The organism is Bacillus zhangzhouensis, assembly GCF_000715205.1.
In the GTDB taxonomy this organism is placed as follows: Bacteria; Bacillota; Bacilli; order Bacillales; family Bacillaceae; genus Bacillus; species Bacillus zhangzhouensis.
This window is the reverse complement of sequence record NZ_JOTP01000015.1, coordinates 1-57,671: the sequence shown is the minus strand read 5'-3', so window position 1 is coordinate 57,671 and position 57,671 is coordinate 1. Positions and strand designations below refer to the sequence as shown.

The 57,671-nt window shown below is 41.5% G+C and carries 59 protein-coding genes, 1 pseudogene, 1 riboswitch and 1 other annotated feature (1 of these 62 running past the window's edge); of the genes and pseudogenes, 50 read left to right on the top strand and 10 right to left on the bottom strand.

Annotation, left to right across the window (positions count from 1 at the left end; all coding sequences use genetic code 11):
• From BA70_RS12985 to BA70_RS12940, 10 genes are all read left to right on the top strand, one after another.
• A protein-coding gene (locus BA70_RS12985; protein ID WP_034322969.1) for an MFS transporter crosses the window boundary here: on the top strand, nucleotides 1-397 show its 3' portion. Its footprint begins 152 nt before the window's first position; 397 of the gene's 549 nt are visible here — the last part of the coding sequence; the start codon falls outside the window, past its left edge; it ends in the stop codon at nucleotides 395-397.
• A gap of 137 nt (nucleotides 398-534) precedes the next feature.
• Entirely contained in the window at nucleotides 535-1,572 is a 1,038-nt protein-coding gene (gene argC / locus BA70_RS12980; protein WP_034322998.1) for an N-acetyl-gamma-glutamyl-phosphate reductase, read from the top strand.
• Between the two features lie 20 nt (nucleotides 1,573-1,592).
• Nucleotides 1,593-2,813, top strand: coding sequence for a bifunctional ornithine acetyltransferase/N-acetylglutamate synthase (argJ, locus tag BA70_RS12975; protein ID WP_034322967.1), 1,221 nt, complete (start codon nucleotides 1,593-1,595; stop codon nucleotides 2,811-2,813).
• Between the two features lie 14 nt (nucleotides 2,814-2,827).
• Nucleotides 2,828-3,604, top strand: a complete 777-nt coding sequence (gene argB, locus BA70_RS12970) for an acetylglutamate kinase (protein ID WP_034322965.1) — start codon at nucleotides 2,828-2,830, stop codon at nucleotides 3,602-3,604.
• Nucleotides 3,601-4,752, top strand: a complete 1,152-nt coding sequence (locus BA70_RS12965; protein WP_034322962.1) for an acetylornithine transaminase — start codon at nucleotides 3,601-3,603, stop codon at nucleotides 4,750-4,752. Before argB ends, BA70_RS12965 begins: the two co-directional genes overlap by 4 nt.
• Nucleotides 4,753-4,821: 69 nt before the next feature.
• Nucleotides 4,822-5,883 carry a carbamoyl phosphate synthase small subunit gene (locus BA70_RS12960; RefSeq protein ID WP_034322958.1) on the top strand — a complete coding sequence of 354 codons (1,062 nt, stop codon included), beginning with the start codon at nucleotides 4,822-4,824 and terminating at the stop codon, nucleotides 5,881-5,883.
• A complete protein-coding gene (locus BA70_RS12955) occupies nucleotides 5,876-8,956 on the top strand; it encodes a carbamoyl phosphate synthase large subunit (RefSeq protein ID WP_034322955.1) in 3,081 nt (1,026 codons plus the stop codon). Before BA70_RS12960 ends, BA70_RS12955 begins: the two co-directional genes overlap by 8 nt.
• The gene (argF, locus tag BA70_RS12950) at nucleotides 8,953-9,903 is read left to right on the top strand and encodes an ornithine carbamoyltransferase (protein ID WP_034322953.1); all 951 of its coding nucleotides are present in this window, start codon (nucleotides 8,953-8,955) and stop codon (nucleotides 9,901-9,903) included. The genes BA70_RS12955 and argF overlap by 4 nt, the downstream gene beginning before the upstream one ends.
• 103 nt (nucleotides 9,904-10,006) lie before the next feature.
• Nucleotides 10,007-10,186, top strand: coding sequence for a YjzC family protein (locus BA70_RS12945; protein ID WP_008348517.1), 180 nt, complete (start codon nucleotides 10,007-10,009; stop codon nucleotides 10,184-10,186).
• 171 nt (nucleotides 10,187-10,357) lie between these two features.
• Complete coding sequence (locus BA70_RS12940) at nucleotides 10,358-11,623, top strand: MFS transporter (RefSeq protein ID WP_034322951.1); 1,266 nt, start codon at nucleotides 10,358-10,360, stop codon at nucleotides 11,621-11,623.
• Between the two features lie 133 nt (nucleotides 11,624-11,756).
• Here BA70_RS12940 and BA70_RS12935 read toward each other — a convergent pair whose 3' ends face one another.
• The gene (locus BA70_RS12935; RefSeq protein ID WP_034322948.1) at nucleotides 11,757-11,951 is read right to left on the bottom strand and encodes a YjzD family protein; all 195 of its coding nucleotides are present in this window, start codon (nucleotides 11,949-11,951) and stop codon (nucleotides 11,757-11,759) included.
• Nucleotides 11,952-12,162: 211 nt separating this feature from the next.
• On the opposite strand from BA70_RS12935, the gene BA70_RS12930 reads away from it, so the two are divergent.
• From BA70_RS12930 to BA70_RS12915, 4 genes are all read left to right on the top strand, one after another.
• Nucleotides 12,163-12,903: a hypothetical protein gene (locus tag BA70_RS12930; protein WP_034322945.1), complete on the top strand. Its 741-nt coding sequence runs from the start codon at nucleotides 12,163-12,165 to the stop codon at nucleotides 12,901-12,903.
• A 75-nt stretch (nucleotides 12,904-12,978) separates the two neighbouring features.
• On the top strand, nucleotides 12,979-13,557 hold the full coding sequence (locus BA70_RS12925; RefSeq protein WP_034322942.1) for a hypothetical protein: 579 nt from the start codon (nucleotides 12,979-12,981) through the stop codon (nucleotides 13,555-13,557).
• A gap of 90 nt (nucleotides 13,558-13,647) precedes the next feature.
• Nucleotides 13,648-14,610, top strand: coding sequence for a BMP family ABC transporter substrate-binding protein (locus BA70_RS12920; protein WP_034322940.1), 963 nt, complete (start codon nucleotides 13,648-13,650; stop codon nucleotides 14,608-14,610).
• A gap of 11 nt (nucleotides 14,611-14,621) precedes the next feature.
• Nucleotides 14,622-14,819 carry a ComZ family protein gene (locus BA70_RS12915; protein WP_034322937.1) on the top strand — a complete coding sequence of 66 codons (198 nt, stop codon included), beginning with the start codon at nucleotides 14,622-14,624 and terminating at the stop codon, nucleotides 14,817-14,819.
• Between the two features lie 10 nt (nucleotides 14,820-14,829).
• Here BA70_RS12915 and BA70_RS12910 read toward each other — a convergent pair whose 3' ends face one another.
• Nucleotides 14,830-15,063 carry a hypothetical protein gene (locus BA70_RS12910; protein WP_034322934.1) on the bottom strand — a complete coding sequence of 78 codons (234 nt, stop codon included), beginning with the start codon at nucleotides 15,061-15,063 and terminating at the stop codon, nucleotides 14,830-14,832.
• 168 nt (nucleotides 15,064-15,231) lie between these two features.
• Here BA70_RS12910 and BA70_RS12905 point away from each other — a divergent pair, with 168 nt between their 5' ends.
• From BA70_RS12905 to BA70_RS12865, 9 genes are all read left to right on the top strand, one after another.
• Nucleotides 15,232-16,170 (top strand): beta-ketoacyl-ACP synthase III, encoded by a 939-nt coding sequence (locus BA70_RS12905; RefSeq protein ID WP_034322930.1) that lies wholly within the window; start codon nucleotides 15,232-15,234, stop codon nucleotides 16,168-16,170.
• A 21-nt stretch (nucleotides 16,171-16,191) separates the two neighbouring features.
• Complete coding sequence (fabF, locus tag BA70_RS12900; RefSeq protein WP_034322928.1) at nucleotides 16,192-17,433, top strand: beta-ketoacyl-ACP synthase II; 1,242 nt, start codon at nucleotides 16,192-16,194, stop codon at nucleotides 17,431-17,433.
• A 76-nt stretch (nucleotides 17,434-17,509) separates the two neighbouring features.
• The gene (locus tag BA70_RS12895) at nucleotides 17,510-18,313 is read left to right on the top strand and encodes a DUF2268 domain-containing putative Zn-dependent protease (protein WP_034322926.1); all 804 of its coding nucleotides are present in this window, start codon (nucleotides 17,510-17,512) and stop codon (nucleotides 18,311-18,313) included.
• Nucleotides 18,314-18,474: 161 nt separating this feature from the next.
• Nucleotides 18,475-19,455, top strand: a complete 981-nt coding sequence (locus BA70_RS12890; RefSeq protein WP_034322924.1) for an ABC transporter ATP-binding protein — start codon at nucleotides 18,475-18,477, stop codon at nucleotides 19,453-19,455.
• Nucleotides 19,452-20,474: an ABC transporter ATP-binding protein gene (locus tag BA70_RS12885; protein ID WP_034322923.1), complete on the top strand. Its 1,023-nt coding sequence runs from the start codon at nucleotides 19,452-19,454 to the stop codon at nucleotides 20,472-20,474. The genes BA70_RS12890 and BA70_RS12885 overlap by 4 nt, the downstream gene beginning before the upstream one ends.
• An 83-nt stretch (nucleotides 20,475-20,557) precedes the next feature.
• On the top strand, nucleotides 20,558-22,192 hold the full coding sequence (locus BA70_RS12880) for a peptide-binding protein (protein WP_034322922.1): 1,635 nt from the start codon (nucleotides 20,558-20,560) through the stop codon (nucleotides 22,190-22,192).
• Between the two features lie 275 nt (nucleotides 22,193-22,467).
• Complete coding sequence (locus BA70_RS12875; RefSeq protein WP_034322920.1) at nucleotides 22,468-23,418, top strand: ABC transporter permease; 951 nt, start codon at nucleotides 22,468-22,470, stop codon at nucleotides 23,416-23,418.
• Nucleotides 23,419-23,451: 33 nt separating this feature from the next.
• Nucleotides 23,452-24,351 (top strand): oligopeptide ABC transporter permease, encoded by a 900-nt coding sequence (gene opp4C, locus BA70_RS12870; protein WP_078061722.1) that lies wholly within the window; start codon nucleotides 23,452-23,454, stop codon nucleotides 24,349-24,351.
• Between the two features lie 178 nt (nucleotides 24,352-24,529).
• Nucleotides 24,530-25,282, top strand: a complete 753-nt coding sequence (locus BA70_RS12865; protein ID WP_034322915.1) for a YjbA family protein — start codon at nucleotides 24,530-24,532, stop codon at nucleotides 25,280-25,282.
• Nucleotides 25,283-25,316: 34 nt separating this feature from the next.
• On the opposite strand, the gene trpS is transcribed toward BA70_RS12865, so the two are convergent.
• A complete protein-coding gene (gene trpS, locus BA70_RS12860; protein ID WP_034322912.1) occupies nucleotides 25,317-26,312 on the bottom strand; it encodes a tryptophan--tRNA ligase in 996 nt (331 codons plus the stop codon).
• Between the two features lie 53 nt (nucleotides 26,313-26,365).
• Nucleotides 26,366-26,585 (bottom strand) — a binding site (T-box leader).
• A gap of 480 nt (nucleotides 26,586-27,065) precedes the next feature.
• On the opposite strand from trpS, the gene BA70_RS12855 reads away from it, so the two are divergent.
• The 8 genes from BA70_RS12855 (at nucleotide 27,066) to spxA (ending at nucleotide 34,399) form a co-directional block, all read left to right on the top strand.
• On the top strand, nucleotides 27,066-28,703 hold the full coding sequence (locus BA70_RS12855; protein WP_034322910.1) for a peptide ABC transporter substrate-binding protein: 1,638 nt from the start codon (nucleotides 27,066-27,068) through the stop codon (nucleotides 28,701-28,703).
• 115 nt (nucleotides 28,704-28,818) lie between these two features.
• Nucleotides 28,819-29,763 carry an ABC transporter permease gene (locus tag BA70_RS12850; protein WP_034322908.1) on the top strand — a complete coding sequence of 315 codons (945 nt, stop codon included), beginning with the start codon at nucleotides 28,819-28,821 and terminating at the stop codon, nucleotides 29,761-29,763.
• A 3-nt stretch (nucleotides 29,764-29,766) separates the two neighbouring features.
• Nucleotides 29,767-30,684 (top strand): ABC transporter permease, encoded by a 918-nt coding sequence (locus BA70_RS12845; RefSeq protein WP_034322905.1) that lies wholly within the window; start codon nucleotides 29,767-29,769, stop codon nucleotides 30,682-30,684.
• Between the two features lie 12 nt (nucleotides 30,685-30,696).
• Nucleotides 30,697-31,776, top strand: a complete 1,080-nt coding sequence (locus BA70_RS12840; RefSeq protein WP_034322902.1) for an ABC transporter ATP-binding protein — start codon at nucleotides 30,697-30,699, stop codon at nucleotides 31,774-31,776.
• 1 nt (nucleotide 31,777) lies between these two features.
• Nucleotides 31,778-32,695, top strand: coding sequence for an ABC transporter ATP-binding protein (locus tag BA70_RS12835; protein WP_034322899.1), 918 nt, complete (start codon nucleotides 31,778-31,780; stop codon nucleotides 32,693-32,695).
• A gap of 113 nt (nucleotides 32,696-32,808) precedes the next feature.
• Nucleotides 32,809-33,096 (top strand): hypothetical protein, encoded by a 288-nt coding sequence (locus BA70_RS12830; RefSeq protein WP_034322897.1) that lies wholly within the window; start codon nucleotides 32,809-32,811, stop codon nucleotides 33,094-33,096.
• A 137-nt stretch (nucleotides 33,097-33,233) separates the two neighbouring features.
• Complete coding sequence (locus BA70_RS12825; RefSeq protein WP_034322895.1) at nucleotides 33,234-33,812, top strand: GNAT family N-acetyltransferase; 579 nt, start codon at nucleotides 33,234-33,236, stop codon at nucleotides 33,810-33,812.
• A gap of 191 nt (nucleotides 33,813-34,003) precedes the next feature.
• Nucleotides 34,004-34,399 (top strand): transcriptional regulator SpxA, encoded by a 396-nt coding sequence (gene spxA, locus BA70_RS12820; protein WP_003211421.1) that lies wholly within the window; start codon nucleotides 34,004-34,006, stop codon nucleotides 34,397-34,399.
• Nucleotides 34,400-34,448: 49 nt separating this feature from the next.
• Here spxA and BA70_RS12815 read toward each other — a convergent pair whose 3' ends face one another.
• Nucleotides 34,449-35,114, bottom strand: a complete 666-nt coding sequence (locus BA70_RS12815) for a TerC family protein (protein ID WP_034322892.1) — start codon at nucleotides 35,112-35,114, stop codon at nucleotides 34,449-34,451.
• Between the two features lie 177 nt (nucleotides 35,115-35,291).
• On the opposite strand from BA70_RS12815, the pseudogene BA70_RS20980 reads away from it, so the two are divergent.
• The 5 genes and pseudogenes from BA70_RS20980 to pepF form a co-directional block, all read left to right on the top strand.
• A pseudogene (locus BA70_RS20980) lies at nucleotides 35,292-35,397 on the top strand (adaptor protein MecA); the annotation flags it as partial.
• Nucleotides 35,379-36,041 carry an adaptor protein MecA gene (gene mecA / locus BA70_RS12810; RefSeq protein ID WP_034322890.1) on the top strand — a complete coding sequence of 221 codons (663 nt, stop codon included), beginning with the start codon at nucleotides 35,379-35,381 and terminating at the stop codon, nucleotides 36,039-36,041. The pseudogene BA70_RS20980 and the gene mecA, both read left to right, overlap by 19 nt.
• Before the next feature lie 86 nt (nucleotides 36,042-36,127).
• A complete protein-coding gene (gene cls / locus BA70_RS12805) occupies nucleotides 36,128-37,648 on the top strand; it encodes a cardiolipin synthase (RefSeq protein ID WP_034322888.1) in 1,521 nt (506 codons plus the stop codon).
• 162 nt (nucleotides 37,649-37,810) lie between these two features.
• A complete protein-coding gene (locus BA70_RS12800) occupies nucleotides 37,811-38,974 on the top strand; it encodes a competence protein CoiA (protein ID WP_034322886.1) in 1,164 nt (387 codons plus the stop codon).
• A gap of 214 nt (nucleotides 38,975-39,188) precedes the next feature.
• Nucleotides 39,189-41,015 (top strand): oligoendopeptidase F, encoded by a 1,827-nt coding sequence (gene pepF / locus BA70_RS12795; RefSeq protein ID WP_338058952.1) that lies wholly within the window; start codon nucleotides 39,189-39,191, stop codon nucleotides 41,013-41,015.
• 109 nt (nucleotides 41,016-41,124) lie between these two features.
• Here pepF and BA70_RS20350 read toward each other — a convergent pair whose 3' ends face one another.
• The 5 genes from BA70_RS20350 to BA70_RS12770 form a co-directional block, all read right to left on the bottom strand.
• Entirely contained in the window at nucleotides 41,125-41,298 is a 174-nt protein-coding gene (locus BA70_RS20350) for a hypothetical protein (protein WP_034322881.1), read from the bottom strand.
• Nucleotides 41,299-41,594: 296 nt separating this feature from the next.
• Nucleotides 41,595-42,506: a ClpXP adapter SpxH family protein gene (locus tag BA70_RS12785; RefSeq protein ID WP_034322878.1), complete on the bottom strand. Its 912-nt coding sequence runs from the start codon at nucleotides 42,504-42,506 to the stop codon at nucleotides 41,595-41,597.
• On the bottom strand, nucleotides 42,503-42,901 hold the full coding sequence (locus BA70_RS12780) for a globin domain-containing protein (RefSeq protein WP_008355333.1): 399 nt from the start codon (nucleotides 42,899-42,901) through the stop codon (nucleotides 42,503-42,505). The genes BA70_RS12785 and BA70_RS12780 overlap by 4 nt, the downstream gene beginning before the upstream one ends.
• 277 nt (nucleotides 42,902-43,178) lie before the next feature.
• The gene (locus tag BA70_RS12775) at nucleotides 43,179-43,943 is read right to left on the bottom strand and encodes a lytic transglycosylase domain-containing protein (protein ID WP_034322875.1); all 765 of its coding nucleotides are present in this window, start codon (nucleotides 43,941-43,943) and stop codon (nucleotides 43,179-43,181) included.
• Between the two features lie 21 nt (nucleotides 43,944-43,964).
• Nucleotides 43,965-44,543: a CYTH domain-containing protein gene (locus BA70_RS12770; RefSeq protein WP_034322873.1), complete on the bottom strand. Its 579-nt coding sequence runs from the start codon at nucleotides 44,541-44,543 to the stop codon at nucleotides 43,965-43,967.
• A 236-nt stretch (nucleotides 44,544-44,779) separates the two neighbouring features.
• Between BA70_RS12770 and BA70_RS12765 the strand changes: the two genes are divergently transcribed.
• The 4 genes from BA70_RS12765 (at nucleotide 44,780) to BA70_RS12750 (ending at nucleotide 47,585) form a co-directional block, all read left to right on the top strand.
• Nucleotides 44,780-45,145 (top strand): UPF0738 family protein, encoded by a 366-nt coding sequence (locus tag BA70_RS12765; RefSeq protein ID WP_034322871.1) that lies wholly within the window; start codon nucleotides 44,780-44,782, stop codon nucleotides 45,143-45,145.
• A 33-nt stretch (nucleotides 45,146-45,178) separates the two neighbouring features.
• A complete protein-coding gene (gene yjbM, locus BA70_RS12760; protein ID WP_034322868.1) occupies nucleotides 45,179-45,808 on the top strand; it encodes a GTP diphosphokinase in 630 nt (209 codons plus the stop codon).
• 65 nt (nucleotides 45,809-45,873) lie between these two features.
• On the top strand, nucleotides 45,874-46,674 hold the full coding sequence (locus BA70_RS12755) for an NAD kinase (protein ID WP_008355343.1): 801 nt from the start codon (nucleotides 45,874-45,876) through the stop codon (nucleotides 46,672-46,674).
• Between the two features lie 17 nt (nucleotides 46,675-46,691).
• Nucleotides 46,692-47,585, top strand: coding sequence for an RluA family pseudouridine synthase (locus BA70_RS12750; RefSeq protein ID WP_034322995.1), 894 nt, complete (start codon nucleotides 46,692-46,694; stop codon nucleotides 47,583-47,585).
• Nucleotides 47,586-47,626: 41 nt separating this feature from the next.
• Here BA70_RS12750 and prpE read toward each other — a convergent pair whose 3' ends face one another.
• Nucleotides 47,627-48,370 carry a bis(5'-nucleosyl)-tetraphosphatase PrpE gene (prpE, locus tag BA70_RS12745; RefSeq protein ID WP_034322864.1) on the bottom strand — a complete coding sequence of 248 codons (744 nt, stop codon included), beginning with the start codon at nucleotides 48,368-48,370 and terminating at the stop codon, nucleotides 47,627-47,629.
• A 162-nt stretch (nucleotides 48,371-48,532) separates the two neighbouring features.
• On the opposite strand from prpE, the gene BA70_RS12740 reads away from it, so the two are divergent.
• The 10 genes from BA70_RS12740 to BA70_RS12695 all read left to right on the top strand — a co-directional run bounded on the left by BA70_RS12740 (nucleotide 48,533) and on the right by BA70_RS12695 (nucleotide 57,577).
• Entirely contained in the window at nucleotides 48,533-50,383 is a 1,851-nt protein-coding gene (locus BA70_RS12740; protein WP_034322861.1) for a monovalent cation:proton antiporter family protein, read from the top strand.
• Between the two features lie 53 nt (nucleotides 50,384-50,436).
• A riboswitch (TPP riboswitch) is annotated at nucleotides 50,437-50,546 on the top strand.
• Between the two features lie 80 nt (nucleotides 50,547-50,626).
• Nucleotides 50,627-51,337, top strand: coding sequence for a thiaminase II (gene tenA, locus BA70_RS12735; protein WP_034322859.1), 711 nt, complete (start codon nucleotides 50,627-50,629; stop codon nucleotides 51,335-51,337).
• Nucleotides 51,312-51,929, top strand: a complete 618-nt coding sequence (gene tenI, locus BA70_RS12730; protein ID WP_034322857.1) for a thiazole tautomerase TenI — start codon at nucleotides 51,312-51,314, stop codon at nucleotides 51,927-51,929. The genes tenA and tenI overlap by 26 nt, the downstream gene beginning before the upstream one ends.
• Nucleotides 51,913-53,025 carry a glycine oxidase ThiO gene (thiO, locus tag BA70_RS12725; RefSeq protein ID WP_034322854.1) on the top strand — a complete coding sequence of 371 codons (1,113 nt, stop codon included), beginning with the start codon at nucleotides 51,913-51,915 and terminating at the stop codon, nucleotides 53,023-53,025. Before tenI ends, thiO begins: the two co-directional genes overlap by 17 nt.
• On the top strand, nucleotides 53,022-53,225 hold the full coding sequence (gene thiS / locus BA70_RS12720; protein WP_034322851.1) for a sulfur carrier protein ThiS: 204 nt from the start codon (nucleotides 53,022-53,024) through the stop codon (nucleotides 53,223-53,225). Before thiO ends, thiS begins: the two co-directional genes overlap by 4 nt.
• Before the next feature lie 4 nt (nucleotides 53,226-53,229).
• Entirely contained in the window at nucleotides 53,230-53,997 is a 768-nt protein-coding gene (locus BA70_RS12715; RefSeq protein WP_034322849.1) for a thiazole synthase, read from the top strand.
• On the top strand, nucleotides 53,994-55,007 hold the full coding sequence (locus BA70_RS12710) for a thiazole biosynthesis adenylyltransferase ThiF (RefSeq protein ID WP_034322846.1): 1,014 nt from the start codon (nucleotides 53,994-53,996) through the stop codon (nucleotides 55,005-55,007). Before BA70_RS12715 ends, BA70_RS12710 begins: the two co-directional genes overlap by 4 nt.
• A gap of 17 nt (nucleotides 55,008-55,024) precedes the next feature.
• Nucleotides 55,025-55,831, top strand: a complete 807-nt coding sequence (thiD, locus tag BA70_RS12705; RefSeq protein WP_034322844.1) for a bifunctional hydroxymethylpyrimidine kinase/phosphomethylpyrimidine kinase — start codon at nucleotides 55,025-55,027, stop codon at nucleotides 55,829-55,831.
• Between the two features lie 279 nt (nucleotides 55,832-56,110).
• Nucleotides 56,111-56,887 carry an enoyl-ACP reductase FabI gene (gene fabI / locus BA70_RS12700; protein ID WP_034322842.1) on the top strand — a complete coding sequence of 259 codons (777 nt, stop codon included), beginning with the start codon at nucleotides 56,111-56,113 and terminating at the stop codon, nucleotides 56,885-56,887.
• A 114-nt stretch (nucleotides 56,888-57,001) separates the two neighbouring features.
• On the top strand, nucleotides 57,002-57,577 hold the full coding sequence (locus BA70_RS12695; RefSeq protein ID WP_034322840.1) for a CotO family spore coat protein: 576 nt from the start codon (nucleotides 57,002-57,004) through the stop codon (nucleotides 57,575-57,577).
• Nucleotides 57,578-57,671 lie beyond the last annotated feature (94 nt).

Sequence of the window (57,671 nt, the reverse complement as noted above, 5' to 3'; positions counted from 1 at the left end):
CGGCGCGTTTATTCATTTACTCTTAGGAAAACTGCCTGAAACAACCGACAGGCGGCTCTTTTTAATCATTCATTCGTTCGGTATGGCTTTTCTTTTGCTGCTTTTTCCGCATATTACAGAAGTGGAGCAAGTGTATATGATACAGCTTGCACTAGGTGCGCTCGGTGGTTTTCAAAAGCACGGGGAGAAACTGCTCGTTACTGAACTGACAACTGAGAAGAAAAGAATGAAAGAAGTCGGGCACTATCATTTTTGGACAGCTCTTTTTTCATCCATCGCCATTATGCTTGGAGGCCTGTTTGCCGATTTCTTTACCGTCCATTTCATTTTTTATGCAAGCTCCTTATTATATTTATGCAGTGCGCTCATGGTCATCAATATGAAAAACGAAAGATAAATCCGCATGTCTCACGAAGATATGTGGATTTTTTTATGAAAAAAAATGAAAACAAATATTAAATATACAATTGAATTAATTTTTATACATGTTATAATGTTAAATAATTTCACAAAGATCAAGAGGGTGTATTGACGTTGAAAATAGGTATTATAGGTGCTACAGGGTACGGTGGTGCGGAATTGGTTCGTATCTTCAAGCACCATCCACATGTGGAGGAATGTATATTGTATTCATCAAGTGGTGATGGGCAATCATACAGTCAATCTTATCCGCATCTGACAAACATTGCAGATCAAACATTAAAAGCCATTGATCCGGCTGCCATTGTGCGAGAAACAGATGCTGTGTTTTTAGCAACACCAGCAGGCGTATCAAGTGAACTTTCGCCGAAGCTCATGAATCAAGGGGTGCCAATCATTGATTTATCAGGTGACCTGCGCATTCAAGATGGAGCAACTTACGAAGCTTGGTATAAACGAAGGGCAGCAGATGAAGCATCCGTCCAACAAGCTGTGTACGGTTTATCTGAACTGAATCGTGAAAAAATTGAGCAGGCTGAAGTGATTGCAAACCCCGGCTGCTTTCCTACCGCAGTTCTTCTCGGCTTAGCACCACTGATGAAACAGAATTTAATTGATGAATCTATGATCATTGTAGATGCGAAAACAGGGGTGTCCGGTGCCGGACGATCTGCCTCACTAGGAACGCATTTTTCAGAACTGAATGACAACTTTAAAATTTATAAGGTGAATGAGCATCAACACACACCTGAAATAGAACAAGTATTAAGAGAATGGAATCCACAAACGGCAAATATCACATTTTCAACGCATCTTGTCCCGATGACAAGAGGGATTATGGCGACGATGTATACACAATTGAAATCAGATGTCACAAAAGATGAATTGATGAAGCGTATGAAAGGCTTTTATGAAGATTCCTATTTTGTCAGAGTGAGAGATCACGGGGTTTATCCGCAAACAAAAGAAGTATACGGCAGTAACTTCTGTGACATCGGCTTTCATTTAGATGAGCGAACAGGCAGACTGACGATCGTGTCGGTCATAGACAATCTAATGAAAGGCGCCGCCGGCCAAGCGGTTCAAAACTTCAACATCATCAAAGGCTTACATGAAGAGGCGGGCCTCACAATGACACCTCTTTATCCATAAGAACAGGGGAGACAACAAACATGATTGAATTAAATGAAAAAAGCATTGTCAAAATAGACGGTGATGTATCATCACCAAAAGGCTTTGAAGCGAAGGGAATTCACATTGGATTACGCTATTCAAAAAAAGACCTTGGCTTGATCATCAGTGAAGTACCAGCAGCGAGTGCAGCGGTATACACACAAAGTCACTTTCAAGCTGCGCCTCTACAAGTCACTCAAAAAAGCTTAAAAAAGACAGGACAATTAAAAGGTGTGATTGTCAATAGTGCTATCGCCAATGCTTGTACCGGTGAGCAGGGATTAAAAGATGCATACGAAATGCAGGCAGCCTGTGCAGACATGTTAGGGATAGCGCCTGATTACATTGCAGTTTCTTCTACTGGTGTCATTGGAGAATGTCTGGATATGGATAAAATCAAAAAAGGCATCACCCAGCTGAAAGAAGCAAAAGCAGAAAAAGGCCATTTTGAAGAGGCGATTTTAACGACAGATACGGTCATTAAAAATACAACATACACCCTTACGATAGACGGAAAAGAGATTCTCATTTCAGGCGCAGCGAAAGGCTCTGGCATGATTCATCCGAACATGGCGACAATGCTTGGCTTTGTCACAACAGATGCAAATGTCGAGCAGGAAGCTTTGCAAAATGCGCTTCGTGACATTACGGATGTGACCTTTAATCAAATTACCGTCGATGGAGAAACATCGACAAACGATATGGTACTTGTGATGGCAAATGGCATGGCAGAAAATGATGCGCTGAATGAAGAGCATCCAGAATGGCCATTGTTTAAAGAAGGCTTAAAACTAGCTTGTGAGGATTTAGCCAAAGAGATTGCTAGAGATGGAGAAGGCGCAACCAAATTAATCGAAGCGAAAGTGGTTGGAGCTAAAAATAACTTGGAAGCTGGCATCATTGCGAAAAAAATCGTTGGTTCAAGTCTTGTGAAAACAGCCGTATACGGTACGGATGCAAACTGGGGCCGGATTGTCGGAGCCATCGGTCATAGCGCAGCTTCCGTTACACCAGAAGAGGTTGAAGTCTATTTAGGCGGACAATGTCTGTTTAAGCATAATGAACCGCAGCTTTTCTCAGAAGAGGAAGCAAAAGCGTATTTAGAGCAGGATGAGATTACGATTTTGATTCAAATGAATGAAGGAAATGGTGAAGCGGCAGCGTGGGGCTGTGACCTTACCTATGATTACGTGAAAATTAACGCGAGCTATCGCACATAATGAAGGGGATAGACATGGATAAAACGATCGTGTTCAAGTGTGGAGGCAGTGTCATTCGAGAACTTTCAGATACCTTTTATGAAAATGTCCGCTCACTTCAAGCTGCTGGATTTAAGCTAGCTATCGTACATGGCGGAGGACCTGAAATCACCAACATGCTGCAAAGATTAGAGGTGAAAACAGAATTCGTTGATGGACAGCGTAAAACAACGAAGCCTGTGTTAGAGGTAGCCGAAATGGTTCTTTCAGGAACGGTGAATAAATACTTTGTTTCAGAGCTCGCAAAACATGATATATCATCTGTCGGCGTTTCTGGTAAAGATGGTCAGATGCTTGTCGCTGAATTTCTCGATCAAGATGTTTATGGGTACGTTGGCGAAATCAAAGAAGTCAATCCTGAAATGGCAGAAGCATTAATGGATAAACAATTCATTCCTGTCATTGCTCCGTTATCTATGACGGAAGAATGTCAAACCTTAAATGTGAATGCCGATTTAGCAGCATCAGCTGTCGCAGGAGCCATGAAAGCCGATAAGCTCATGTTTGTCACAGATGTTGAAGGCATTTTGAAAAATGGTGAGTTGTTAGATGTCGTCACCGAACAAGAAGCTCTTTCACTGATTGATGAAGGCATTATTTCCGGGGGAATGATTCCAAAAGTACAATCTGCTTTAAGTGCTTTATCAGGAGATGTGAATGAAGTCATGATCGTGAATGGCAAAGGCAGTATATTTACAGGGGAAACCTTTAAAGGAACACGAATTGTGAAACAAAAGGAGGCGGTCCTGTGAGTCATCTCTTTCAAACATATGGCCGGTGGAATGTTGAAATTAAAGAGGCAGCAGGTTCTTGGGCAGTCGATACAAACGGGAAAAAATATTTAGACTTTATTCAAGGCATTGCGGTCACGAATTTAGGCCACAATCACCCAAATGTGAATCAAGCCATCAAGGAACAACTAGATCACGTTTGGCATGTATCGAATCTATTTGAAAATGGACTGCAAGAAAAAGCAGCAGAAAAGCTGACAGCAAATAGTTCAGGGGATCTCGTATTTTTCTGCAATAGCGGGGCTGAGGCAAATGAAGGTGCGATTAAATTAGCGCGTAAAGCCACAGGGAAAACAAATATCGTGACATTTTTGGACTCTTTCCATGGGCGTACCTATGCTGGAATGGCTGCCACAGGTCAAGATAAAATCAAAACCGGTTTCGGACCCATGCTAGCAGGCTTTCACTATGTACCATTTAATGACCCTGACGCTATGTCAGCGTGTGAAGTCGATGATGTGGCAGCGGTGATGCTGGAAGTTGTGCAAGGTGAAGGTGGAGTGAATCCAGCTACAGCAGAATTTCTAGAGGCAGTTCAAGCGTTTTGCAAAAAGCATCAAGCACTGCTCATCGTAGATGAAATTCAAACGGGCATTGGGCGCACAGGAACAGCATTTGCATACGAGCAAGTGGGACTTGATCCTGATATTATCTCAGCTGCAAAAGGTCTAGGAAATGGCTTCCCGGTCGGTGCGATCATAGGGAAAAAAGCATTAGGAGACGCTTTCTCACCAGGTTCTCACGGAACCACATTTGGTGGCAACATGCTCGCCATGGCAGCTGTGAATGCGACACTTGATGTCATATTCAAAGAAGACTTTCTTTTAGAAGTCAAAGAAAAAGGTGCTTACCTTTTAGAAAAACTGCAAGATGTCAAACAGCTGAACATCGTCAAAGAAGTACGTGGAAAAGGATTGATGGCAGGCATTGAGTGTCATCAGCCAGTAGGTGACTACATCACAGCTCTTAGAGAACAAGGTTTACTGGTGCTTCCAGCTGGTCCGAATGTCATTCGTTTATTGCCTCCACTGAATGTGGAGAAAGCAGAATTGGATCAAGCGATAGAAGCGATCATTCAAGTGTTAGCAAATGAATCGGTGACGGTATAAATTTTTTTACACCAGTACGCATAAAAATGCATTTATATAATTAATTATTCAATTTGGGGTGACACAAGCATGAAAGGTTATTTAAATTTAGAAGATGGAGCCTCTTTTGAAGGAGATCTGACAGGAGAAGCTGGCATCACTGGTGAAGTGGTCTTTTTTACAGGCATGACAGGTTATCAAGAGGTGCTCACAGATCCTTCCTATAAAGGTCAAATCATTGTTTTCACCTATCCACTGATCGGAAATTACGGCATCAATCATGAAGATTTTGAGAGCAAAAAGCCACAAGTAAAAGCTGTGGTTGTCTATGAGGCAGCCGAGCATTTTTCTCACCATCTTGCTGCGATAAGCTTAAAGGATTATTTACAGAAGTGGAACATTCCACTTCTGACACACACAGATACTCGTGCAGTCGTGCAAAACATCCGGGCAAATGGCACAATGAACGCTGTATTAAGTTTAGACGAAAACGAAACGCCGCCGGCCATGAAGCAAGACAATGTTGTCGAGCAGGTAGCAGAGAATGAGATCTACACACAGGGCAGCGGCGAGGAACATGTGGCGCTCATTGATTTTGGCTTTAAAAAGTCAATTGCAGATTCACTTGAGGCGCGCGGCTGTAAAGTAACAGTCATTCCTTATAAACAAATGGAAAAGGTGTTTGAGATCAAGCCAGATGCGGTTCTTCTGTCAAACGGACCTGGAGATCCCAAAACAATGAAACCATATTTAAAGACCATACATGACATCATGATGACCTTCCCGACACTTGGTATCTGCTTAGGTCATCAATTAATCGCTCTTGCACTGGGCGGGGATACGTATAAGCTTCCTTTTGGCCACCGCGGGGCGAACCATCCCGTACAAGATACAGAATCAAAACGTGTCTTCATGACAAGTCAAAATCACAGCTATGTTGTGAATGAAAAAAGCATGAATGACAAAGAAGTGGATGTGAAATTCCTTCACGTCAATGATGGATCTGTAGAAGGATTCATTCATAAAGAGAAGCTGATTATGTCCGTTCAATTTCATCCAGAAGCACACCCAGGGCCTGCTGAAAGTGAATGGGTATTCGATGATTTTATTGAGAAAGTGAAACAAGCAAGGAGAGAAGTCGCACATGCCTAAAGATCAAAGCATACAAACCATCCTAGTCATCGGGTCTGGTCCAATCATCATTGGTCAGGCAGCAGAATTTGATTACTCAGGAACACAAGGATGTATGGCCTTAAAAGAAGAGGGCTACAAAGTCATCTTAGTGAATAACAACCCAGCAACCATTATGACAGATGAGTCATTTGCTGATGAAATCTATTTTGAACCGCTTTCAGTTGATTCAGTGACAAGAATCATTGAAAAGGAAAAACCAGATGGTCTTTTAGCTAACCTTGGCGGACAGACCGCTTTAAACCTTGCTGTCGAGTTAGAAAAAGCCGGTGTGCTGAAAAAGCATGGGGTGACACTGCTCGGAACGTCAGTTGAAACAATTGAAAACGGTGAAGATCGTGAGAAATTCCGTGCTCTCATGAAACATTTGAACGAACCTGTGCCAGATAGTGAAATTGTGGATAATGCGAAAGATGGCCTTCAATTTGCAAAAGAAGTAGGCTTCCCAGTCATTCTTCGACCAGCGTACACACTTGGCGGTAAAGGTGGAGGAATCGCTTTAACAGAAGAGGCGTTTAAACCGCTCATTGAAGGAGCCCTTTTAGCTAGTCCAATTCATCAGTGTTTAGTTGAAAAAAGCATTGCTGGCTTCAAAGAAGTCGAGTATGAGGTCATGAGAGATCGTCAAAATACGTGTATCACTGTATGTAATATGGAAAATATCGATCCGGTTGGTGTGCATACAGGGGACTCAATTGTCGTTGCACCATCCCAAACTTTAACGGATCAGGATTATCAAATGCTCCGTTCAGCGAGCCTGAAAATTATTTCAGCGCTGGATGTAGTCGGCGGTTGCAACATTCAATTTGCTCTTGATCCACTCAGTAAAGAATACTTTGTCATCGAGGTAAATCCACGGGTCAGTCGTTCTTCAGCTCTTGCATCAAAAGCAACAGGCTATCCGATTGCAAAAATGGCTGCAAAGCTTGCGGTGGGCTATACACTAGACGAATTGAAAAACCCGCTCACAGGCACAACTTATGCTAGCTTTGAGCCGGCACTTGATTATGTCGTCGTGAAATTCCCGCGCTGGCCGTTTGATAAATTTAAACATGCAGATCGTAAATTAGGCACAAAAATGAAGGCTACTGGTGAAGTCATGGCCATTGACCGTAATTTAGAGTCTGCCATTCAAAAAGCAGTCGCATCACTTGAAATCAAAACAAAGGGCTTTCATTTGCCAGAACTGAAAGAGCAATCGACTGAACAATTATTTGAATTAATCAAAACGCCAGACGATCGTCGTTTTTTCGCTGTCATGGAGCTTCTTTCTAGACAAGAAACGGTTGAAACGATTCATCAAATGACGCAAATCGATCTATTTTTCTTACATGTGTTCAAACATATGATCACACTCGAGCAAGAACTGAAGAATCATAAGGGAACTCTATCCAAAGACACCTTGAAAAAGGTAAAGGAAAAAGGCTTCCTTGATGAAACGATCGCTTCTCTCACGGGAAGCAGTGAAGAGGCGATTAGACAGCTTCGCCTGAAATATGGCATTGCGGCTTCATTTAAAATTGTCGATACTTGTGCTGCGGAATTTGATGCGAAAACGAATTACTTCTATTCCACGTACTTTGGCAAAAGTGATGGAGAGCATCAGGAGAAAACAAAGCAGCGTGCATTGATCATTGGCTCTGGTCCGATTCGAATTGGGCAAGGAGTCGAGTTTGATTATAGTGCAGTACATGGGGTTCTCACCTTGCAAAAGCTTGGATTTGAAACCATCATGATGAACAACAATCCAGAAACGGTAAGTACCGATTATGAGATTGCTGATCGTTTATATTTTGAACCTATTACATTAGAGCATATCTTAAACGTTGTGGAAGCGGAACAAATTGATTTCGTCATCGTCCAATTTGGTGGGCAGACAGCGATCAACGTAGCAGAAGGCTTGGAAAAAGCCGGTGTCACTTTGTTAGGTACGTCCTTTGACACACTAGATGCGCTAGAAGATCGTGATTTGTTCTATCAGCTTCTTGATGAACTAAAGCTTCCTCATGCAAAAGGAGAAACTGCTCACTCAAAAGAAGAAGCACTCGCGCATGCTGCAAGCATCGGTTACCCTGTGTTAATTCGCCCATCGTATGTCATAGGCGGAATGGGAATGATCGTTGTTCAATCTGAAGCACATTTGACATCACTGCTTGATCAGCCTGATCATTTGCCATATCCGATCTTAATTGATGAATACGTCACTGGAAAAGAAGTTGAAGTGGATCTCATTTCTGACGGAAAAGCGATCTTCATTCCAACGATCGTTGAGCATATTGAGAAAGCGGGCGTGCACTCAGGTGACAGCTTTGCTATTTTACCGAGTGTCTCCATCAGCGAGGAGATCAAACAGCAGGTGTATAACGCATCTGAACAAATAGCGAAGAAATTAGCCTTCAAAGGCATTATGAATATCCAATTTGTGATCAAAGGCGATCAGGCGCTTGTATTAGAGGTGAACCCTCGGGCAAGCCGGACTGTCCCAGTAGTCAGTAAGGTAATGGGGATTGAAATGATTCCGCTGGCAACACAGTTATTAGCTGGTGCGACGCTTGAAGAATTGAATCCTTCAACGAAAAACAAAGGGGGAACAGCTGTCAAATTCCCAGTTTTCTCATCACATGCCATTCAAGATATCGATTTAAAGCTGACACCAGAAATGAAAGCAACAGGTGAAGGAATGTGTGTAGGCAAAAACGTCGAAAGCGCCTTGAAAAAAGTGTTTGCGTCGATCTGGCATCAAAAAGGCAGCCTCTTTATACAAGGCAGTGAGCTATTAATAGAGGAAGCGAAACATGCAGGCTTTGATGTCTGGACTGGCAGCTTTGAATCTTGGCTGCAACAAGGCGATAAATCCCTCCACATTCATTTGGCGGATGATGAAGAGGCAAAAGAGCAGCGTGTAAAAGCTCTCACACATGGTGTTCAAGTATTAACCGAATATGAAACAGTTCAAGCATTCCTGCAAGGGAAAGAGGGAGATGTGTCGCCCGTATCTCTCCATGAATTATATAAAAAGGAAGTGACGGCATGAGTCAAGTCGACGTGCAACCGGCATTATACGGAAAAGACTTTTTATCGTTAAAGGATTTTTCTATCAATGACATTGCGTACTTAATTGAAAAAGCGGAAGAAATGAAACAGCATCCATATCAGGATTTATTCAAAGGGAAAACGTTAGCGATGATCTTTGAAAAGTCCTCTACTAGAACCCGTGTATCGTTTGAAGCGGGAATGACGCAGCTAGGAGGGCACGCACTCTTTCTTAGCTCAAATGATTTGCAAATTGGCAGAGGAGAATCCATTAGTGATACGGCGCAGGTGCTGTCTGGCTATGTAGATGGCATTATGATTCGGACCTTTGAACATGAGAAGGTGGAGGAGCTTGCAAAATACGCGTCTATTCCAGTGATCAACGGACTGACTGACTACTCACATCCATGTCAGGCACTTGCTGATTTATTGACGATTAAAGAAGCAAAAGGGACATTAAAAGGAGTCAAAGTGGCGTATATCGGAGATGGAAATAATGTGGCTCACTCCTTGATGGTCGGCTGTGCGCAGCTAGGCTGTGATATTGCGGTTGCATCACCAAAAGGCTATGAACCACTCCAAGAAGTGACAAATACTGCACGTGAGTTTGCAAAACAATCAGGCGCAGAAGTGATTGTTACGACAGACCCTGTAGCAGCTGTTCAAGATGCTGATGTCATTTATTCAGATGTGTTTACAAGCATGGGGCAGGAGGCGGAAACAGAGAAACGTCTTGCTGAATTTAAAGAATATCAAGTCAATGATGAACTGATGGGTCATGCAGCAAAGGATTATATCTTCCTTCATTGTTTGCCGGCACACCGCGGAGAAGAAGTAACAGCAGACATTATTGATGGGTCGCACTCAAAAGTATTTCAACAGGCAGAAAATCGCCTGCATGTGCAAAAAGCGTTAATCAAAGAGCTCATGTATCAACAAACCAAATAAACCACATAAGTCCCTGACTCGTAGGAGCAGGGACTTTTTGCATAGAGGATTGGAGAGGCAAGTGACGGGACATAATAACATCAATCGAGAAAGGAGGATGGAAATGGGTCAACAGCATCAGTTTAAATCAGGGAATAAAGCACCGAATAATGGTGTCTATATCGAGATCGGTGAAACCGGAAGTATGGTGAAAGATCCTTTAAAGATTAAGCTCAAAGCAGGCGACGTCTTTCCGGATAACTCGAACCATAACCGTGTTTGGACCTACCAAAGAAAGCCGTAAGCAATTGACTAAGAGTCCATATGAATAAGTCTTTAGAGGCATGTGTCATGCCTCTTTTTTCTTTATAATAAAAAACAATTAAGTTCAAATTTTCAAATAAATAGTATGAAAAAAAGAGAATGTAAGGTAAAATATGTAATTATTAATAGAGATGTTGAAAGGATTTGTGTGATGGAAATGACGAATCTCAGTGAAAGTGTTTGGAATAAACGCTTCACCTCATTATTCATATCAAGACTCATTAAAAATACAGGGGAAAGTTTTGCTTTTACATCCGTTCTTTGGCTATTGATTTTAAGAGGGGATGGAGCGCTTGGTACAGGACTTCTTCTAGCAGTTACAGTTCTTCCTTCATCTTTGTTAGCCCCAATACTAGGACCTCTTATGAAAAAGCACCATTTGTCTAAATGGATGTTCGCTTCAGACGTCGTTCGAGCAACAATTGTACTCATTATTCCACTACTGCACTTTTCGCATCTATTGCCCCTATGGTTATTGATCTCATTAATGGTGATTCAATCGGCAACAGGTGCAGCATATAACCCAGCTTCTGTGGCTATCTTACCGCAGATTGTTCCGAAGCATCTCATTCAAAAAGCAAATGCGATCCTGCAATCTTCTTTTGAAATTGTCGCACTTGCAGCAGTGATGGTAGCGGGTCTCTTGGTCAAATTAATTGGACCTGCAGATACACTGCTGATCACAACTGCCTTATTTATCATATCTGGCCTGTTTATTATTGGCGTCAAACTAAAGAAGACAGACGAAGAAAAAGCAGCAGGCATTAAACAAGCAAAGAATACATATCTGTATAACTTAAAAAGAGGCTTCCTTGTCGTCAAAAATCATCACATTTTATTTGCGCTAACGCTGTATTGTATTTTAATGAATGTCGCAGCAGCCCCGTGGCAGGCACTGTCGGCTGTATACGTAGCAGAAGCGCTGCAAAGTGATTCAATGGTGTATTCCATTTTAAGAGGCGTTGCCGCAGTGGGCGCGTTTATGATGGGCTTTGCACTGGCAAAGGTGAAAATTAAAAGATTTGGTTTGTTCTTTATTGTCGCTGGAATGATTGAAGGGGCTGCGTTCTTTATCACAGGGATGAGCACATGGCTGCCAGTCGTTCTTCTTGCTTCCTTTATTTTTGGCGCCGCCGTCAGTGCGATTAATGTACCGGAAATGGTCATTATTCAAACGTCAGTGGACCAGGAGGATCAGCCACAAGTATATGCTGTGATCAATGCATCATCAAATGTCTTTCTCCCGTTTGCAGCTGTCGTATCGGGCGTCCTCGCAGAAAGATTTGGAGCGGGACCTGTTATTGCTGGCGGGGGGGTGCTTGAAATTTTATCAGGCATCGCGATCTTCCTGTTTACAGGGCTTGCGAAAAGCCATTTGACAGCAGACAAACAGAACTCTGAAACGGTTGAGGTGTAAACCAATAAAAAACCCCCTGTATTCAAGACAGGGGGTTTTAACGTGAAGACAAACCTCTTTCATTCACGCTGAAAAGAAGAAAAAGAGCTAAAATCATCATTTTAGCTCTTTTTCAGCAATCGTTTCTTACGTATTAAGAGTGTTTTGTTGAACTTTCCGTTTCTTTCATTGGACTTACTTCAGCAAAGATGAATAAAATAACCGTAAACACAATGGCAAGAATGGAAGTCAAAGTAAAATCATAAGCAGCTCCATTCATAGATGCAACGATGTAACCAGCCATATGTGTCAGCAGAAAAGTCCAAATGAGGGTGATAATATAATGCATAATCCCACCGTCCTTTATGTAACAATCTATTGATTATCATACCATAGATACGAGTTAAGGGAAAAGACTGTTTTCCGCCTTTATGTGACCATTTTTAGACCTTCTGCTATAAAATTGAAAAGAATTCTTAGTCTTTAGGGGATTTCCTTATTCCTACAAGAGTTGTTGTTCATATCATAGAAAGCAGAATCACTGAAAGGAGGCTGGCCATATGGGTGTAAGCGAACGGTTTTTTCAGCTTGGTTCCCAGTGGAACGTCATTCACCTTCCTCAAAAACCAAATGGCTTTGGCATTCTTATCCTCGGTGACCGAAATCACTTTGTGCAGGAAAATACATCATTCTGGCTTCAGCATTATGGAAGAAACCAGCTTTTAACTGCCTTAAAGGATGAAGGATATACATTGTTTAATAGTCATCTTCATGGGAATCACTGGGGATGCGAAGATGCCGTATTTAGTGCAAAGCAGCTTGTTCATCACACATTAAAACAAGAAATATTAAACCGGGAAATTCATGTGCTGGCGGAGGGGATGGGGTCACTTGTCGCCATGAGCCTTGCCGAAGAGATGCCAGAAGTGCTAAGGTCCATTGCGATGGTGAATCCTTGTTTGCATCTGCATGCACAAAGAGAAAGAGAAAAGGAACACAAATTCTTTTACAAACAGCTGATCAAAGAGTTAGCGCAGAGCTATGGCTGCACTGAAAAGGAAGCTGAAACGTTTCCACTGCCTTCTTGCCCCGTTCATTCAGCTCATGTACCGATTCATATATGGCAAAGACTAAGCGGCGCGCCGTATTCATATGAACTTCACGCAAAGCCCTTTATCGATCAGCATATGAGAAATCCAGAACATTGTCAGGTCGATCTCACCTTGCATATGTTTGATCATCCAAGAAGAATCTTTCAATCCATTCACAAGTTTTATAAATCGCATGAAAGAGAATTGTAATGAATAGGATGATAACAGCCCTTCATGGAAAGGGCTCTTCTTTTTATTCGATATGCTAAAAAAGGGGACATGAACATGGAAACAGGACTGATCATAGGTGCAGATGAATTTTTTGGCCTGACACTTTGTGAATATATGATGAAAGAGGGCATTCAAGTGGATATCACGTGTCCTCACGATCATACAGAAGAGCAAAAGTTACTATTAGAAGAGCGGATGATGTGGCTCGGCCGGAATGACCTCGTCCGTGTCATTGACCTTCAGGATGGCAAAGAGACGTATGACCTGATCTTTATTCAATCAGAGGAACCCAATAAAAGAGAAACAGACATCAAAGCGCAGCAGGGCATGTACCGAATACTGTTCGAAGAACCTGAAGACGAACCGTCCAAACAGAACGTGCCAGCTGTTATCCTTCCTCGCATGTTCGGACCGTGGACACTCGATGAAGAAAGAAGAACAAAGAATGACCACTCATTTTTTGTAGAAGATGTCGCAAAGGATCTTTTGAAATGGGCGTCGCGCACAAACCAAAGACAGGATATGACGCATCAATTGAAGGTAGAAAGCCAAACAGATGACAAACAAGCAGAAGAAATGATCGCAGAATGGAAAAGACAAAACTCAACATTTTTCGACAAAAAGCAAGAATGATCTTCCATCTTATCTTTTTTCAGTATAAAATAAACCTATATTTAACATACAGGTTCATGCCTGCATGTTGCAAAGGGAGTTGAACATGGCATGAAGTACCAACGGCTTGTCATGATCTTTTCGTTCCTTCTCCTATTATCTGCCTGCTCGCAGGCGCCTTTAAAAGGACATATTGAGAAGGTGGGTTTACTCGTCCCCGATACGATTAATGATCAAGTTTGGGGAACGAAAGGTTATAAAGGCTTATTAAGTATTCAATCGACATTTGGTGTAGATGTTTATTATAAGGAAGGGATGGTCGACAAGGAGAAGATCGTTGATGCCATTGAAGAATTCCATAAAAAAGGAGTCAATTTGATTATTGGCCATGGCAATGAATACAGCGAAATTTTTAACTTGATCAGTGAAGATTATCCCAAAACACAATTTATTACGGTTAATGGAAACAAGCCTCAGGCTGACAATGTCACAAATGTGACGTTTAAAGGAGAAGCCATGGGCTTTTTCGGAGGCATGACAGCAGCACATATGTCAAAAACCAAAAAGATTGGTATTCTTGCTACATACGATTGGCAAAGTGAAGTAGACGGCTTTATCAAAGGCGCAAAATATCAAGATGAACATGTGCAAGTACTAGCGGAATTTGTCGAAAACTGGGACGATGCTGACAAAGCTGTGGATCTCTATCAAAAATTGAAAAAACAAGGCGTAGATGTTGTGTATCCAGCAGGTGATGGTTATAATATCCCTGTCATTGAACAAATCAAAGCCGATAATTTATCAGCTATCGGGTATGTCACCGATCAATCCAACCTCGGAAGTCATACCGTCTTAACGAGCACAGTACAGCATGTCGATAAAGCGTACAGTATCATTGCGAAGAAATTTAATGAAGGCAAGCTAAATGAACAAGATGAGTACTCCTTTGACTTTAAAGAAGGAGTGATCGAAATGGGGAAATTTAGCTCAACCATTGACCGCGCTTTCGTGAAAGACATTGAGAGTGATATTGCGTATTACAAAAAAACTGGCAAACTGCCAAATGAAAAGTGAGGACTTTGAACATGCAGCACGAAAAATCGATGGAGTTTTTACAAATTGCCATGAAGTATTTCCCGCAGGCAAAAGAAGAATTAGATAAAGCAGGGATTCAGCTTGAGCCTGAAGCTCTTCAGCCGCTACTATCATTGTTTACATCGGTCATGCAAGAGGCATATGAGCTTGGAAAAGCAGATGCAGAATCAGAAAAAGCCACAAAATAGTGGCTTTTTTTTATGATAATTTTTTCTTGAAGGCACTAATCATAGGACCAACATCTTTAAACACAGGCTTCAGCTCGTCGATCGAGTTCATGATGTTCCCGATCTGATTCATGACATGCACATAGTCAATTGAGTCATCATTTGAAGATGTTTCCGCACGATCCTCCTTTGCTTCTGTCTTGCTTTTCTCCTTTTCAAGTGGCTGACCAAACATCATTGCCGAGAAAATATCTTTTTGCGCCATATCACATGTTCCTTTCTACTATTGGTATACATTAATCTATGAAAAAAGTGAAAGGAAAGGTTAGACGTTTGTATTGCCAAGGAGAAAAAAATAAGGTAAAATTAGTACCAGATACTAATATAAGATCACAATATTACATGCTCGTATGAGTAAAAGGAGTCTTAATCAATGAATGCTGGAATTATTGGCCTTGGCCGCTATATACCTGAAAAAGTATTAACAAATCATGATTTAGAAAAAATGGTTGAAACTTCTGACGAGTGGATTCGTACTAGAACAGGTATAGAAGAAAGAAGAATTGCATCTGATGATGTCAATACATCTCATATGGCGCTTGCTGCTGCAAAAAAAGCATTAGCTGACGCAGATGTGGCTGCAGAAGATATTGATATGATTCTTGTGGCGACAGTCACGCCAGATCAAGCATTTCCGACAGTCGCTTGTATGATTCAAGAACAGCTCGGTGCACATAAAGCATGTGCAATGGATATTAGCGCTGCTTGTGCTGGCTTTATGTATGGGCTTGTTACTGGAAAACAATTTATCGAATCAGGAACTTTCAAGCACGTGCTCGTCGTTGGCGTTGAAAAGCTTTCTCGCATTACCGACTGGGATGACCGCAATACAGCTGTTTTGTTTGGAGATGGAGCAGGTGCTGCAGTGTTAGGAACAGTCAGCGAAGGCAAAGGAATTCTATCATTTGAGCTTGGAGCCGATGGAAGCGGCGGGAAGCACTTGTACTTAGATGAAAAAGATCATACAATCATGAATGGACGAGAAGTATTTAAATTTGCTGTAAGACAAATGGGCGAGTCAAGTGTAAACGTCATCGAAAAAGCTGGACTATCAAAAGAAGACGTTGATTTCTTGATCCCGCATCAAGCAAATATTCGCATTATGGAAGCAGCCCGCGAACGCTTAGAGCTGCCAGTCGAAAAAATGTCGAAGACTGTCCATAAATATGGAAACACATCAGCAGCATCCATTCCAATTTCATTATGTGAAGAAATCGAAGCCGGAAAAATTCATGACGGCGATGTGATTGTAATGGTTGGTTTTGGTGGCGGATTAACGTGGGGCGCAATCGCTATGCGATGGGGCCGATAAAAGAGTGAGGTGCACAAATTAATGGATAAAAAGCGAGTAGTTGTTACAGGATTAGGTGCTTTGACACCTCTTGGCAACGATGTAGAGACAACATGGAAAAATGCTGTAGCAGGTGTATCAGGTGTTGGACCGATCACACGTGTCGATTCAAGTGAATATACCGCAAAAGTAGCTGCAGAACTAAAGGATTTTAACATCGAAGATTACATGGAGAAAAAAGAAGCGAGAAAAATGGCGCGCTTCACTCAATATGCAGTCGTTGCTGCTCAAAAGGCTTTAGAAGATTCACGCCTTGAAATCACAGATGAAATCGCACCGCGTGTTGGTGTATGGGTTGGGTCTGGTATTGGTGGACTTGAAACATTTGAAGAGCAGTTTGAAGTGTATTCAAATAAAGGGGCAAGACGTGTCAGCCCATTCTTTGTCCCAATGATGATTCCAGATATGGCGACAGGACAAATTTCTATTGCACTTGGCGCAAAAGGAGTTAACTCCTGTACAGTCACAGCATGTGCAACAGGTACAAACTCAATTGGTGATGCATTTAAAGTCATTCAGCGTGGAGATGCTGATGCCATGATCACAGGCGGAACAGAAGCGCCGTTAACAAAAATGTCGTTTGCAGGTTTCTGTGCGAACAAAGCCCTTTCGACAAATCCTGATCCAGACACAGCAAGCCGTCCATTTGATAAAAACCGTGACGGATTTGTCATGGGCGAGGGAGCTGGGGTTATTGTTCTTGAAGAACTAGAGCATGCGTTAAAACGTGGTGCGACCATTTATGCAGAAATTGTTGGATACGGTTCAACTGGTGATGCATACCATATTACAGCACCTGCTCCAAACGGAGAAGGCGGCGTTCGCGCGATGAAAGAAGCGATTCGAGACGCAGGTTTGTCTGTGGAAGAAATTGATTATATCAATGCCCACGGAACAAGCACACCTTACAATGATAAATTTGAAACAATGGCCATTAAAGAAGTGTTCGGAGAGCATGCAAATCAGCTTGCAATCAGTTCAACAAAATCAATGACAGGTCACTTACTTGGCGCAGCAGGCGGAGTAGAAGCGATTTTCTCTGTTCTTGCGATTAAAGACAGCGTCATTCCTCCAACGATTAACCTTGAAACACCGGATGAAGAATGTGACCTTGATTATGTAGCAAATGAAGCACGTTCTAAAGAAGTACAAGTTGCTTTGAGTAACTCACTTGGCTTTGGCGGGCATAATGCGACAATTATTTTCAAAAAATACGAAGCGTAATACTTCCTGAGAAGGCGGTGATCTATAAACAGATCGCCGCCTTTTTGCATATGATAAAAATGGAGGTGTAAACGGTATGGGTCTGATCAATACACAATATCTCATCCATCAATCATCATCATTTCAGGAGCTTGCGGTGCGCTTTGTCCCTTATTTTAAAGGAGCAGCGGAAAAGGAATGGTCCTCTATTCTGTCCCATTTACAGCATCACGGGATGGTGCGATCTTGGAACCCGTGCCAGGAAATGATCGATAAGCTCAAAGAAAAAGGATACTTCAAGCTCGTCATGAAAGAATATCAAAAGCTGCAAAAACAGTGGGGAGGCCCTGACATCCCTGTGTTTATTTTACCTGTCAATGAGAGCAGTAAAGAAATCAGAGAGCAATTTTATTATCAATCCGGCATGGCATTTGACGACAAGGTTTTTCTCTTTTTATCGCCAAATACCCCGAAAGAACGTATCGGTACATTACTGACACATGAATATCACCATGTATGCAGGTTGCATTTTCTCACGAAAGAAGAAAAAGATTTTACATTCCTTGATACAATCATGATGGAAGGGTTGGCTGAATATGCTGTGTATCATAGATACGGAGAAAGCTATACAGCCAAATGGACCAGATTATATGACGAAGCGCAGCTTCAGCGCATGTACAAGAAATGGGTATCCAGTCACCTTCATAAGAAAGTCCAGGACGACGAAAGACTGATACAGAACCTCCTTTATGGAAAAGGGAACTACCCCAAAATGCTTGGTTACGCCACTGGGTTTTATATCGTGAAAAAGTATTTCAGTGAGCATCGAATCAGCGAGGAGTCTATGATTGCAGAGCCAGCCGAAACCTTTTTAAAGGCGATAGAATCACAAAGTGAATAAATAACATAAAAAGAGACATATACCAAATTTACTAAATACTTCTTGATTTCGTCATGCTGATGTAATAATATACAAATATAAATTTTGATAATTCTTTTTATTCAAAAAAGACTGAATCTTTTGATTCCGTTTTATTGATCTATGGAGAAAGGAGCGAATGAATGAGCACGCTACTTGAAGTGCAAAACTTAAAAACATATTTTTTTCGAAAAAAGGAACCGATTCCCGCTGTTGATGGCGTTGATTTTAGCATCAACAGAGGAGAAACTGTCGCATTAGTCGGTGAGTCTGGATCTGGCAAAAGCATTACGTCCTTATCCATTATGGGTCTGATTAATGGGACTGGTGGAAAAATTATGGACGGTTCCATTAAGCTTGATGGAAAAGACCTTGTTACATATGGTGAAAAGGAATTATGCAGTATTCGCGGAAATGACGTATCCATGATCTTTCAGGAACCCATGACCTCACTTAATCCCGTTTTAACCATCGGGGAACAAATAACTGAAATCCTCATCTATCACAAAAAACTTTCAAAAAAAGAAGCCACCAGAAAAGCGATTGACCTGCTGAAGCTTGTTGGTTTTTCTCGCCCAGAACAAATCATCAAAGATTATCCGCACCGTTTATCCGGCGGCATGCGTCAACGAGTCATGATTGCCATTGCGCTAAGCTGCGACCCAAAGCTTCTCATTGCAGATGAACCGACAACGGCACTAGATGTGACCATTCAAGCGCAGGTGCTTACCTTGATGAAAGATTTATGTTCTACATTTGGTACATCCATTCTCCTCATAACACACGATTTAGGTGTCGTATCTGAAGTAGCAGATCGAGTGATTGTCATGTACTGCGGACAGGTTGTTGAAAATGGGACCGTCGAAGAGTTATTTGATCAGCCGCTTCATCCTTACACGGAAGGGTTGCTTGAATCAATTCCTGTCATTGACGGAGAGATACAGCCATTAACGGCGATAAAAGGGAATGTTCCTGCGCCAGATCAGCTTCCAGCCGGCTGCCGCTTTGCTCCTAGATGTCCGAGTGTGAAGGATCGCTGCCTAGGAGAGTTGCCCAAGCTGAGAACATTTGAAAATGGCAGAAGCGTCAGGTGCTTCTTATATGAGGAGGCAGACCAAACATGACCCTTGCTGAAAATCAATCACAGACAACAGATCTTCCAGAGAAAGAAACCATTCTTGAACTGAAACATATTCGAAAACACTTTCCGATTAAAGCGGGAGTATTGCAGAAGAAAGTAGGTGCGGTCAAAGCTGTTGACGGCATAGACCTGAAGATTTATAAAGGTGAAACGTTAGGCATTGTTGGGGAGTCAGGATGCGGTAAATCCACATTAGGACGGACAATGATTCGCTTATATGAACCAACAGACGGTCAAATCCTATTTAAAGGGCAAGATATCTCGCGCGTATCTGAATCAAAGCTAAGACAATCAACACGAAAAAACATCCAAATGGTTTTTCAAGATCCCTTTGCATCACTCAACCCTAGAAAAACACTTCGAAGCATCATCAAAGAACCCTACAAAACACATCACTTATATTCCTTCAAAGAAAGAAATGAAAAAGTGGAACAGCTTTTGTCAAAGGTGGGCCTTCATCCAAGCTTTGCGAATCGCTACCCCCATGAATTTTCTGGCGGGCAGAGGCAGCGGATCGGCATCGCTCGAGCCCTTGCCATGAATCCCGAAATGATCATCGCAGATGAGCCGGTTTCAGCACTCGACGTATCCATTCAGGCGCAGGTGATTAATCTGATGGAGGAGCTCCAGGAGGAATTTGACCTGACCTATCTATTTATCTCTCATGATCTAAGTGTGGTCAGACACATTAGTGATAGAGTCGGCGTCATGTATCTTGGCAAAATGATGGAGCTTGCCGATAAGCACAGCCTGTACGATGAACCGCTCCATCCGTATACACAGGCACTGCTTTCTTCCGTTCCAATCACCCGTAAAAAAGGGCAGGTGAAAAGAGAACGCATTATGTTGCAAGGTGACTTGCCGAGCCCTGCGAATCCGCCAAAAGGCTGCGTGTTTCACACAAGATGCCCGCATGCGAAGGAAATCTGTAAACAGCAAGTACCTGAATTTCAGGAATTAAGAACGAACCACTTTGTTGCCTGCCACCTCTATGACGCTTAATCAGCTTGTATGATCTCATCTTTGAGAGGGGGGATGAAGCAGCATCTGTCGTCATTTCTAAAAAAGAATAGGGGGAATTGTACATGAAAAATAGAAATAAAAAGTCCATTTTGGTCAGTTTACTGCTGATCTTTACACTGATCCTTGCGGCTTGCTCTGGTGGGAATAAAACTTCTGGAGACAGTGAAAAGAAATCCACTGGTAAACCTGTACAAGGCGGAGATCTTGTCATCGGTTCAATTGCAGAGCCTACGTTATTTAACTCGCTGTATTCAACAGATGTGGCAAGCTCTGATATTGAGGAAAGAATCTACAGCTTCTTACTTCAAACAGACGGAAAACTCAACCCGCAGCTAGCGCTGGCAGAAGATATTAAAGAATCTGATGACGGCAAGCAGTTTGATGTGACCATTAGAAAAGGTGTGAAGTTTCATGATGGTAAAGAACTGACTGCTGATGATGTTGTGTTTACATACAGCATTCCGATCAATAAGGACTACAACGGAGAGCGTGGATCAGGCTTTGAAGTCTTAGATTCTGTCAAGAAGACAGGAGATTACTCTATTGAATTCAAGCTCAATAAAAAAGATCCGTATTTTTATAATGTCACTCTAGGAAGCTATGGTATTTTGCCTAAGCATATTTTAGGTGATGTGCCTGTAAAGGATCTCGGTGAAAATGAATTTAACCGAAAAAAACCAATCGGTTCAGGTCCATTTAAATTTGCAGAGTGGAAAGAAGGAGACTATGTCAAACTAGAAGCCTTTGACGATTATTGGGATGGACGTCCATACCTTGATACCGTCACGATTAAAACGATTCCTGATCAGAATGCAGCCATTGCCCAGCTATCAGCAGGTGATATTGACTTCTTTGCTGTACCGGGAGCAGAGCTGCAAACAGCTGAAAAAGTCAGCAACGTTAAAATTGAATCTGATCTAGGACTCAATTATTCATATATTGGCTGGAACCAGAAAAATGATCTCTTTAAAAGTAAAAAGGTCCGCCAAGCGCTTACGCATGCCATTGATCGTCAAACGATTGTCGATCAAGTGTTAGATGGAGACGGGAAAGTAGCCAACATTCCGGAAAGTCCGCTGTCATGGAACTATCCAAAGAGTGAAAATGTCCCAGTGTTCGAATTTGACCAAGAAAAAGCGAAAAAGATGCTGAAAGAAGAGGGCTGGGAGGATACAGATGGAGACGGCTATCTTGATAAGGATGGCAAAAAGTTCTCCTTTGTTTTGAAGACGAACCAAGGAAACAAAGTCCGTGAAGATATCGCTGTTGTTGTTCAGCAGCAGCTCAAAGAAATTGGGGTTGAAGCAAAGCCGCAAATTGTGGAATTCAGTGCATTAATTGAACAGACGACACCGCCTAAATGGGATTATGATGCTCTATTACTCGGCTGGAGCCTTGCGACATTCCCTGATCAATACAGCATCTTCCATTCAAGTCAGTCGGAAAAAGGCTTAAATAACATTTGGTATAAAAATGAAGAGGTGGATCAGCTGCTAGTTGATGCGAAGAACTTGAGCGATAGAAAAGAATATTCGAAGGCGTATGAAAAAATTTATAAGCTGATCGCAGAAGACCAACCGTATACGTTCCTTTATTATGCCAACTCACATCGTGCAATGCCATCTAATCTCCAAGGCTACTCTTACCACCCGAAAGATGAGTATTACAAAATCGAAAAATGGTGGATTGAACAGTAGGCTACTTGTGAAGAAGGGGAGTTTACTCCCCTTTCAGCGTGAAGACAAACCCTCGCATTCGGTGTCAGTTCTGCGTGCTGGTGCTCACGAATATCAAATTCGCTCCGCTCCAGTACTCGGCCTTCCTAGACTTCAAGGGTTTTCATATCACGCTGAAAAAAAGACAAAGAGCTAAAATAAAGATCATTTTAGCCCTTTGTCATCAATCTGGAAGGGGAGTTTACTCCCCTTTTTATATCACGGTATGGTCATTCGATGAAAAAGGAGTTGTGCATATGGTTACATATATCATTCGAAGGACATTGCTTTCCATTCCTATCTTGCTTGGTATTACGATTTTGTCCTTTGCTATTATGAAAGCAGCACCAGGCGATCCGATGTCACTCATGATGGACCCTACCATTAGTGCCGCAGACCGGGAAGCCTTTATTGATAAGTACGGCTTGAATGATCCCGAATATGTGCAATACATGAAATGGCTTGGCAATATGCTTCAAGGTGACTTTGGCACATCCATTGTAAAAAAGGGGACCCCCGTGGCTGATTTGATTTTTGCCCGGCTGCCAAATACCCTCATCCTCATGATTTTTTCTACATTAGTTGCCCTGATCATCGCCATCCCATTTGGTGTCCTTTCAGCAAAACGTCCGTATACAAAGCTTGACTATGGCATTACGGTTACATCATTTATCGGACTGGCTATTCCGAATTTTTGGTTTGGTCTGATCCTCATTATGGTTTTATCTGTGAATCTAGGATGGTTCCCAACTGGTGGAGTCTCTACCTTGAATACCGATTTTAATGTGTTTGACCGGCTCCATCACATCATTTTACCAGCCTTTGTGTTAGCAACTGCTGATATGGCAGGGCTTACGCGTTACACAAGGTCGAGTATGCTTGATGTCATGCGGCAGGATTACATTCGCACTGCAAGAGCGAAAGGCTTTAGAGAAAACAAAGTCATTTTCAAGCATGGCTTAAGAAATGGTTTGATGCCTGTCATTACGATTTTTGGCCTCATGATTCCATCCTTTATTGGCGGCGCGGTCGTGGTAGAACAAATATTCACATGGCCTGGTCTTGGAAAGCTGTTTATCGATTCTGCTTTTTCAAGAGATTATCCGGTGATTATGGCGATGACCGTTATTTCCGCAGTGCTAGTGGTTGTTGGAAACTTAATAGCGGATATTTTATATGCGATCGTTGATCCGCGTATTGAGTATTAGAAGGGAGCTGAAGCACAATTGGCACAGCCTAATATGGGAACACCTCCTGTTGATCTCAAATTAAAGGAAGGCCTTCCGCCAAAACCTGAGACGATGCTGCGTTTATTTTGTGAGAAATTTTTCAAAAATAAATTGGCGGTTGTCGGCTCTGTTATTTTATTGGTGATCATCTTTTCGGCCATTTTTGCTCCAGTGATCGCCCCTTACGCACCAGAGCAGCAAGATTTATTGAAGCGGCTCCAGCCACCAAGTGCAGAGCATTTTATGGGAACTGACAAGTTTGGCCGCGATATTTTCTCAAGAGTGCTTTATGGAGCGCGTGTCTCTCTGTTAGTTGGTTTCGTCTCAGTGGTCGGAGCGATCACCATTGGCACCGTCGTTGGAGCGGTAGCAGGCTACTTTAAAGGATTTGTTGATTCTGTATTAATGAGGTTTGTTGATGTCGTGTTGTCTATTCCGGACATCTTTCTATTGATCACGCTAGTGACGATTTTCAAACCAGGCATTGATAAATTGATTTTGATCTTTGCTTTGACCGGTTGGACAACAACTGCCAGACTGATCCGCAGTGAATTCTTATCACTTCGAACAAGGGAATTCGTATTGGCGGCAAGAACGATTGGAACAAAAAACCATGTCATCATCTTTTCGCATATTTTACCGAACTGTATCGGTCCTATTATCGTGTCAGCTACATTGAAAGTAGGTTCCGTCATTTTAGCTGAATCAACGCTGAGTTATCTAGGGTTTGGCATTCAGCCCCCAACGGCAAGCTGGGGCAACATGCTGCAAGATGCACAAAATTTCTCGATTATGGTGCAAGCATGGTGGTATCCGCTATTCCCGGGTTTACTGATCCTGCTCACCGTACTATGCTTTAATTTCTTAGGAGATGGGCTGAGAGATGCGCTGGACCCTAAAAAGCTGAAGTGAGGTTTAAACTTTCATAACAAGTTGAATGAGACTCTGTGATACGTTCTCCGTTTCCTTGATAAAATAAAGAAATGCAAACCGTCATTCGCTTCGCTTGAAGTTTTGATAAAGTTGGAATAATTTCTCTATCCCTTGCCCATACTGTGGACAACAGTTTTTAAAAAGTGAGGGATTGGTTATGTTATTTCTTCATGACGTATGGGTGAATTGGTTTGAAGGGGAAGAAAATGGTTACAATGTGTGCCATTTTCATGAGTGGCGTAAGGAGGACAGTGTCGAGTTGTTAGATCAAGTGCCTTTACTCAAGGTGCAGAGTCCTTTGTTTGATTACATAGAGAATGATCTATCAGAGCTGCCGAAAACGCTGCTAGAATCTGTATTTGAGAAATCATATATTCGAAAAAATCATGAACGGCGAAAATTAGAGTATTGCTTTGTCGTAACGGACGGCATCCGAATCATTGCCGTGGATACAATTGGGTATTCCATTCCTGTGAGAAAGAGCCGTTTGATTCCAAGACAGGAGCAATTGGTGTACGAAATGGTGAAAGATGTAAAGGCAGAGGAATATGAATTCTCTAAAGACAGTCTTGAGTCGACGAAAGAGTATCATATTTTGTCATTGCCGCCGCAGCACATCAGTGGATTAACGAGAAAAGAAAGACAGCTGAAGCAGCTCATGTTTATGGCGCTCGATCAATTAAAAGGACTTCAAAATAGGGCGGAAATTGCATATTGGTATACGGAATGGAATCCGCGAATGTACAACCAAATCAAACGAATGTCATTCGAGGAGATTTGGAACATGCTTTACAATGAAACAGTTGACGGGTGGTCTGAAAACCATTTAGCATTCTGTGAAAAAATGATTAAAGGACAGCCGTTTTTCGAAAAGCTTTGGGAAATGGAGAACGAATCAAAAGTGAATTAGAAAAAGCTTGCAGCATATGAAGCTGCAAGCTTTTTTATTTGCGTTTTCTGCCAAGACCCATCGCATTCTCCATTTTTTTCAGCATTTTGTTTGCCGCGCGGTTTGCCTTTTCAGCGCCTTCGTCTAGAATGCGGTCAAGCTCGTCTGACTCAATGAGTTCATAGTATCGATCTTGTATTGGTTTTAAAGCATCAACCACAACGTTCGCAAGATCTCCCTTAAACTCACCATAGCCCTTGCCTTCATACTTTTGTTCAAGCTCCTCAATAGATACGTTACCTAATACAGAATAAATCGTCAGCAAGTTGGCGATTCCAGGCTTGTTTTCTTTGTCATACTTGACGACGCCCTCCGAATCAGTGACTGCACTTTTAATTTTCTTTTCAAGCTGCTTTGGCTCATCTAATAAGGTAATGAAGGATTTTTGGTTCGGATCGGATTTGCTCATTTTTTTCGTTGGGTCTGTTAAAGACATGATCCGAGCGCCTTCTTTTGGAATTTTCACTTCTGGTACGGTAAAGATATCGTTATACTTTCTGTTAAAGCGCTCAGCAAGCGTTCTTGTCAATTCAAGATGCTGCTTTTGATCCTCGCCAACAGGTACTAAGTCAGTACCGTATAATAAGATATCGCCAGCCATTAATGGTGGATAGGTTAACAAGCCTGAAACAACAGCTTCCTTACCAGCGGATTTGTCCTTAAATTGAGTCATTCTTTCTAATTCCCCAATATAAGCGACACATTGCAGCATCCAGCCTGCCTGGGCGTGGGCAGGTACCTCTGATTGGATAAACAATGTCGCCTTCTCTGGATCAAGTCCTACTGCCAAATAAAGAGCCGCTAAGCTTCTAATATTTTGACGAAGAGCTAAGCGATCCTGACTCACTGTAATCGCATGCTGATCCACCACACAAAAATAGCCATGATAGTCATGCTGCAAATCAACAAATTGCTTCATTGCCCCAATGTAGTTCCCTAATGTCACAGAACCGCTAGGCTGAATGCCTGAGAAAATTGTCTTCTTTGTCATACTAAAACCTCTTTTCTTCAATATAAAAAGGCCCACCCATCACTTTTCAACAGAAAAGGGACGAATGAACCGCGGTACCACCCTTGTTATTTCAATCAGAAATCACTCAAGACGTTGATATCGGAGACTGCTCCGTCTAAGCCTACTCACTTTTCAGAAGTGTTCGGTTAGCTGCTCCAAAGCCCATTCCATACATGCCATTATCTGCTTACACCAGCCGCAGACTCTCTGTAAATGGTGAATATATGTACTCTTCTTTTTCATCGCAACAGTATGTCTATCTATTATAAAGGATGACCATGAAAATGTCACGAAGCCCTTATGTGACCTTCTCATCATGTCGTTTGACACTTAAAATTTTAGATAAAATAGCAACTATCTGTCAGAATTTTTAAAAAAGGATGATTAATTATATGTATAAAACATTATTCCTGCTGAATTTGTTAAATTATTTTAATCAATTTCCGCTTTAATTTGTTGAAGTGCTTGAGACTTTAGTTTATAAAAATCCCTCTTTATCCCCATTTACGTTTTTAAAAAATATATGAAATTGATATTGCAATAAATTATTCTATTCATTATAATGAATTTGTTCACACGTTTGTGCTAGGCTCTTTACATAATGAAAATTCAGAAAAAACAAAAGAAATAGAAAGTAAGTTATTTAGGGACTTTTTTACGCTATTTCTTAAATCTGAATCTCATCTTCTATCGAGACCTTTGAACTAAAACATATTATAAGGGGGAATACAGTTGAAAAAGCGTTGGTCTGTTGTTACTTTAATGCTTATTTTCACACTTGTATTAAGCGCTTGTGGTTTCAGCGGAAACAAATCAGGCGACAGCACGAGCAGTTCTGGAGAGGCTAAAACAACATTAAATGTGAATATCTCCACTGAGCCTTTTTCTCTACATCCGGGATTGGCAAATGATTCAACTTCAGGAAGTGTCATCCGTCAGACTTTTGAGGGATTAACTAGAATTAACGCTGAAGGCAAGCCAGAAAATGCAATGGCTTCTGACATCAAAACAAGTGCTGATGGTAAAACATACACATTCACACTTCGTGATGCAAAATGGTCTAATGGTGACCCTGTCACAGCAAAAGATTTCGAATATGCTTGGAAATGGGCATTAGATCCTAAAAATGAATCTCAATATGCTTATCAGCTTTACTATATTAAAGGTGCTGAAGCAGCTAACAAAGGGAAAGCGAAAGTTGCTGATGTTGGCATTAAAGCAAAAGACGACAAAACGCTTGTAGTTGAGCTAGAGAACCCAACACCGTTCTTTACTGAACTCACTGCATTCTATACGTATATGCCAGTCAACCAAAAAGTGGCTGAAAAGAATAAAAACTGGTTCACAAATGCTGGTGAAAACTACGTATCTAACGGACCATTCGTTCTTTCTCAATGGAAACATGGCGGTTCTATCACGCTTGAAAAGAACAATGAATACTGGGATAAAGACACTGTAAAACTGAAAAAGATTAACATGTCTATGATCAAAGATACAAACACTGAGCTTAGCATGTTCAAAAAAGGCGAGCTTGACTGGGCTGGTTCTCCAACTGGAAGCCTTCCAACTGAATCTTTACAAACATTGAAAAAAGATGGCGGTCTTAAAATTCAAACGATCGCTGGTATCTATAACTACAAATTCAACACAGAAGTAAAACCTTTAAACAATGCAAACATCCGTAAGGCTCTTGCATACTCAATCAACCGCCAAGCGATTGTTGACAAAATTACGCAAGGTGAACAAGTTCCAGCAATGGCAATTGTGCCTCCAACAATGGAAGGATTTACTGATAACAAAACTGGCTACTTTAAAGATCACGATGTAGCAACTGCTAAAGAACTTCTTGAAAAAGGTGCGAAAGAATTAGGCTATAAGTCAGTTTCTGATCTTCCAGCATTGAAATTGTCTTACAATACTGATGAAGGCCACCAAAAGATTGCACAAGCAATTCAAGAAATGTGGAAGAAAGATCTAGGCATTAAAGTTGAACTTGATAACTCTGAGTGGAACGTATACATCGACAAAATCCACAGCGGAGATTACCAAATCGGACGTATGGGCTGGTTAGGTGACTTCAACGACCCAGTGAACTTCCTTGAGCTTTACAAAGATAAAGACGGTGGAAACAACGACACTGGCTGGGAAAACAAAGAGTACAAACAATTATTGAATGATTCTGCGAAAGAAACAGATAAAACAAAACGTGAAGAAATGCTGAAAAAAGCAGAAGAAATTCTCATCAACGATATGCCTGTAGCACCAATCTACTTCTACACTCAGCTTTGGGTACAAGATCCAAAACTAAAAGGTGTAGTCGTATCTGGACTTGGTGATGTTCAATACAAATGGGCACATTTCGAAAAGTAAGATTATAGTGTAAGAGATCTATGGCAAGGATCTTAAGGTATATGGAGGATGTCTCTCCATATACCTTTCTTGCTGATTAGAGAAATTGTTGTAAAATCATGGAGGTGCAATTCCGTTGCTTAAATATATCGGTAAGCGATTAATATATATTTTAATCACACTGTTTGTTATTGTAACTGCAACTTTCTTTCTCATGCAGGCAGCACCTGGTGGTCCATTCTCTGGAGAGAAGAAACTTCCTGCTGAAATTGAAGCAAACCTAAACGAGCACTACGGGTTGGACAAGCCCTTATTTGTTCAATATGTAAGCTATTTAGGTTCAGTTGCAAAATTAGATTTTGGTCCCTCATTTAAATATAAAGGACAAACTGTAAATGACTTAATCAGTTCTGGATTCCCCGTTTCCTTTACCCTCGGAATTGAGGCAATTCTCCTCGCATTAGCATTTGGTGTATTGTTTGGGGTCCTTGCAGCGCTCTATCATAATAAGTGGCAAGACTACACGATTGCCATTTTAACGATCTTTGGAATCTCGGTTCCGAGTTTCATTTTAGCGGCGCTACTACAATATGTATTTGCATCTGAGGCAAGCTTTTTAGCGATTTTCCCGGTTGCAGGATGGGAGACTTGGGCAAGCACCGTACTACCTTCTATTGCACTTTCCTTCATGCCAATGGCATTTATCGCTAGACTTTCACGGTCAAGTATGCTTGAAGTGCTAAACAGTGACTACATTAGAACGGCTAGAGCGAAAGGATTAACGAAATCAGCTGTTACGATCAAACACGCGATTCGAAACGCATTGTTACCTGTCATCACATACATGGGACCAATGGCTGCTTCGGTTTTAACAGGTAGTTTTGTCGTTGAGAAGATTTTTGGTATTCCTGGCTTAGGCTCTCACTTTGTCACAAGCATTACAAACCGTGATTACACCGTCATCATGGGTGTCACTGTCTTCTACAGTATTATTCTATTAATCAGTATTCTAGTCGTTGACGTTCTATATGGCATCATCGATCCAAGAATTAAACTGACGAAGGCGAAGAAAGGGGTCTAACACATGGAAGAAATGAGAAAAGACTTATTTGTGCCGGCGACGGCTGACGCAGCAGAATCTGAAAAAATTTCTAAACCAAGTCTATCTTTATGGAAGGATGCCATGCTTCGCTTCCGTGCAAATAAACTTGCAATGGTTGGGCTTACAATTATTTTCATTATTGTGATGCTGGCGATTTTCGTTCCGGTGTTTTCTAAATATGATTACTCTACGACAGATTTGCTTAATGCAGACCAGCCACCATCAAAAGAGCACTGGTTCGGTACGGATGATTTAGGCCGAGACATGTTTGTTCGTACATGGGTGGGTGCAAGAATTTCGATCTTTATCGGTCTTGCTGCAGCCATTCTTGACGTGATCATCGGTATTATCTGGGGAAGTATTGCTGCATTCAAAGGCGGCCGTACAGATGAAGTCATGATGCGTATTGCAGACGTTTTATGGGCAATTCCAACATTATTAATGGTCATCTTAATGATGGTTGTTCTCCCAAAAGGATTATTAACGATTATCCTCGCCATGACCGTTGTAGGCTGGATTAACATGGCACGTATTGTACGGGGACAAGTTTTACAATTGAAAAGTCAAGAGTACGTTCTTGCAGCACAAACATTAGGTGCGAAAACGTCTAGACTTTTATTTAAACACTTGATTCCAAACTCAATGGGACCAATTCTTGTGACGATGACGCTAACGATTCCTTCTGCTATTTTCACAGAGGCCTTCTTAAGCTATTTAGGGCTTGGTGTACCTCAGCCTTTAGCAAGTTGGGGAACAATGGCGTCTGACGGGATCCCGGCCATGACGTACTATCCGTGGAGATTATGGTTCCCAGCCGCATTTATTTGTATAACAATGTTTGGTTTTAACGTGGTTGGAGACGGACTAAGAGACGCTTTAGATCCGAAGTTGCGTAAATAAGGAGTGATGAGGATGGAACGTGAACGTATTCTAGAGGTGAAAGACCTTGCAATCTCATTTAAAACATATGGTGGAGAGGTTCAAGCCATCCGTGGTGTGAACTTCCACTTAAATAAAGGCGAGACACTTGCGATTGTAGGTGAGTCTGGCTCTGGTAAAAGTGTCACATCACAGGCTATCATGAGATTAATCCCGATGCCGCCAGGTTATTTCAAGCGCGGAGAGATCCTGTTTGATGGACAAGATATTGTCAAGAAAACGGAAAAACAAATGCAAACCATTAGAGGAAAAGACATTGCTATGATCTTCCAGGATCCAATGACTTCTCTGAACCCAACCATGAAGGTCGGGAAACAAATTACAGAAGTGCTATTCAAGCACGAACAAATTTCAAAAGAAGCGGCTGAAAAAAGAGCCATTGAATTATTAGAGCTTGTTGGGATTCCGATGCCTGAAAAAAGAATCAAGCAATATCCGCACGAGTTTAGTGGCGGGATGAGACAGAGGGTTGTCATCGCGATGGCACTCGCAGCAGATCCAAAGCTATTGATTGCTGATGAACCAACAACCGCACTTGATGTAACGATCCAGGCACAAATATTAGAATTAATGAAAGAAATTCAGCAAAAGATTGAAACATCGATTATCTTTATTACCCACGATCTAGGTGTTGTCGCCAATGTTGCTGATCGTGTAGCCGTCATGTATGCAGGACAGATTGTGGAAACAGGGACTGTCGATGAAATCTTCTACAACCCGAAACATCCATATACATGGGGACTTTTAGCATCAATGCCGAGTTTAGATACAGATGGTGGAGATGAAGGGAAGCTGACAGCGATCCCAGGAACACCGCCAGATCTAACAAACCCGCCGAAAGGAGATGCATTTGCACTCCGAAGCGATTATGCAATGAAAATTGACTTTGAACAAGAACCGCCAATGTTCAAAGTATCAGATACGCATTATGTGAAATCATGGCTACTTCATCCGAATGCACCTAAAGTTGAACCGCCTGCTGCTGTAAAGGCGAGAATGCGTGAACTAGAAGGTAGCTACGAAAAACCTGTATTAGTAAAAGAGGGTGAATAGCATGGCAGAAAAACTGGTAGAAATTAAAAATTTGAAGCAGCATTTCCATACAGCAAGAGGAACTGTGAAAGCAGTTGACGGTGTCTCATTTGATATTTATAAAGGTGAAACACTTGGACTTGTAGGTGAATCTGGATGTGGTAAGTCTACAACCGGACGTTCCATCATTAGACTTTATGATGCGACAGATGGCGAGGTTCTCTATAAAGGAGAGAGCGTACACGGGAAGAAATCAAGACAAAAAATGCTTGAATTCAACCGACAAATGCAGATGATCTTCCAAGATCCGTATGCGTCACTTAACCCTAGAATGACAGTCCTTGATATCATTGCAGAGGGCATAGACATTCATGGGCTTGCGAAATCTAAGCAAGCGCGTAAAGAGCGTGTGTACCAATTGCTTGAAACTGTTGGCTTGAACAAAGAGCATGCGAACAGATATCCACATGAATTTTCAGGTGGTCAAAGACAGCGAATTGGAATTGCTCGTGCATTAGCAGTTGAGCCAGACTTTATCATTGCGGACGAACCAATCTCTGCACTTGATGTGTCCATTCAAGCGCAGGTCGTCAATTTAATGAAAGAACTGCAAGAAGAAAAAGGCTTAACGTATTTATTCATTGCGCATGACCTTTCCATGGTGAAATACATTAGCGATCGTATCGGTGTGATGTATTTTGGGAAATTGGTTGAACTCGCACCAGCGAATGAATTATACGAAAACCCGCTTCATCCATATACAAAATCATTGCTATCTGCGATTCCGCTTCCAGATCCTGATTACGAGCGTAACCGCAAGCGAATGAAGTATGATCCATCCGTTCATAAAGGGACGAACACGGAGTTCCGTGAAGTGAAGCCAGGCCACTTTGTGAGCTGTACAGAGGAAGAGTTCAAAGAGCTCCAGGCTAAACAATAAGATCAGAACAGAGAAGAAGCACTGCTAGGTCAGTGCTTCTTTTTTTATTTTACAAAAAAACAATATTATGGTAATTTTCGATTAACAAAGAGAGAAGTCTAGGAGGAAATAAGATGTCAAGATGGAGGAATTTTCGCTATTCATTACTTCATTTTCTGATCGTGTTCATGCTTTTCTCAACGTCATTTTTGGCGGAAACAAACGGAGGACCGTGGTTGATCGCGTTTATGGTACTCATTGGCAGCATTTCGTTTTCGGTGGAATATATGCTTGACCGTCATACGAACAACCAGAAGCCAGAAGCACAGCGCGTGAAGTATCTTTATTTCATCATGTTTCAAATCGCGATGACACTCATTCTGTTTGTTTGTTTTCACATGCTCATGAATCGTTCGATATAAAACTTTTTTTGCATTGTTTGAAAAAAAGTGAAACCACCTCATACTTTTTAGCGTCTTACTAGTACAGGCGTTTAAATAGCAGGAAATCGGGAATATATAAGGAAGTGGTTCTTCACTATATCATAAGGAGCGGATCCATGAATTGGTATGAAAAGCTCAGTAAATACTTCCCGATAGAAGAAATGAAGTCAAAAGAGCATATGGAAGCTTTATTAAAGGAAAGAAGTGAAATTTATCATAAGAAAGAAGGGCCTCATCATGTAATGATGTACGCTGAATTTGATTCTTTCATCTTTATTGATTATTTATTTGTTTCCAAAGATGCAAGAGGTGAAGGCCTCGGCTCAAAGCTCATTCATAAGCTGAAGGAAAAAAAGAAACCGATCTTGCTTGAGGTCGAGCCTGTAGATGAAGATGATGCAGATACTGCAAAACGCCTAAAGTTTTACCAAAGAGAGCACTTCAAGCATGCCGAATCAATCGGTTATAAACGCAGGTCACTTGCAACCAATGAAGTGAGCCGCATGGAAATCCTTTATTGGTCGCCTCTTACAGATAATGAGGAAGAAATAATGGAGGCCATGAGGAAGACATATGAAAGAATCCATACGTATAAAGATGAAGAATGGTATGGGCAATCGTATGAGGATGTTGATGATGTGTTGAAGGTCATCGAAAATAAAAAACAAAAAAACATTTTCGATCATCTCGACTAAATGAGAATGTTCAGACATCAACCATCACCAAAATGAACGAAATTGTCTAGTTTTTGTCACAAAAATTGCAAGAAAACCTGTTCACACTTACTTTTTTATAGTATAATCACTATAAAGATTACTAATTTAGAACAATTTTAATTTAAGAATACAGATCAATATTCATTCTACAAATTGAGGAGTGAAGATTTATGGTAACATTATACACATCACCAAGCTGTACATCATGTAGAAAAGCAAGAGCGTGGTTAGAAGAGCACAATATTCCATATCAAGAGAGAAACATTTTTTCTGAGCCTCTTTCAATCGATGAAATCAAAGAAATTCTTCGAATGACAGAAGACGGTACAGATGAAATCATCTCAACACGTTCTAAAGTATTCCAAAAGCTAAATGTGAATGTTGAGACAATGCCGCTTCAACAATTGTATAAACTAATCAACGAGCATCCTGGTCTTTTAAGACGTCCAATTATCTTGGATGAAAAAAGATTACAAGTTGGGTACAACGAAGATGAAATTAGACGTTTCCTTCCAAGAACGGTTCGTACATTCCAACTGAGAGAAGCTCAGCGACTTGCTAACTAATAGAAAAGCGAAAAGCTGCCGATTATCCGGCAGCTTTTTTTATTTGTTTTCAGTTGTTTTCAGCCGTTTGTTCATAAAAGAGGCTGGCTAAAATGACGGTTGCGACTGTTAAAAAAGGAAGCAAAAATTCAAGGGTTGCATGCTGCGCCATAAATTCATTCAATTTCACATCACGGACAATCATTTCACCGCCTGTAAAAGCTAAAAGGGCACTTCCTCCGTATAAAAGAAACGGAAATTTGGTTAATGCTGTATGAATGAGCTTACTTCCCCAAATGATAATAGGTACTGAAATCATTAAGCCAAAAGCGGTAAGCACCATGTTACCTTTTGCGGCTCCTGCAACCGCGATCACATTATCAAGCGACATAAAGAGGTCCGCAATCACAATGGTTTGAACCGCACGCCAAAGGGAGCCGCTGCTTTTAATCCGAATGGATTCTTTCTTTTGTTCAATTAACAGATTGTATCCTATATAAAGGAGAAAGAGCCCACCGATAAATTGCAAATAAGGGATGGTCAATAAATAAACTGCTGCACCTGTCATTGTAATTCTCATCAGCACTGCCAAAAGTGTGCCGATCCATATGGCTTTATTGCGTTTATCATTTGATAAGCTTCGACTGGCCATCGCAATGATCAACGCATTATCTCCGCCTAAAATTAGGTCTATGCCAATAATCATCAGTAAGGATACGATCCACTCTGTTTCCACCCATTTCACCTCACGTCACTAATAGAGCTCGTACAACCAATATATGAGGACAATTGAAATATATGTTTCTGTAAGTTTTCTCTGCAAAAAATGCGTTTTTATTTCTTTTATTCATGTTTTATCATAAAATAGACAGTACAAAGCAATACCTCAATTCTTTAAACGGTTAACATGTAGACGGAACGGGTAAAGTGTAGTAAAGTACTATTAATTGGGAGCTTGTATGTCCCTTCAACATCTTATATAGAAGGGAAGGTTGGCAAAATGGAAATTGAAAGAATAAATGAACATACAGTCAAATTTTATATTTCCTACGGTGATATTGAAGATCGCGGTTTTGACCGTGAAGAGATTTGGTATAATCGTGAACGCAGTGAAGAGCTGTTCTGGGAAGTAATGGACGAAGTACACGAAGAAGAAGAGTTTGCAGTAGAGGGACCGCTTTGGATTCAAGTACAGGCACTTGATAAAGGTCTTGAAATTGTCGTGACAAAAGCCCAACTTTCTAAAGATGGACAAAAGCTCGAATTGCCGATTCCAGAAGATAAAAAAGGTCAAACAGATGAAAGTCTAGATGCACTGCTTGATGATTTTCATAAAGAAGAGCAGGATCAAGAAGAACATAATGAGAAGGACAAAAAGCTTCAACTTCAATTCGTATTGAAATTGGATGACTTTGAAGATTTGATTGCACTTTCTCAATTAAATATGCAGGATTTTACCACAAGTTTATATTCGTTTGAAAACCGTTATTATCTATATGTTGACTTCCTCGAGGAATTGTCAGATGAGCAAGTGGAGAATAAGCTCAGCATTCTGCTTGAATATGCCCATGAATCAGTGGTCAGCATCTACAGACTGCAAGAATACGGTCAGCTGATTGTGAAAGGGAATGCCCTTGAAACGATTCAACAGCACTTCTCGTAAACAACAAAAAGTCGATTTCTATAGAGGAATCGGCTTTTTTATCTGAATGAATAGTTAAACAAAGAGATCGGCAAGGAGAAAATGAAATGAGAAATTTAGTTAAGGTTCTATTTTTTCTTATCATTACGATAGGTGCTTATTTAATTATTCAAATTTTTGCCGGTGATTTAGCGGTCAGTGTACTCAGTTCCGTCAGCGTTCTATTCACTTTATCGATTATCTTCATTGGATTTGTCATTTTCTTAGAGAACCGAAATCCGTCCCAAACGATTACATGGCTTGTCCTGCTTGGCAGCTTTCCGTTGTTCGGATTTTTGTTCTATATTTTCTTTGGACGCAATATTAAAAAGCGCCGGCTGTTTGAAAAGAAAGCGGCGCTGGATGAGCAGTTAATCCAGGAAGATGAACGCATTCACAGAGAAGCAATTGAAAAAATGACACATATGGGTGACCATCAGCAGCTTTTATTTAAGCTGGCCCACAGACTTGGACATACCCCTATTACGTATCGAACGTCCTCTAAAGTGCTAACAAATGGAGAAGAAACGTTCTCTCATATTTTTGAAGAGATCAAAAAGGCAAAACATCACATTCACCTAGAATACTATATTCTCCGCCACGATGACCTTGGCCAAGAATTAAAGGACATTTTAATTGAAAAAGCGAAAAATGGCGTCATTGTCCGTTTTTTATATGACGATGTAGGCAGCTTAAAGCTCTCTCGTCAATATATTGCTGACCTAGAAAAAGCTGGCGTTCAGATCGTTCCGTTTTTACCAGTAAGGCTACCCTTGTTAAATAATAAAATCAACTTCCGTAATCACCGGAAAATTGTGGTGATTGATGGGGAAGTAGGATTTGTCGGCGGTCTTAACATTGGAGACGAATATATGGGCAGAAGCAGGCAATATGGATTCTGGCGTGATACGCACCTGATGATTAAAGGTGAGGCTGTTCGCGATTTGCAGCAAATTTTTATGCAGGATTGGTATTATATGACCAATGAAAGATGCTCAGGCGAGGACTATTTTAAAGATTTCAGCCATCTTGAGAGTACAACAGAAGGCGTACAAATGATTGCTGGCGGTCCTGATAAACAGTGGGAGGTCATTAAAAATCTCTTTTTCTCCATGATCATCTCCGCCAAAAAATCAATTTGGATCGCTTCACCGTATTTTGTACCTGATGATGATATTTTGTCAGCTTTGAAAATTGCTTCTTTGAGTGGAGTAGATGTACGGATTATTGCACCGAAGAATCCAGATAAACGGATCGTCTTCCATGCGTCTCGTTCATACTTCCCGGAGCTTCTTGAAGCAGGGGCGAAGGTGTATGAATATGATCAAGGCTTTATGCATAGTAAGTTTATTATTGTAGATAGTGAACTGGCTTCGATTGGTACGGCCAACATGGATATGAGAAGCTTTCATTTGAACTTTGAAGTGAATGCCTTCCTCTATAAAACGAAAAGCACAGAGAAGCTGGTCAACGACTTCTTAGGTGATTTAGAGCAGTCGCATGAAATTGTCCCGGAAGAATTTGCAAAGAGGCCTTTGAGGGTGAGGCTGTTTGAATCTACCGCAAGATTATTATCACCACTTTTATAAAAATTGTATTTCTCCCTTTTTCTAAAAGGGGGATTTTTTATTTTAACGAGGAAAAGCTCGGTGAAATCATATTTTGAATCGATAAAAGTCCATTTTCGATATTCGCTTCCTCTGATGAAAACAAGCTATCATATGGTCATCAAAGAGCAAGGAGCGAAATGAATGAACGAAGCGATCATGGATAATGGGAAGCTTATCAGAATTACACATCATCTAACGAAAAGTCGGTTAGAGCATGTAAGGGCTACATGCAAGTTTTATTGCCCTGAATGCAGGCAGGAGGTGCAATTAAAGCTAGGTGAGCATCGTGTCTATCATTTTGCACATAAACAGCTGACAGCATGTCCATTAGCTGCTTCAGGCGAAACGGCTTATCATCAGGCGGGGAAGGCAGCCATCAAGGCTTGGCTCACTAGGCTTGGACATGAACCGGTGCTGGAGAAGTATGTTTCAAAGGTTCAGCAGCGTCCTGATGTGACCGTCGCTATAGGAGATGCAGACTATGCGCTCGAATTTCAATGTGCGAATATTTCGCAGCAAGAGCTGCAAAAAAGAACAGAAGGTCTCCGTGCAGCAGGGCTCTATCCTTTATGGATCATAGGTGCAAATCGTTTAAAACGAAAATCTACACAGCTCTTTTCTTTCTCCTCCATTCATTGGGGAATCTTAAGGCAAACGAAGAAAAGGAGACTGATTTTTTACTGTCCGATTCAGCAAATGTTCATCCATCTTGATCAAATCCTCGTGTTTCAGCCAACAAAAATATGTGCCACAATAACCGTCAGACCGCCTTCAGCATACCGTCAACTTTCGGCGATTCTATCTCCTCCCTCGAGCAAGCATCGATTAAACAAGCAATGGCTTAGGTGTATACAACAATTTAGGCAGAGGCCTCCTCGCATTTTATCAAATGAAAGTAAGCGTTTGAGACACATTTTTTATGAGCATCACCAAATGGCATTTCCGTTTTTGCCATCTGAATTATTTATCCCACTGACAGAAGCGTATATCTTTACAAGTCCCGTTTATGTCTGGCAGGGATGTCTTTATGATTGGATGGTTAGGAAAAGAGGAAGAGGGCCAATGACCATTCAACACTTAATAAAAGAAATCTATCGGTGTGTGCAGGCAAAAGAAGTGAAGGTCCGATATGCAGATGTCTCAATAGAAGAAGTCAAAGAGGTGATCACCGCATATGTAAAAGCACTCGTCTACAAAGGGTTTTTACATATGACGAAAGAGGGTAATTATGAAGTAACGTCGAATCAAATGCCAATACAAACATTAGATGAAGTGTTAAAACGAGATGCTTTCTTATTTCATTAGCATGTTTCATGCCCACTTTGATCATGATAAGAAAAAGGTGGTGCTGCTATTGAATAGAAAGAAACGCTTTTTTCTCATTTTATTAGTCGGTTTGGTATTTATTTCTGCATATGATTTGACAAATATAGCTCAAAACAAAGAAGATAAATACAACACCAATTTCTTTCACTTTCCGAAAGGTTGGTTCAACACAACTCATGCAAGGGGGATTCATATGACTTCACAAAGTAAAAACAACCATCTACCAGACAGAAGCGAAGTAAAAGAAGAAAACAAATGGCGTCTTGAAGATATTTTTGAAAGCGTCGATTCATGGAACAAGGAATTTGAAGCTGTAAAAAAAGAAATTCCTAAGCTAGCCCAATTTAAAGGCAAGCTGGCTCATTCTGCTGATGTCCTGTATGAAGCCCTAACATTTCAGGATCAACTTTCTGAAAAGCTTGGCAAGCTTTATACATATGCGCATATGAAATACGATGAAGATACAACAAACTCATCATTTCAGGCATTAAATGATAAGGCGTCCAATTTATTTACACAACTGTCTAGTACATCTGCGTATATTGTTCCAGAGATTTTATCGATTCAAGAAGATAAACTGCAACAATTTATTCTGGAAAAAGAAGAGTTAAAACTTTATTCTCACGCTCTCGAAGAAATTAACAAAGAGCGCCCACATATTTTAAGTGAGGAGCAAGAAGCTTTATTAGCTGAAGCCTCTGAACCTCTTTCATCTGCATCCACTACTTTTAGTATGTTTAACAATGCCGATATTTCGTTCCCTTCTGTAAAGGATGAGGATGGGGAAGAAAAGAAAATTACTCACGGCAACTTCATCACATTTTTAAACAGTGATGATCGTGAAGTGAGAAAGAATGCCTTCAAAGCCGTTTATAAAACATATGATCAGTATAAGAATACACTTGCTTCTACACTGAGCGGTTCGATTAAAAAAGATAATTTTTATGCGAAAGTACGAAATTACAAATCCGCAAGAGAAGCAGCATTATCAAGAAATAGCATTCCGGAAGAAGTGTATGACAATCTAATTGATACAGTTCATCAATACTTACCGTTATTACACCGTTATATTGAATTACGTAAAAAGGTATTAAAGCTTGATGAAGTGCACAATTATGACTTGTATACACCACTTGTGAAAGATGCTGGCATGAAGTTAACCTACGATGAAGCAAAGAATTATATGCTGAAGGGATTAGCGCCATTAGGAGAAGAATATGTGTCCGTGTTAAAAGAAGGACTCGACAATCGCTGGGTAGACGTTTATGAGAATAAAGGGAAACGAAGCGGTGCGTATTCATCAGGAAGCTATGGTACCAATCCATATATATTAATGAACTGGCAAAATAATATTGATAATTTATTTACACTGGCTCATGAATTTGGGCACTCTGTCCACAGCTACTATACAAGAAAGCACCAGCCTTATCCGTATGGCAACTATAGTATTTTTGTAGCTGAAGTGGCTTCCACAACAAATGAAGCGTTACTAGGCGAATACTTGCTCAATCATTTAGAGGATAAAAAGCAGCGTTTGTATGTGTTAAATCACTTGTTAGAAGGGTTTAGAGGAACAGTATTCAGACAAACGATGTTTGCTGAGTTTGAGCACCTTATTCATGTGAAAGCACAAGAAGGAGAGGCATTAACGCCAGAGTTTATGACGAACCTTTATTACGACCTGAATAAGAAATATTTTGGCGACGGCATGGTTGTTGATAAGGAAATCGGATTAGAATGGACGAGAATCCCTCATTTCTATTACAACTATTATGTGTACCAATATGCGACAGGCTATAGTGCGGCGCAGGCATTAAGCAAGCAAATATTAACAGAAGGTAAACCTGCGGTGGAGCGTTATACAGATTTCCTTAAAGCAGGAAGCTCCGATTACCCAATCAATGTGCTGAAAAAAGCAGGTGTTGATATGGCATCTAAAGAACCAATTGAAGCGGCATGTCAATTGTTCGAAGAAAAACTCAAAGAAATGGAAGAACTCATCTCCACAACGGGTGAGTAATGAAAAGACTTCTGTCAGACGTGTGAGTGTAAGCTCATCTTTTGACAGGAGTTTTTTTCTGATCACAAAAAACGACCTCTTCTCATGACGAGGTCGTTCTTGCAAATCATCAACCTTTAAATCCTTTAAAGGTCTTACGGTGGTTCATTCGATAGAGCACAAAGAGAATGGAAGCAAATAAGAGCGGAGACGTCAGATAAAGAGGCAGCAACTTCATTAAGCCTAATATATTTAAAAAGAAACATAAGCCAATGGCAACAAGTCCAATGGTTGTGCTGCGCATGCAAATCCCTCCATTTTTTCGTTACTTTCACTATATGAAAGTGACAACCCTCTTATGTTTTGTGACAAAAATATGAACATATAGCATATCGGTTGTCATAAGTCGACAAAATTTGATATACTACAGATGTGAAATTAATCACATACAAACATTACCCCTTTGTTTGACCGTGAAAAATTTCTCCCATCCCCTTTGTTGTCGTTAAGACATAGTGAAACCGCGCTTATCCCGGCGCGGTTTCTTCGTGTTAAAAAACAGAACGAATGTTCCTATTAAAGGTAAAGAAAAAACATGGGTCAGCACCCATGTTCATTCTCACAGCGGTAGACATCAAGCTCTGAATGATTTTCATCTTCTTTATAGCGCCAAAACATTTCTTGATGTACTTGTACACGTTCTACCTTTTTGGCGAAAGCCAGCTTCTTCATTTCTCGTTCAACTTCTTCAAGCGTCAGGTCGTATACTACGGCAATCTCTTTTGCAGAGGCAAATTGAAAGTAAGCAATAAACCATTCAATCGGAGGCCGTTCTGAAGGTGTAGGTTTTTCACCAATCATTTCAAAGAGAATTTCCTCGTATATATCATAAGAGTATGCACCTGAAATCTTTAATCCTTCATCTCCGTTTACCGTATTAAAAAAGGCGAAGGTAGGAAGTTCAGATACGTCCATTTCAGCTGCAATTTTCATATCACATTTTAGTGCTTTGACAGCACTTTGAGAATGGATGTCCCGCTGAAATTCCTCTATGTCCAGTCCAGCACTTTTTGCATTTTCCAGCAAGACATGTTCACTTGTGACATCCTGCTGATGGCAAAAAAGTGATTCTTGAATGAGACGTAAAAATTTCATTCCGCATTTTCTACCTTGAAGCTCAGCTGCTTTTAGTGCGAGCGAGGCGAGGTAGGGTGATGTTACAATTTGTTCAGACAGCATTTGTTCTTTTTTGGTCTGAGTTTTGGTAGCAAATTTCCCCCATGCTTCTGTCAGCAAATGCTTTTTTCTTTTCCGGTTCAATGCATTAATACTCGAACTTGTGACCGTTCGTAAAGTGAAGAAACGGCCATACTTCATCTTCAATTTTTTAATTGAAGGCTCCAATAACCAGCAGTCTGGGCTGAGAGGATCAATGAATACATAGATTTCAATCGGCTTTTGAGGATGTCCGTGACAGTGTGAGAAATATTGATCGTGCTGATTGCAGCTCAAGATCGTCCGTCCTTTTCAGGTGTTTGATTCACCATATGACGAGCCGTCAGAGAAAGCCGCTCAAATAAAAAGTCACGAATATCGCCGGTTAGTCCTACTTGATCCATTGCATCCTCCATGCATTCAAGCCATGCGTCAGCCCGCTCCTCAGTAATCGGAAAAGGGAGATGTCTCGCCCGCAGCATGGGGTGACCATGCTCCTCTGTATAAAGCGGGGGGCCGCCTAAATATTGAGTTAGAAACTGTTTTTGTTTTCTTGCTGTTTCTTTTAAGTCATCCGGGAAAATAGGATGAAGCAAGGGATGACACTTTACATTTTCATAAAAAGTATCAACAAGTTGCGATAGAAGTTCCTCTCCAACCGCTTCGTAAGGTGCGTTAAACGATTGTACCATGTTGACTACTCCTTTTACTCGTAGCTAATAGGATGACTCACCCTATTGCGAAGTTCATGTATTTCAAAAATGATATTCAGTCTGTTCTATTTTATTGTTTCTATTGTTGTATACTTATTTTAACAACCTCAACTCAATTCCACAAACAAACCGCTTTGGCCTATTGGAAATACAGAGAGAGGCGGGTTCCGTGATCAATTGACCATATCATAACACATTCGGTCAAAAAAGGGTGAAAAGCGACATACAAAAAACCGAAGAGGTTATTCTCTTCGGTTTAGGCATAATATTGTGCTGTGATTTTCTTTACATAATTTTGTGTCTCTTTAAATGGTGGAATGCCTCCATATTTATCTACATTTCCTGAGCCTGCGTTATAAGCAGCTAAGGCGAGTGAGACATTTCCATTATATTTCTGAAGCATTTGTTTTAAATACTTCGTTCCGCCTTCAATGTTTTGGGCCGCATCAAAGGCATTACTCACGCCAAGTGATTTAGCAGTAGACGGCATGAGCTGCATGAGCCCGAGCGCACCTGCATGACTGACAGCATTCGAGCGATAGCCGGATTCTTGCTTGATGACCGCGTGGATCAGCTTCTCTGGGACGCCATGCTTTTCAGCCATTTGTGACACGATCTGATTAATCTCTTTTGATGAACCGCTTGAGACCGCTTTTTGAAGCGGCGGCGTATAATTGTTGTTTAAGACGTTTCCAATGCCATTCGCCGTATTTAATTGACCGTCATCAGCATATAAAGACTGAGATTGAAGCTGTTCACTGCCGGCGATGGCAGATAGGTATGGATTCGTACGCGCATATTGTGTGTTCGGAGCCGTTGATGGATCCGTTCCCATAAGAGCAGAGATTGAGAGCGGGAGACGTGATAGTTCTGATCCGCCTAAAAAATCTTGCAACAGCGACTGGAATGAAGCTTGAGCACTCGATTCTTGGCCGGTCTGCATTTGCGATTGTCCGTTATCCGATTGTAACGTTTTGAGCGCTTGAAGCTGCATAAAGGATTGAAGTTGATTGACGTTCATCATGTTCCTCCTTCAAGGAATTCATCTATTTTGTGTTTTCATTTTCTCTTCATAAAAACGAACCACTTTGTTTTTCGTGTTTCGTGCTGGGATCTGAAATTGATGGAGCAGTGCGGAGAATGCGGCTTGTCCGATTTCTAAGTCACTCACTTCAAATTCAAGTTCATAGTCCTCTACTGTTAAATATCGGCTGTGATCCAAAACAATTAAGCCTTCTTCGATCATTTTTTCTGCTCTTGATGTTTCAAGCGAACCAAAATACACAATTTGATCCCTTTGAATGTTCAGGTGGTCTAACCGGTCCGCCACCTCACCTTCTGGCAGCTCAAAATCGTCAACGCGAGTAGGAGGAGCTATCGTTTGATGGGTTTCGAGCAAGCCTATCTCGTGTGGTTCTTTTAACGTGAGAACCCACTGACCGTCTTTTTCTCTCATTCTTAATGCAGCTAATTGAGATTTTATATCAAAGTGAGGTGTATCAAAGTAATAATTGGTTTGAGTGCGGAAATCCGCATCCTTCAATTGAAAATATTGTTTTAGCTGTTCAAATTCTTCTTTCATTAATAATTGCTTTAGTTCGATTTCAATTTCCTGTGCCATCTTGACATCAACCTTTCATTTAGAGGAAATATTCATATTGTACATGATGTGTGTTCTCAATGTAAAAATCTATTTTTTTCTTTAATTAGTCCTTTAACAAGTACTAACATTTAAGCTGAATCATGTGAAATGATCATATAAAAGAAGAAAACGGTATTTTCGCAAAAAGTTCGGTTTATCAATATTGAACTTGATATGATAAAATAAAGCTGTACTTTGTTGTAAAGGAGATCATGATGCAAAACAGAATTGAAATCACAGAAGCAACTTTAAAAGAAGACAGGCTGATTTTGACGATCCAGTCAGAGGAGCTCATTCAAAAAGCAAAAGCATCAGGACAAATGCTTGTTGATTCTGATCACTTTGCGTTCGTTTACATACTCGAAACCGAGGAGTCTTTTATGTATCTTATTTTAGGGGAACATACATGGGCTCCAATAAAAGAAGCAATGAATCTTGACATCCCTGTCTATTTGGCGGCGGAAGAACAATCGTTAGAACTCATTCAACTTCATCAGGAATTAAACTATTTAATCGACAATATTAAAGACAATGCCAATTACGGAGATATGGAAGAGAAAGTGAAGAGCACATTCCTCTGAAATAATTAGGTATTTGGAATTGGGGGAAGTTTCATGGACAAAAAACAATGGGATCAATTCCTCGCACCGTATAAACAAGCAGTTGAAGAACTAAAAGTGAAACTAAAAGGCATTCGAAAGCTGTACGAATTTGAGGATGACCATTCACCAGTAGAATTTGTCACAGGCCGAGTGAAACCCGTTGCTAGCATATTAGAAAAGGCAAAGCGTAAAAACATCCCGATGCATGAGATTGAAACAATGCAGGATATTGCTGGGCTTCGCATTATGTGCCAGTTTGTAGAAGATATACAAGTTGTAAAAAAAATGCTCCAGTCACGAAAAGACTTTGTGGTTGTAGATAAACGCGACTATATTGCAGAACATAAAGAAAGCGGATACCGCTCGTACCACCTTGTTGTGTTATATCCGCTGCAAACAGTCAATGGAGAGAAGCAGCTTCTGGTCGAAATCCAAATTCGTACGCTTGCCATGAACTTTTGGGCGACCATCGAGCATTCTCTGAATTATAAATATAGCGGGAATATCCCGGAGAAGGTCAAGCAGCGCCTTCAAAGAGCTTCTGAGGCAGCATCTCTTCTTGATGATGAGATGTCTGAAATCAGAGGGGAAATTCAAGAAGCACAAGTGGCGTTTTCCCGGAAAAAGAAAAACGATAGCTGAGCCTCAGCTTGATCAAATATGATGCTGCCCTCTCATAGCAGCAAGGTGAAAAAGGAGAAGAATTCATGAAATTTGCAGTTTCTTCGAAAGGGAATTCTGTATCTGACACACTCAAAAATAAAATTCAGACCTACTTATTGGATTTTGGAATGGAATTAAATGAAGAGGAACCGGATCTTGTCATTACTGTTGGAGGAGACGGAACCCTTTTATATGCCTTTCACCGCTATAGCAACCGCTTAAATGAAACAGCTTTTGTCGGTGTTCATACAGGTCATCTTGGTTTTTATGCTGATTGGGTGCCAAGTGAAATCGAAAAGCTTGTCCTAGCAATTGCCAAAACGCCTTATCATATTGTGGAATATCCGATTCTTGAAGTCATCGTTAGATACAACGACGGAGGCCGGGAAGAGAAATATTTAGCAATGAATGAATGTACGATTAAAAGTATGGAAGGCACGCTTGTGGCAGATGTTGAAATTAGGGGTCAACTTTTTGAAACTTTCAGAGGTGACGGTCTTTGTCTGTCTACGCCATCTGGCAGTACGGCCTATAATAAAGCACTTGGGGGCGCCATTATCCACCCTTCCATTAGAGCCATTCAGCTGGCAGAAATGGCCTCAATCAACAACAGAGTATTCCGGACGGTCGGTTCACCGCTGATTTTGCCAGACCACCATACTTGTGTGATCAAACCAATTAATGATGTTGATTTTCAGGTAACAATTGATCATTTGTCGCTGCTTCATAAAGATGTTAAATCTATTCAATGTCGAGTGGCAGACGAGAATGTTCGTTTTGCCCGATTTAGACCATTTCCATTTTGGAAAAGGGTGCAAGATTCCTTTATCGGAAAAGGAGAATAAGAAAGAGGTCGTTCTCGCTGGAATACTTTACGCTAACCAAAACCATGACAGCCAAAGAAAAGGGGCTGTCCTTAAAGGACTATTTAATTGATCTTGGTATTTCGAAAAGAATGCTGACTGATATTAAATTTGATGGCGGTGATCTGCTGATTAATGGAGAGCATGTCACCGTGAGATATGAGCTGCACGGGGGAGACAGGCTCACCATTTTATTTCCTGAGGAAAAAGTGAGTGAAGGGCTCAAACCAGCTCCGATTCCGCTGGATATAATATTTGAGGATGAGCATGTGCTTGTGCTGAATAAGAAGCCATATATCCCATCTATTCCTTCTAGAGAGCACCCTGAGCATAGTATTGCGAATGGTCTGCTTTACCATTATGCTGAGCAGTCTGTTCGGCTGACGGTTCATTTGGTGAGCCGTCTTGATCGTGATACATCTGGTGTGATGCTTGTCGCCAAACATCGCTTTGCACACAGCCTTTTATCAAAAGCGCAAAAAAAAGGGGAAGTCAAGCGAACATACAGAGCTTTTACACAGGGCATAATTGCACAAAAGCATGGAACCATTCGTGCAAAAATTGCCCGAAAAGGGGATAGTATCATTGAACGCATGGTCGATGAGGATGGTCAAGAGGCAGTGACGCATTATACAGTGCGACAGGTAGACGCTGATTTGAACATGTCGGATGTGTCTCTTGTACTTGAAACTGGAAGAACACATCAAATTCGTGTGCATATGCAATATCTTGGTCATCCGCTCATCGGTGATACGCTGTATGGCGGAATGAGCGAGAGAATGGATCGGCAGGCGCTGCATAGTGAAACCCTTGTCTTTCCTCATCCGATGACAGGTGAGCAAATGACATTTTCGGCTCCATTGCCAGCTGACATGAAGGCATTGCTTCTTTAAAGAATGAAAACCCGGTCACCTGCAAAGCAGGGCCGGGTTTTTTATGATGTGAAATGCTGGAACCTAGAATCATCATATGGCATAGATGAAGGGACAGAGACAGTTACAAGCTCAGGATATTTAAGAGCTGACAGCTGATTGCCAAAAACACAGCCTGTATCAATATTGACTGTTCTGCCAACAAATCGAGGTTCTTTCACTGGTGTATGACCGTAAACAATCCATGGTTTCCCTTCATATTCCTTTGCCCAGTCCTTCCGCACAGGTCGTCCATCCGGCCAAATCTCTCCTGTGACAGCACCGAATAATAGATAAGATCGCATCTGTTTATTTGGCTTCTTTCCAATATCCTTTTCCTTCATCGCTGCGTGTGCAATGATCAGCTCATCTGGAATCAGCACATCATAAAGCGGAGCCTTCTCAAATAACTGTTTAAATTCATATGATAATTTGTTTTTTTCATGAAGCGGCAGTTTTTTTATTTCGTTCACTGTTGTTTCAATGCCATGCAGTAATTTAACGGGATTTCCTTTTAAATAGCGATAAAGCTTAAAGCAATGGTTTCCAGGTACGTAACGGATCGCTCCATGCGAATAGGCATGTATGACAAATTGCATCACGTTTACTGATTGAGGCCCTCGATCTGTTAAATCACCGACAAGTGCTAGTGTTCTCTTATCAGGATGGACGGGTAATCCATGTTTGAGTTCGTATCCTAGTTTGTATATGAGGGTAAGTAGCTCTTCGTAGCAGCCATGGATATCACCAATGATATCGAATTTCATAAGGTTTCCTCCTGATCTATCTCATCAATTCATCGGGTGTAAAGAAGTTTGAATTTTAGAAAATATAACGAATGGCTTTCATTTCATTTAGGCAATTGTTAGAATCAATGCTTTAACGTAAGACTTAAAAAATTAAATATGAATGTTAGGAGGCTTTAGCCAATGGAGCATACATCTGTTTCATCACTCGTTGTCGTTATTATCGTAGCCTTTTTCACCCCCATTTTATTGCACCGATTTAAGCTGACCATTCCGGTCGTTGTCGCTGAAATTATCATGGGGCTCATCATTGGAAAAAGCGGGTTTCAACTAGTTGTCGAACATGACGCATGGCTAGATACGTTATCCATGCTTGGTTTTATTTTTCTGATGTTTTTAAGTGGACTTGAAATAGATTTTTCTTCTTTTGAATCAAAGAAGAAAGCAAGAGAACTTCCAAATGGTCTAAAAGAACCAAATACGTTTAAAGCAGCCACCATTATTTTTCTTGGGGTATTTTGTATTTCCTTTATCCTGTCCTATGCGTTTGTACTCGCAGGGTTTATCGAAAATGCCTTTTTAATGACGCTCATCATTTCCACCATCTCATTAGGTGTAGTGGTTCCAACCTTAAAAGAGGAAAAGTTGATGCAGACGAATATTGGTCAAATCATTCTGCTTGTGGCCGTTATTGCTGATTTGGTGACGCTGATTTTACTTGCTGTGTTTTCCTCCATTTATGGCGATGGAACAGGGAACATGTGGCTGCTGTTATTATTATTTGCAGCGGGCATTCTTCTTTATTTATTTGGCCGAGTCTTTAAGACAAAATCCATTTTTCAGTCCATGTCAAAAGGGACGGTGCAAATTGGGACAAGGGCAATCTTTACTCTCATTATAGTCTTAGTTGCCTTATCTGAATCACTCGGTGCTGAAAATATTCTTGGGGCGTTTTTAGCAGGCGTGCTCGTGTCCCTCCTTTCGCCAAATAAAGAGCTTGTCCAGCAGCTCGACTCATTTGGTTACGGATTTTTAATCCCGATCTTTTTTGTGATGGTCGGTGTGGACCTAAATATATGGGCACTGTTCAAGGACCCAACCATTATGATCATGATTCCGCTATTGTTTATTGCATTACTGCTTAGTAAGCTAATTCCCATTCTTTATTTGAAAAAATGGTATGACATGAAAAAAGTCATCGGCTCCGGCTTTTTATTAACATCGACGTTATCACTTGTCATTGCAGCTGCGACGATTGGGGAGCGGCTTGGTGTCATTGATCATAAAATGTCAGGCGCATTGATTTTAGTCGCTGTGTTGACGAGTATTTTAACGCCTGTTTGGTTTAAAGCGCTGTTTAAAAAAGAACAAGAAACGAATCAAAAAAAGCGTGTGACCTTTATTGGGGCAAACCAGCTGACTTTACCCGTAACACTTGATTTGCATCAGGATGAATATGACATCCGTATTTTGCATGTGTTTCAAGAAAATAAAGAAGCACAGCTTGCTGCCGATTCGATCTTTGAAGTTGAAGCGATTGAGCAATACGACGATGAGACGCTGAGAAAGGCAGGCATCGGCCAGGAGGATGTTCTAGTTGTAGCAACAGGCAGTGAGACAAAAAATAAGGAAATTGCTTTATTTGCAAAAGAAGAAGGGGCGAAACAAGTCATTGCAAGTGTTAACAAAGCGGAAGCAGAGCTGACGCTGAAGGAAGCGGGCATTGATACTTTTTCTAATTTCCTATCATCTAAAACGGTGCTGAGAGCGTTAATTGAAGCGCCTGATGCGATTCGATTGTTAACAAATGAGGATTCTTCTTTGTATCAAATTCAAATGAACAATCATCGGTATCACAATGTCATGCTGCGGGAATTCCCTTTTACCGGCGATTTGGTGTTTGTCCGTATTTTTAGAGGGATAGACAGCTTAGTGCCGCATGGAGATACGACGCTCAGAAGCGGAGACCGCGTGCTTGTGTCAGGTTCCCGGGAATATGTGGCAGGACTTAGAGCCCAATTAGAGTTGCAATGAACCCTTGACCAATGAACAATTCCTGATTAAGATAGAGGTACAACATCATATGTTTGATCCACTAGGGGAGTCCTTTAAAAGGGCTGAGATAAAAGTGTCGACTTTTAGACCCTCATTACCTGAACAGGTTCATACCTGCGTAGGGAAGTGGTGCGGTTTTTGACTATGCTTTTTACAAATTCCAAGCCACTTTCCACGCGGAAAGTGGCTTTTTTATATGAAGAAACAGGAGGAGAGAGGAACATGACATTTTCAAAGGAATGTAAAGAGGCAGCAGCAACATGGTGGAATGGAAGCTTTACGCATCCTTTTGTGAAAGGAATTGGAGATGGCACACTTTCACTCGATCGGTTCACCTATTACGTGATGCAGGATTCGTATTATTTAACTCATTTCGCAAAGATGCAAGCATATGGAGCTGCCATTAGTGAGGACTTACATACGACGGGCAGAATGGCGTATCATGCGCAGGGCACGTATGAAGCAGAGCTATCCCTGCATAGAAAGTTCACAGAGCTTCTTCAGATCTCTGACGAAGCACTCGACAGCTTTAAGCCTTCACCCACTGCTTATGCGTATACCTCACATATGTACAGGTCTGTGAAAAGCGGACGATTTGAAGAAATTTTAGCCACGTTATTGCCGTGCTACTGGCTCTATTATGAGGTGGGGGAAAAGCTGAAACAAACGACACCTGACCATCCGATTTACCAAGAATGGATTTTGACATATGGAGGGGATTGGTTTAAAGAGCTTGTCTTTGAACAGGTCAACCGCTTTGATGAACTCGCGGAAAAAGCACCAGATCACGTGCGGGCCAATATGAAAGAAAATTTTGTGATTTCAAGCTATTACGAATACCATTTCTGGGAGATGGCGTATAAAAAAGAAACGTGGCAAACAGCATGCTTAGATGGAGTTGGTGCAAATGGAACTCCACGCAGTGACAAATGATTCGTTTCCTGTTAATGAGCTGATCAAGCAAATAAAAGCCATTGAATCTGAAGTGGACTTTATTCATATCCGGGAACGGTCTAAAACAGCAAGTGAGCTTGTTGATCTCGTGAAACAACTCCTTTCAGAAGGTGTACCGAAAGAGAAACTCGTCATCAATGACCGAGTAGACGTCGCACTGCTCACCAATATTCACCGGGTACATCTCCCAGGCCACAGCTTTTCGCCAAAGGAGCTGCGACAAAAATTTCCTCACCTTCATGCGGGTATGTCTGTTCATTCGATAGAAGAAGCCAAAGCGGCCGAGGAAAACGGTGCAGAGTATGTCATGTTTGGGCACGTATATGACACCTCATGTAAACCAGGACTTAAGGCGAGAGGCGTAAAGCTTGTGGAAGAACTGACTTCTGCGCTGTCTATTCCGGTGGTGGTCATTGGAGGGGTGACGCCTGATCGAATCCCAGAATTGCTGCACGTGAATGTGAAAGGGATTGCTGTCATGTCAGGAATTTTCACTCACCATCAGCCGCGCATCATGGCCCAAGCATTTTCTAAAAAGCTAAAGGAGAATCCTTATGAAAAAGCATTATGACGTTGCAATCATTGGCGGTGGAATCATAGGGATGTCCATTGCGTATCACGTTGCAAAAGCAGGAAAGCAGACTCTTTTACTTGAGGCGAATGAGATAGGGAAGCAAACGACGAGTGCGGCTGCTGGGATGCTCGGTGCACATGCTGAAGGAGAGGGTCATGAGGATATTTTCTTTCAGGTAGGCAGAGCAAGCCAGGCATTATATGAAAAATTAAAAGTTGATCTTCAGCATGAATCAGGCATTGATATTCGAAAATCAGTGGGCGGTATTATGAAGGTAGCCTTTACAGAAGAAGAAAAACGTGCACTTTGCCGGATGCAGCATTTGTCTACGTTTCAGTGGCTTGAGGCAAGTTGTGTGAAAAAACGTATGCCGCAAATCGCAAATGACATCATGGGAGCAGGTTTAATTGAAGAGGATGTTCATGTTGAGCCTTATGCGGTATGCAGGGCATTGTGGCAGGCAGCTGTTCGGTACGGGGCAGATGTGAAGGAGTTTACACCTGTGATCGAAGTCATACGGGACAAAGAAGCAATCACTGTCAGAACAGCTAATGGCACATTCACATGTGATGACCTTACGATAGCAAGTGGTGTATGGTCTGGACGCTTTTTTGAAGAGCTAGGGTTATCTTATTCTCTTTATCCAGTAAAAGGAGAATGTGTGTCTGTATGGAATAGCGGTCCAGCGCTCGCACACACCATTTACCATGATCATTGTTATATCGTTCAAAGAGATAGCGGAAAGCTCGTAATTGGTGCAACGATGAAGCAAAATGATTGGCAGGCTGTTCCGACACTTGGCGGCATTGAAGCTGTGATTCAAAAAGCGTCTCAGCTCATGCCTTCTATAAAGGAGATGCAGATTGATCAATGCTGGGCAGGACTTCGCCCGGCGACAAGCGACCGGCATCCTTATATCGGAAGACACCCGGAAGATGAGCGTATTCTTTTTGCAACGGGACATTATCGGAATGGCATTTTACTTGCGCCAATTACTGGAGAAATCATTCGCGACCTGATATTAGGCAAGCCTGTCCAAGAAGAATGGCTTCATGCGTTTCGCATTGGCCGAAAGGAGGCACTGTTTATATGAAAATTCAATTGAATGGCAGAGTTGTTGATTTCGATAAAGAGAATGGAACGATCTATGATCTGCTATCAGCCTATCAGCTTGAAAATCGTGTAGTGATCGTCGAAAAGAACCAAGAAATTATTGATAAAGAAGCGTTTCAACAAGTAGAAATTCAACCAAATGACACGATCGAAATCGTTCACTTTGTAGGAGGAGGATGACAAAATGCTACACATTGGCGGAAAAACATTCACATCAAGACTATTACTTGGTACAGGAAAGTATCCATCATTTGAGGTTCAAAAGGAAGCAGTGAACGTATCAGAAGCTGAAATTTTGACCTTTGCTGTGCGAAGAATGAACATTTTTGAAGCATCTCAACCGAATTTTTTAGAGCAGCTTGATTTATCAAAATATACATTACTTCCAAATACAGCAGGCGCAAGTACAGCGGAAGAAGCGGTGCGTATTGCCCGTTTAGCGAAGGCTTCGGGGCTGTGTGACATGATCAAGGTAGAAGTGATTGGCTGTTCAAGATCTCTTCTACCTGATCCAGTCGAAACGCTAAAAGCATCTGAAATGCTATTGGAAGAAGGTTTTATCGTGCTGCCGTATACATCAGATGATGTGGTACTGGCAAGAAAATTAGAAGAACTCGGTGTCCACGCCATCATGCCAGGGGCCTCTCCAATCGGTTCAGGTCAAGGCTTACTAAACCCTCTGAATCTCTCATTTATTATCGAGCAGGCGAAGGTGCCGGTCATTATTGATGCGGGTGTAGGCTCTCCTAAGGATGCTGCTTATGCGATGGAACTAGGGGCTGACGCTGTATTACTAAATACCGCCGTGTCTGGTGCAAAGGACCCTGTGAAAATGGCAAAAGCGATGAAGCTGGCCATTGAATCAGGAAGATTAGGTTTTGAGGCAGGACGTATTCCGCTGAAAAACTATGGTACAGCCAGCAGTCCGCAGGAAGGGATGCCAGCGTTTTGAGCACACGTTATTCACGTCAAGAGCTTTTTTCGCCGATTGGAACAGATGGACAAAAGCAGTTAAACGCCTCAAAGGCTGTCATTATTGGAGCGGGAGCACTTGGAACAGCCAGTGCTGAAATGCTTGTTCGTGCTGGCGTGGGATCTGTCACCATTTTGGATAGAGATTATATTGAATGGAGCAACCTTCAGCGTCAGCAGCTTTACACAGAGCAAGATGTGCAAGACCGGCTACCAAAGGCTGTGGCGGCTAAAAAAAGACTCAAGCAGGTGAACAGTGAAGTCTGCGTAAGAGGAATCGTCATTGATGTGACCGCTCAAAATATTGATGAACTTGTCAGCGGGGCTTCGATCATCGTGGATGCAGCTGATAATTTTGAGGTGCGAATGATCGCAAATGATGCAGCCATCAAACATCAAATTCCTTTCTTTTATGGAGCCTGTGTAGCCAGCTATGGCATTCAATTCACTGTCATTCCGGGAGAGACGCCGTGTTTACACTGCTTGCTTGAGCATTTACCTGCACAAGGCATGACATGTGATACAGCAGGTATTATTAGTCCGGTTGTGCAGCAGGTGGCGGCATATCAAGTGGCAGATGCTCTTAAAAGTTTAACAGGACATCAAGTGACTCCGATATTAAGATCCTTTGATTTATGGACAAATGAACGGTCTGACATTCGGTCCGTCTCGTCTTTAAAGAAGGAGCAATGTCCAAGCTGTGGATTGAAGACATATCCATTTCTCTCATATGACCAGAGAGCGAAGGCAGACGTACTTTGTGGCCGCAATACGGTGCAAATCCGCAGTGCAGCAGGGACGCCACCGCCTTTACATGAAGTAGCCCTTCGGCTAAAGAAAGCAGGGATGGATGTGCTTGAAAATCCGTATTTGCTTTCTTGTCAAAAGGACGAGTTCAAGCTCGTCCTATTCAAAGATGGCAGGGCACTTGTACACGGTACAAGTGATATTGCCAAAGCGAGAACCATTTATCATCAATGGATTGGCTAATGAGAGGGTGTGATGAAATGACGATTAAAAAGGCATTAACCATCGCGGGTTCTGATTCTGGCGGCGGAGCAGGCATTCAAGCAGATTTGAAAACCTTTCAGGAGCTTGGTGTGTATGGAATGTCTGCGATCACAGCGATTACAGCGCAAAACACACTTGGCGTTCATGGTATATTTCCGCTTTCTATCGAGGCGTTAATCAGTCAAATAGATGCAGTGGCAGAAGACTTACTGCCAGATGCCGTCAAAACAGGGATGCTGTGGAGTGCTGAAATGATCAAAACGGTTGCTGAAAAAACGGTTCAGTATCAGCTGAAGCTGATTGTAGATCCGGTCATGATTGCAAAAGGCGGGGCTTCTTTATTAAATGAGGATGCTGTCTCTGCAATGAAAACACACTTACTGCCAGTCAGCTATGCAGTAACGCCCAATCTTCCTGAGGCAGAAGTGCTGACAGGCATACGCATTCAAACAAAAGAGGATCGCTACCTAGCAGCAGAACGTCTTTATGAGCTCGGCGCGAAATACGTAGTGATCAAAGGCGGACACGGTCCATCTGACGGCCTGATCACAGACCTGTTGTATGATGGAAAAGGCTTTATTGAAGTCACAAATGAACATATTGATACACCACATACACATGGCACAGGCTGTACTTTTGCAGCGGCATTAACAGCAGAAATAGCCAAAGGATGTTCCATGAAGGAAGCCTTTGAAACAGCGGAAATTTTTGTCCATGAAGCGATTAAATATCCTTTGCATATTGGCGCTGGTCACGGGCCTACCAACCATTTTGCTTATCAGCAAAACAGGATCAAAGGATAAAAATTGGACCGTCTTCACTTGCGAGGGCGGTCTCAGCGTGTAGACAAACTCTCACATTCTTTGTCAGTCCTGCGTGCTGGTGCTCACGAATGTCAAATTCGCTCCGCGCCAGTACTCGTCTTTCATAGACTTCAAGGGCTTTCTATCACGCTGAAAAAAAGACATAGGGCTAAAAAGAAACTTTCTTCGAGCGAAAATTGTCATTATCTCATGATCTGTGATAATATTATGATCAGGTACTAATACTATGTCTTGAAAAAATGGGAGGCTTTAATACATATGAACTTTTCTTTAGAAGGCCGTAATATCGTGGTCATGGGTGTTGCCAATAAACGAAGCATCGCTTGGGGAATTGCTCGTTCACTACACGAAGCAGGAGCTCGTTTGATTTTTACTTATGTTGGAGACCGTCTTGCTGAATCTGTGAAAGAGATTGCAAGCACACTTGAGCGTGATGATTCAATTATTCTTCCTTGTGACGTGACAAGTGATGAAGAAATCGAAAAATGCTTTGCTACAATTAAAGAAAAAGTACAAGTCATTCATGGTGTTGCACATGCCATTGCGTTTGCAAACAAGGAAGAGCTTGTCGGTGAATATTTGAACACGAACCGTGAAGGGTTCCTTTTGGCGCACAACATTAGCGCATACTCATTAACAGCAGTAGCAAAAGCTGCACGTCCATTGATGACAGAGGGCGGAAGCATTGTGACGCTTACATACCTAGGCGGAGAGCGTGTTGTATCTAACTACAATGTAATGGGTGTAGCGAAAGCAGCACTTGAAGCAAGTGTGAAATATTTAGCAGCTGATCTAGGAGCAGAAGGTATCCGCGTGAACAGTATTTCTGCTGGACCAATTCGTACTCTATCTGCAAAAGGCATCAGCGGATTTAATACGATCCTGAAGGATATTGAAGAGCGTGCACCGCTTCGCCGTACAACGACTCCTGAAGAAGTTGGCGATACAGCATTATTCTTATTCAGTGATCTATCTCGCGGCATGACAGGTGAGAATCTGCATGTTGATTCTGGCTTCCATATCATTGCCCGCTAAACGAATAAATGACTTGCAGCATACCAATGACTGGTATGCTGTTTTTTTATTTTTCTTCTGATTTGAAGCATCCTTTCATATATATAAGGAATGAATCATTCGGGAGGGATTAGTATGTCAAATAAAGGTGATGAGAATCAAAAGCCGCTTATGTATATTGTTCAGCCGAGCTATGATGAATCAAAGCCGGCCATGCAAGATATTGTAAGAAAGCGAAAGAAGTCAGAAAAACCGCCAGAAAACAAAAAAAGCGCTAAAGACACGATCGAAGAAAGTGCTCAGGAACCTGTATCACAGGAAGTAGAGCAGAAAAAAGAAGCAGAGCCGCCTGCACTTCAGCAAGAACAAAAGATCACACAAGAGGCAGAGCTTATACAAGAACGAGAGCCTCTGAAAGAAGAGGAAAAGCAGCCAGAAGGCGTATTTCATGAAACAAAACAAGAACCAAGAAGAAAACGAGTGAAAAAGCCTTTAAGTCAAATGAGCATTGACGAGAAGGTCGATTTTCTAACAAGTCTGCCTCATAATATGCCAAGAGCACTTTGCCTGATTGAAGCCGATGGTAAAACATACAGAGGGATTATAATGGATAGGAAGGAAAATACGGTGATCATTCGTACAGCAGGTGGCGGAAATCCAGTTGAATTAGCGATTGATGAGATCACTTCCATTCATCCGCTTGGCTTTTAAAGTATATGAAAAAAAGTCCCATTTAGGGACTCAGATTGTAGAGAAACTCATGTTTTTCTACAATCTTTTTTATTTTCATCGTAATGATGATGGA

Coding starts and splice junctions, on each gene's coding strand:
- argJ (WP_034322967.1), top strand. CDS start 1,593: ATGATTGAATTAAATGAAAAAAGCATTGTCAAAATAGACGGTGATGTA.
- argB (WP_034322965.1), top strand. CDS start 2,828: ATGGATAAAACGATCGTGTTCAAGTGTGGAGGCAGTGTCATTCGAGAA.
- BA70_RS12960 (WP_034322958.1), top strand. CDS start 4,822: ATGAAAGGTTATTTAAATTTAGAAGATGGAGCCTCTTTTGAAGGAGAT.
- BA70_RS12955 (WP_034322955.1), top strand. CDS start 5,876: ATGCCTAAAGATCAAAGCATACAAACCATCCTAGTCATCGGGTCTGGT.
- argF (WP_034322953.1), top strand. CDS start 8,953: ATGAGTCAAGTCGACGTGCAACCGGCATTATACGGAAAAGACTTTTTA.
- BA70_RS12945 (WP_008348517.1), top strand. CDS start 10,007: ATGGGTCAACAGCATCAGTTTAAATCAGGGAATAAAGCACCGAATAAT.
- BA70_RS12940 (WP_034322951.1), top strand. CDS start 10,358: ATGGAAATGACGAATCTCAGTGAAAGTGTTTGGAATAAACGCTTCACC.
- BA70_RS12935 (WP_034322948.1), bottom strand. CDS start 11,951: ATGCATTATATTATCACCCTCATTTGGACTTTTCTGCTGACACATATG.
- BA70_RS12930 (WP_034322945.1), top strand. CDS start 12,163: ATGGGTGTAAGCGAACGGTTTTTTCAGCTTGGTTCCCAGTGGAACGTC.
- BA70_RS12925 (WP_034322942.1), top strand. CDS start 12,979: ATGGAAACAGGACTGATCATAGGTGCAGATGAATTTTTTGGCCTGACA.
- BA70_RS12920 (WP_034322940.1), top strand. CDS start 13,648: ATGAAGTACCAACGGCTTGTCATGATCTTTTCGTTCCTTCTCCTATTA.
- BA70_RS12915 (WP_034322937.1), top strand. CDS start 14,622: ATGCAGCACGAAAAATCGATGGAGTTTTTACAAATTGCCATGAAGTAT.
- BA70_RS12910 (WP_034322934.1), bottom strand. CDS start 15,063: ATGGCGCAAAAAGATATTTTCTCGGCAATGATGTTTGGTCAGCCACTT.
- BA70_RS12905 (WP_034322930.1), top strand. CDS start 15,232: ATGAATGCTGGAATTATTGGCCTTGGCCGCTATATACCTGAAAAAGTA.
- fabF (WP_034322928.1), top strand. CDS start 16,192: ATGGATAAAAAGCGAGTAGTTGTTACAGGATTAGGTGCTTTGACACCT.
- BA70_RS12895 (WP_034322926.1), top strand. CDS start 17,510: ATGGGTCTGATCAATACACAATATCTCATCCATCAATCATCATCATTT.
- BA70_RS12890 (WP_034322924.1), top strand. CDS start 18,475: ATGAGCACGCTACTTGAAGTGCAAAACTTAAAAACATATTTTTTTCGA.
- BA70_RS12885 (WP_034322923.1), top strand. CDS start 19,452: ATGACCCTTGCTGAAAATCAATCACAGACAACAGATCTTCCAGAGAAA.
- BA70_RS12880 (WP_034322922.1), top strand. CDS start 20,558: ATGAAAAATAGAAATAAAAAGTCCATTTTGGTCAGTTTACTGCTGATC.
- BA70_RS12875 (WP_034322920.1), top strand. CDS start 22,468: ATGGTTACATATATCATTCGAAGGACATTGCTTTCCATTCCTATCTTG.
- opp4C (WP_078061722.1), top strand. CDS start 23,452: ATGGGAACACCTCCTGTTGATCTCAAATTAAAGGAAGGCCTTCCGCCA.
- BA70_RS12865 (WP_034322915.1), top strand. CDS start 24,530: ATGTTATTTCTTCATGACGTATGGGTGAATTGGTTTGAAGGGGAAGAA.
- trpS (WP_034322912.1), bottom strand. CDS start 26,312: ATGACAAAGAAGACAATTTTCTCAGGCATTCAGCCTAGCGGTTCTGTG.
- BA70_RS12845 (WP_034322905.1), top strand. CDS start 29,767: ATGGAAGAAATGAGAAAAGACTTATTTGTGCCGGCGACGGCTGACGCA.
- BA70_RS12840 (WP_034322902.1), top strand. CDS start 30,697: ATGGAACGTGAACGTATTCTAGAGGTGAAAGACCTTGCAATCTCATTT.
- BA70_RS12835 (WP_034322899.1), top strand. CDS start 31,778: ATGGCAGAAAAACTGGTAGAAATTAAAAATTTGAAGCAGCATTTCCAT.
- BA70_RS12830 (WP_034322897.1), top strand. CDS start 32,809: ATGTCAAGATGGAGGAATTTTCGCTATTCATTACTTCATTTTCTGATC.
- BA70_RS12825 (WP_034322895.1), top strand. CDS start 33,234: ATGAATTGGTATGAAAAGCTCAGTAAATACTTCCCGATAGAAGAAATG.
- spxA (WP_003211421.1), top strand. CDS start 34,004: ATGGTAACATTATACACATCACCAAGCTGTACATCATGTAGAAAAGCA.
- mecA (WP_034322890.1), top strand. CDS start 35,379: ATGGAAATTGAAAGAATAAATGAACATACAGTCAAATTTTATATTTCC.
- cls (WP_034322888.1), top strand. CDS start 36,128: ATGAGAAATTTAGTTAAGGTTCTATTTTTTCTTATCATTACGATAGGT.
- BA70_RS12800 (WP_034322886.1), top strand. CDS start 37,811: ATGAACGAAGCGATCATGGATAATGGGAAGCTTATCAGAATTACACAT.
- pepF (WP_338058952.1), top strand. CDS start 39,189: ATGACTTCACAAAGTAAAAACAACCATCTACCAGACAGAAGCGAAGTA.
- BA70_RS20350 (WP_034322881.1), bottom strand. CDS start 41,298: ATGCGCAGCACAACCATTGGACTTGTTGCCATTGGCTTATGTTTCTTT.
- BA70_RS12780 (WP_008355333.1), bottom strand. CDS start 42,901: ATGGTACAATCGTTTAACGCACCTTACGAAGCGGTTGGAGAGGAACTT.
- BA70_RS12775 (WP_034322875.1), bottom strand. CDS start 43,943: ATGAACGTCAATCAACTTCAATCCTTTATGCAGCTTCAAGCGCTCAAA.
- BA70_RS12770 (WP_034322873.1), bottom strand. CDS start 44,543: ATGGCACAGGAAATTGAAATCGAACTAAAGCAATTATTAATGAAAGAA.
- BA70_RS12765 (WP_034322871.1), top strand. CDS start 44,780: ATGCAAAACAGAATTGAAATCACAGAAGCAACTTTAAAAGAAGACAGG.
- yjbM (WP_034322868.1), top strand. CDS start 45,179: ATGGACAAAAAACAATGGGATCAATTCCTCGCACCGTATAAACAAGCA.
- BA70_RS12755 (WP_008355343.1), top strand. CDS start 45,874: ATGAAATTTGCAGTTTCTTCGAAAGGGAATTCTGTATCTGACACACTC.
- prpE (WP_034322864.1), bottom strand. CDS start 48,370: ATGAAATTCGATATCATTGGTGATATCCATGGCTGCTACGAAGAGCTA.
- BA70_RS12740 (WP_034322861.1), top strand. CDS start 48,533: ATGGAGCATACATCTGTTTCATCACTCGTTGTCGTTATTATCGTAGCC.
- tenA (WP_034322859.1), top strand. CDS start 50,627: ATGACATTTTCAAAGGAATGTAAAGAGGCAGCAGCAACATGGTGGAAT.
- tenI (WP_034322857.1), top strand. CDS start 51,312: ATGGAACTCCACGCAGTGACAAATGATTCGTTTCCTGTTAATGAGCTG.
- thiO (WP_034322854.1), top strand. CDS start 51,913: ATGAAAAAGCATTATGACGTTGCAATCATTGGCGGTGGAATCATAGGG.
- thiS (WP_034322851.1), top strand. CDS start 53,022: ATGAAAATTCAATTGAATGGCAGAGTTGTTGATTTCGATAAAGAGAAT.
- BA70_RS12715 (WP_034322849.1), top strand. CDS start 53,230: ATGCTACACATTGGCGGAAAAACATTCACATCAAGACTATTACTTGGT.
- thiD (WP_034322844.1), top strand. CDS start 55,025: ATGACGATTAAAAAGGCATTAACCATCGCGGGTTCTGATTCTGGCGGC.
- fabI (WP_034322842.1), top strand. CDS start 56,111: ATGAACTTTTCTTTAGAAGGCCGTAATATCGTGGTCATGGGTGTTGCC.
- BA70_RS12695 (WP_034322840.1), top strand. CDS start 57,002: ATGTCAAATAAAGGTGATGAGAATCAAAAGCCGCTTATGTATATTGTT.